This is a genomic window from Porphyromonadaceae bacterium W3.11, assembly GCA_030434245.1.
Taxonomy (GTDB): Bacteria; Bacteroidota; Bacteroidia; order Bacteroidales; family Porphyromonadaceae; genus Porphyromonas_A.
In genome coordinates this window covers 57,672-115,342 of record JAUISX010000002.1, presented here as the reverse complement: position 1 = coordinate 115,342, position 57,671 = coordinate 57,672, and the positions used below count along the sequence as shown (strand labels likewise).

General features: G+C 42.7%; 47 protein-coding genes and 1 tRNA gene (2 of these 48 cut by a window edge). 32 read left to right on the top strand and 16 right to left on the bottom strand.

The window, feature by feature from the left end; genetic code table 11:
- The 6 genes in view from QYZ87_03090 to QYZ87_03065 are tightly spaced (at most 17 nt apart) and all read right to left on the bottom strand, a layout consistent with a single transcriptional unit that may run on beyond the window.
- A protein-coding gene (locus tag QYZ87_03090) for a GNAT family N-acetyltransferase (protein MDN4753515.1) crosses the window boundary here: on the bottom strand, positions 1 to 717 show its 5' portion. The gene continues 327 nt to the left of window position 1, outside the view; only the first 717 of its 1,044 coding nucleotides appear in the window; it begins with the start codon at positions 715 to 717; its stop codon lies beyond the left edge, outside the window.
- Between the two features lie 17 nt (positions 718 to 734).
- Complete coding sequence (locus QYZ87_03085; protein MDN4753514.1) at positions 735 to 1,565, bottom strand: 1-acyl-sn-glycerol-3-phosphate acyltransferase; 831 nt, start codon at positions 1,563 to 1,565, stop codon at positions 735 to 737.
- 10 nt (positions 1,566 to 1,575) lie between these two features.
- Positions 1,576 to 2,559 carry a riboflavin biosynthesis protein RibF gene (ribF, locus tag QYZ87_03080; GenBank protein ID MDN4753513.1) on the bottom strand — a complete coding sequence of 328 codons (984 nt, stop codon included), beginning with the start codon at positions 2,557 to 2,559 and terminating at the stop codon, positions 1,576 to 1,578.
- A gap of 6 nt (positions 2,560 to 2,565) precedes the next feature.
- Entirely contained in the window at positions 2,566 to 3,834 is a 1,269-nt protein-coding gene (locus tag QYZ87_03075; protein ID MDN4753512.1) for a peptidoglycan DD-metalloendopeptidase family protein, read from the bottom strand.
- Positions 3,831 to 4,700: a DUF4292 domain-containing protein gene (locus tag QYZ87_03070; GenBank protein ID MDN4753511.1), complete on the bottom strand. Its 870-nt coding sequence runs from the start codon at positions 4,698 to 4,700 to the stop codon at positions 3,831 to 3,833. The genes QYZ87_03075 and QYZ87_03070 overlap by 4 nt, the downstream gene beginning before the upstream one ends.
- Positions 4,700 to 6,427 (bottom strand): tetratricopeptide repeat protein, encoded by a 1,728-nt coding sequence (locus tag QYZ87_03065; protein ID MDN4753510.1) that lies wholly within the window; start codon positions 6,425 to 6,427, stop codon positions 4,700 to 4,702. The genes QYZ87_03070 and QYZ87_03065 overlap by 1 nt, the downstream gene beginning before the upstream one ends.
- A gap of 329 nt (positions 6,428 to 6,756) precedes the next feature.
- Between QYZ87_03065 and QYZ87_03060 the strand changes: the two genes are divergently transcribed.
- The 9 genes from QYZ87_03060 (at position 6,757) to mutL (ending at position 17,449) form a co-directional block, all read left to right on the top strand.
- Positions 6,757 to 7,452, top strand: a complete 696-nt coding sequence (locus QYZ87_03060; protein ID MDN4753509.1) for a tetratricopeptide repeat protein — start codon at positions 6,757 to 6,759, stop codon at positions 7,450 to 7,452.
- 138 nt (positions 7,453 to 7,590) lie between these two features.
- Complete coding sequence (gene queC, locus QYZ87_03055) at positions 7,591 to 8,247, top strand: 7-cyano-7-deazaguanine synthase QueC (protein MDN4753508.1); 657 nt, start codon at positions 7,591 to 7,593, stop codon at positions 8,245 to 8,247.
- Between the two features lie 482 nt (positions 8,248 to 8,729).
- A complete protein-coding gene (locus tag QYZ87_03050; GenBank protein ID MDN4753507.1) occupies positions 8,730 to 9,473 on the top strand; it encodes an ABC transporter permease in 744 nt (247 codons plus the stop codon).
- 6 nt (positions 9,474 to 9,479) lie between these two features.
- Entirely contained in the window at positions 9,480 to 10,208 is a 729-nt protein-coding gene (locus tag QYZ87_03045) for an ATP-binding cassette domain-containing protein (GenBank protein MDN4753506.1), read from the top strand.
- 50 nt (positions 10,209 to 10,258) lie between these two features.
- Positions 10,259 to 11,956 carry a glutamine--tRNA ligase/YqeY domain fusion protein gene (locus QYZ87_03040; GenBank protein ID MDN4753505.1) on the top strand — a complete coding sequence of 566 codons (1,698 nt, stop codon included), beginning with the start codon at positions 10,259 to 10,261 and terminating at the stop codon, positions 11,954 to 11,956.
- A gap of 10 nt (positions 11,957 to 11,966) precedes the next feature.
- Positions 11,967 to 13,346 carry a peptidylprolyl isomerase gene (locus tag QYZ87_03035; protein MDN4753504.1) on the top strand — a complete coding sequence of 460 codons (1,380 nt, stop codon included), beginning with the start codon at positions 11,967 to 11,969 and terminating at the stop codon, positions 13,344 to 13,346.
- 14 nt (positions 13,347 to 13,360) lie between these two features.
- Positions 13,361 to 15,205, top strand: a complete 1,845-nt coding sequence (locus tag QYZ87_03030) for an OstA-like protein (GenBank protein ID MDN4753503.1) — start codon at positions 13,361 to 13,363, stop codon at positions 15,203 to 15,205.
- 1 nt (position 15,206) lies between these two features.
- Complete coding sequence (locus QYZ87_03025) at positions 15,207 to 15,557, top strand: hypothetical protein (GenBank protein MDN4753502.1); 351 nt, start codon at positions 15,207 to 15,209, stop codon at positions 15,555 to 15,557.
- Between the two features lie 11 nt (positions 15,558 to 15,568).
- The gene (mutL, locus tag QYZ87_03020; GenBank protein MDN4753501.1) at positions 15,569 to 17,449 is read left to right on the top strand and encodes a DNA mismatch repair endonuclease MutL; all 1,881 of its coding nucleotides are present in this window, start codon (positions 15,569 to 15,571) and stop codon (positions 17,447 to 17,449) included.
- 106 nt (positions 17,450 to 17,555) lie between these two features.
- Here mutL and QYZ87_03015 read toward each other — a convergent pair.
- A tRNA-Arg gene (locus tag QYZ87_03015) sits at positions 17,556 to 17,627 on the bottom strand.
- Positions 17,628 to 17,669: 42 nt separating this feature from the next.
- On the opposite strand from QYZ87_03015, the gene QYZ87_03010 reads away from it, so the two are divergent.
- Positions 17,670 to 18,419 (top strand): glycosyltransferase family 2 protein, encoded by a 750-nt coding sequence (locus tag QYZ87_03010; GenBank protein MDN4753500.1) that lies wholly within the window; start codon positions 17,670 to 17,672, stop codon positions 18,417 to 18,419.
- A gap of 13 nt (positions 18,420 to 18,432) precedes the next feature.
- Here QYZ87_03010 and QYZ87_03005 read toward each other — a convergent pair whose 3' ends face one another.
- The 5 genes from QYZ87_03005 to QYZ87_02985 form a co-directional block, all read right to left on the bottom strand.
- On the bottom strand, positions 18,433 to 21,072 hold the full coding sequence (locus QYZ87_03005) for a DUF5686 family protein (protein MDN4753499.1): 2,640 nt from the start codon (positions 21,070 to 21,072) through the stop codon (positions 18,433 to 18,435).
- Between the two features lie 41 nt (positions 21,073 to 21,113).
- Positions 21,114 to 21,935, bottom strand: coding sequence for a diadenylate cyclase CdaA (gene cdaA, locus QYZ87_03000; GenBank protein MDN4753498.1), 822 nt, complete (start codon positions 21,933 to 21,935; stop codon positions 21,114 to 21,116).
- 26 nt (positions 21,936 to 21,961) lie between these two features.
- Entirely contained in the window at positions 21,962 to 22,849 is an 888-nt protein-coding gene (gene folP, locus QYZ87_02995) for a dihydropteroate synthase (GenBank protein ID MDN4753497.1), read from the bottom strand.
- Between the two features lie 454 nt (positions 22,850 to 23,303).
- The gene (locus QYZ87_02990) at positions 23,304 to 23,891 is read right to left on the bottom strand and encodes a PepSY-associated TM helix domain-containing protein (GenBank protein ID MDN4753496.1); all 588 of its coding nucleotides are present in this window, start codon (positions 23,889 to 23,891) and stop codon (positions 23,304 to 23,306) included.
- Between the two features lie 25 nt (positions 23,892 to 23,916).
- Positions 23,917 to 24,510, bottom strand: a complete 594-nt coding sequence (locus QYZ87_02985; protein ID MDN4753495.1) for a hypothetical protein — start codon at positions 24,508 to 24,510, stop codon at positions 23,917 to 23,919.
- Positions 24,511 to 25,269: 759 nt separating this feature from the next.
- On the opposite strand from QYZ87_02985, the gene QYZ87_02980 reads away from it, so the two are divergent.
- From QYZ87_02980 to QYZ87_02970, 3 genes are all read left to right on the top strand, one after another.
- Positions 25,270 to 25,530: a DUF4834 family protein gene (locus QYZ87_02980; protein MDN4753494.1), complete on the top strand. Its 261-nt coding sequence runs from the start codon at positions 25,270 to 25,272 to the stop codon at positions 25,528 to 25,530.
- A gap of 55 nt (positions 25,531 to 25,585) precedes the next feature.
- Positions 25,586 to 25,801 (top strand): heavy metal-associated domain-containing protein, encoded by a 216-nt coding sequence (locus QYZ87_02975; GenBank protein ID MDN4753493.1) that lies wholly within the window; start codon positions 25,586 to 25,588, stop codon positions 25,799 to 25,801.
- A gap of 66 nt (positions 25,802 to 25,867) precedes the next feature.
- Entirely contained in the window at positions 25,868 to 28,042 is a 2,175-nt protein-coding gene (locus QYZ87_02970; protein MDN4753492.1) for a heavy metal translocating P-type ATPase, read from the top strand.
- A gap of 24 nt (positions 28,043 to 28,066) precedes the next feature.
- Here QYZ87_02970 and lpxB read toward each other — a convergent pair whose 3' ends face one another.
- The 4 genes from lpxB to QYZ87_02950 are packed head-to-tail and all read right to left on the bottom strand — an operon-like array spanning position 28,067 to position 32,068.
- Positions 28,067 to 29,200, bottom strand: coding sequence for a lipid-A-disaccharide synthase (gene lpxB / locus QYZ87_02965; GenBank protein MDN4753491.1), 1,134 nt, complete (start codon positions 29,198 to 29,200; stop codon positions 28,067 to 28,069).
- A 12-nt stretch (positions 29,201 to 29,212) separates the two neighbouring features.
- On the bottom strand, positions 29,213 to 29,992 hold the full coding sequence (gene surE, locus QYZ87_02960) for a 5'/3'-nucleotidase SurE (GenBank protein MDN4753490.1): 780 nt from the start codon (positions 29,990 to 29,992) through the stop codon (positions 29,213 to 29,215).
- Positions 29,989 to 30,516, bottom strand: coding sequence for an FKBP-type peptidyl-prolyl cis-trans isomerase (locus QYZ87_02955; protein MDN4753489.1), 528 nt, complete (start codon positions 30,514 to 30,516; stop codon positions 29,989 to 29,991). The genes surE and QYZ87_02955 overlap by 4 nt, the downstream gene beginning before the upstream one ends.
- Before the next feature lies 1 nt (position 30,517).
- Complete coding sequence (locus QYZ87_02950) at positions 30,518 to 32,068, bottom strand: glycine--tRNA ligase (GenBank protein MDN4753488.1); 1,551 nt, start codon at positions 32,066 to 32,068, stop codon at positions 30,518 to 30,520.
- A 314-nt stretch (positions 32,069 to 32,382) separates the two neighbouring features.
- Here QYZ87_02950 and QYZ87_02945 point away from each other — a divergent pair, with 314 nt between their 5' ends.
- The 19 genes from QYZ87_02945 to QYZ87_02855 form a co-directional block, all read left to right on the top strand.
- The gene (locus tag QYZ87_02945; protein ID MDN4753487.1) at positions 32,383 to 33,468 is read left to right on the top strand and encodes a DUF2027 domain-containing protein; all 1,086 of its coding nucleotides are present in this window, start codon (positions 32,383 to 32,385) and stop codon (positions 33,466 to 33,468) included.
- 22 nt (positions 33,469 to 33,490) lie between these two features.
- On the top strand, positions 33,491 to 33,982 hold the full coding sequence (locus tag QYZ87_02940) for a CYTH domain-containing protein (protein ID MDN4753486.1): 492 nt from the start codon (positions 33,491 to 33,493) through the stop codon (positions 33,980 to 33,982).
- A 43-nt stretch (positions 33,983 to 34,025) separates the two neighbouring features.
- Positions 34,026 to 36,152 carry a S46 family peptidase gene (locus QYZ87_02935; protein ID MDN4753485.1) on the top strand — a complete coding sequence of 709 codons (2,127 nt, stop codon included), beginning with the start codon at positions 34,026 to 34,028 and terminating at the stop codon, positions 36,150 to 36,152.
- A gap of 18 nt (positions 36,153 to 36,170) precedes the next feature.
- The gene (locus QYZ87_02930; protein ID MDN4753484.1) at positions 36,171 to 37,910 is read left to right on the top strand and encodes a bifunctional UDP-sugar hydrolase/5'-nucleotidase; all 1,740 of its coding nucleotides are present in this window, start codon (positions 36,171 to 36,173) and stop codon (positions 37,908 to 37,910) included.
- Between the two features lie 272 nt (positions 37,911 to 38,182).
- A complete protein-coding gene (locus tag QYZ87_02925) occupies positions 38,183 to 39,094 on the top strand; it encodes a hypothetical protein (GenBank protein ID MDN4753483.1) in 912 nt (303 codons plus the stop codon).
- Between the two features lie 858 nt (positions 39,095 to 39,952).
- Positions 39,953 to 41,470, top strand: a complete 1,518-nt coding sequence (locus QYZ87_02920) for a potassium/proton antiporter (GenBank protein ID MDN4753482.1) — start codon at positions 39,953 to 39,955, stop codon at positions 41,468 to 41,470.
- Positions 41,467 to 42,333, top strand: a complete 867-nt coding sequence (gene dapF / locus QYZ87_02915; protein ID MDN4753481.1) for a diaminopimelate epimerase — start codon at positions 41,467 to 41,469, stop codon at positions 42,331 to 42,333. The genes QYZ87_02920 and dapF overlap by 4 nt, the downstream gene beginning before the upstream one ends.
- Positions 42,334 to 42,350: 17 nt before the next feature.
- Complete coding sequence (locus tag QYZ87_02910; GenBank protein MDN4753480.1) at positions 42,351 to 43,556, top strand: LL-diaminopimelate aminotransferase; 1,206 nt, start codon at positions 42,351 to 42,353, stop codon at positions 43,554 to 43,556.
- A gap of 425 nt (positions 43,557 to 43,981) precedes the next feature.
- The gene (locus tag QYZ87_02905) at positions 43,982 to 44,902 is read left to right on the top strand and encodes an AraC family transcriptional regulator (GenBank protein ID MDN4753479.1); all 921 of its coding nucleotides are present in this window, start codon (positions 43,982 to 43,984) and stop codon (positions 44,900 to 44,902) included.
- Positions 44,903 to 44,905: 3 nt separating this feature from the next.
- On the top strand, positions 44,906 to 45,286 hold the full coding sequence (locus tag QYZ87_02900) for a hypothetical protein (GenBank protein ID MDN4753478.1): 381 nt from the start codon (positions 44,906 to 44,908) through the stop codon (positions 45,284 to 45,286).
- A gap of 14 nt (positions 45,287 to 45,300) precedes the next feature.
- Entirely contained in the window at positions 45,301 to 46,113 is an 813-nt protein-coding gene (locus QYZ87_02895; GenBank protein MDN4753477.1) for a metal ABC transporter permease, read from the top strand.
- 67 nt (positions 46,114 to 46,180) lie between these two features.
- Positions 46,181 to 47,254 (top strand): hypothetical protein, encoded by a 1,074-nt coding sequence (locus QYZ87_02890; protein MDN4753476.1) that lies wholly within the window; start codon positions 46,181 to 46,183, stop codon positions 47,252 to 47,254.
- Positions 47,255 to 48,243: 989 nt separating this feature from the next.
- Entirely contained in the window at positions 48,244 to 48,831 is a 588-nt protein-coding gene (locus QYZ87_02885) for a DUF3575 domain-containing protein (protein MDN4753475.1), read from the top strand.
- A 23-nt stretch (positions 48,832 to 48,854) separates the two neighbouring features.
- The gene (locus tag QYZ87_02880; GenBank protein ID MDN4753474.1) at positions 48,855 to 50,318 is read left to right on the top strand and encodes a DUF3868 domain-containing protein; all 1,464 of its coding nucleotides are present in this window, start codon (positions 48,855 to 48,857) and stop codon (positions 50,316 to 50,318) included.
- Between the two features lie 174 nt (positions 50,319 to 50,492).
- Positions 50,493 to 52,106: an Mfa1 family fimbria major subunit gene (locus QYZ87_02875; protein MDN4753473.1), complete on the top strand. Its 1,614-nt coding sequence runs from the start codon at positions 50,493 to 50,495 to the stop codon at positions 52,104 to 52,106.
- Between the two features lie 125 nt (positions 52,107 to 52,231).
- On the top strand, positions 52,232 to 53,221 hold the full coding sequence (locus QYZ87_02870; GenBank protein MDN4753472.1) for a FimB/Mfa2 family fimbrial subunit: 990 nt from the start codon (positions 52,232 to 52,234) through the stop codon (positions 53,219 to 53,221).
- Positions 53,222 to 53,245: 24 nt separating this feature from the next.
- On the top strand, positions 53,246 to 54,889 hold the full coding sequence (locus tag QYZ87_02865) for a FimB/Mfa2 family fimbrial subunit (GenBank protein ID MDN4753471.1): 1,644 nt from the start codon (positions 53,246 to 53,248) through the stop codon (positions 54,887 to 54,889).
- Positions 54,890 to 54,898: 9 nt separating this feature from the next.
- On the top strand, positions 54,899 to 57,628 hold the full coding sequence (locus QYZ87_02860; protein MDN4753470.1) for a hypothetical protein: 2,730 nt from the start codon (positions 54,899 to 54,901) through the stop codon (positions 57,626 to 57,628).
- Between the two features lie 13 nt (positions 57,629 to 57,641).
- Positions 57,642 to 57,671: the 5' portion of a hypothetical protein gene (locus QYZ87_02855; protein ID MDN4753469.1), read on the top strand. It continues 2,580 nt past the right edge of the window; the window shows 30 of its 2,610 coding nt (coding positions 1-30); it begins with the start codon at positions 57,642 to 57,644; its stop codon lies off the right edge, out of view.

Below are 57,671 nucleotides of genomic sequence, written 5' to 3'. Positions count from 1 at the left end.
CACCTTCGGGTTATCACCTTTGATCACAGCTTTAAGTTCCGAAATAGGGACCTCTATAGAAATGGGATACTTAGGGTGCATCAGTTCTTGGTCGCCTTGGAAGTAAGTCTGAAAGTAATAGGCGATAAGATCTTTAGCCTTTTTATTGTAATCTTGATACATCGTCACTTTGCCAAAGAAGTACTGATACTCTTCGTGGATTAGGATAAGTCCACCTAACCCATCCCACAGGTTGTCTAGTGCAAAGATAGAAGCCGGAAGCAGCTTGCCATCTCTCTCCTCCATTCTTACGAAGCTTCTGCCTAGCTCAATAGTCTTAGGGATATATTCCTCAATAAAGGTTTTACTGAAATGAAAAATCTCATTGCTAGAGAGTGTGGTTTGGTCACCATCGAGAGCGACATTACCTCCAAGGATGTACCGATACCCACCAATGAGTTGCTTCTTTTGGGGGTCCCAAACTACTAGTTGTCTATATCCGTTGGGGTCTATATCATGACTATCAATATCAGCAGGAAGTCCAGTGCCACCGCCACTACTCCTGAACGCTATTTCTCTCAGTCTCCCAACCTCTATCATTGTGTTGGGTGCATCATTGGCGTGGAAGATATAGATCTCATTACCAGCTCGATTGGTCTTACGCAAAAGCAACTGTTCGCTAAGTTCTGCCTGAATGATATTCGGGTCTCTTGCAGGTATGATATCTTCCTTAATCATATTGTTTTTACTATAGACTACAAACTGCCATTTGTTCCATACATTTTGGGAAAGTGATACAGAGACGTTCTTAAATCATTAGCCTTCTTATGTATCTCTCGACCTGTAGGGAGTTGTTGAATCGGTATCGGTTCGCCAACAAATATACGAAAATGTTTGCCTTTAGCACGGAAAACCTCATCAGGGAGAAGCACCAATTCGTAGTTAAACTTGATCCCAAGTTTCTTTCGGAGTCGTGCCCATTTATGGAAGTGATTGGAGTTATCGCCTTCGAAGAAAAGTGGTACGATGGTTCGTCCACTTTTTTTAGCCATCCTGATGAAGGAAGGATTCCACTTTAAGTCCCTGATTTCTCCATCATCCCCTTTCCTACTACATAGACCAGCTGGAAAGCTGATGATCTGTTTGTCGCTCTCCAACGCATCGTTGATCTGGTGAGCTAGATCACGAGCTTGACTACCATATTTATTGACTGGGATGAATACATCTCCAAATTGATAGACACTCATGAGCAGATCATTTACTAGGACTTTGATATTGCCATGATAGTGCTGCCCTAATATATAAGTGAGGATAATGCCATCCGCTCCGCCTAGAGGGTGGTTACTCACGAAGAAAGAGGGCTGATCAGGTAAGGGGAGGCGTTCTGCTCCTATGATTTCTGTCGTGATGTGTAGGTGCTCAAGGATTTTTTCTGCAAATTCGACACCGCCAACGTGGTCTTGCAGCTTCATGATTTCATTTAATTCATCTTGGTGCACCAGCTTCTCCATCCATTTCAGAACAAATTCTGGTATATATCCTTTGTATTTTGAGCGAACCGATGCTCTAACATCAATCTTCTTCACGTTGCTAAGCTTAAATCTTTAATAGGATGGGGTGGTTTACAAAAAACTCTCGAGATACCTTTTCGTCTGCTTCGAGCTGTTTTTGCAACTCTTCCAAGCTAGCAAACTTTTCATCTGGTCTGATGAATTTTCTGAATGAAATGGTTAATTCTTTGTCGTAAAGATACCCTTCGAAGTCAAAGACGAACACCTCTATCCGATGCTGAATAATACCACCATTTGAGACCGTTGGCGTTGAGCCATAATAGGACATCCCAGTGTAAATCTTATTGTCAATAATGACCTCTGATATATAGACGCCCACTTCAGGTAAAATTACATTCGGGTCCTCCGGCACTATGTTGGCTGTAGGGTAGTTAATCGTCCGTCCTATCTGCCGACCGCCTGTAACCCTGCCGCTTAGGCTGTATGGGCGACCCAGGAGCTGTTCAATCTGTGTGAAATTCTTTTGGGCGAGACAGTATCTGATACGAGATGAGCTGACAGGAATGCCACCATCCTCATAGGTCGATACCCTGCGAATGGTCAGCCCTATAGATTCTAGATCATGATCAAAGGACTCTACAGTCTCACCCAACATCTTTTTCCCAAATCGATTGTCATAGCCAAGCATCATACCAATCATACCTGCATCCAGGATGGGTGCAATAAATTTTGTTGGTGGCTGCTTTGATAAGTCTTTCGTGAAAGGAAGGACGAGGATATGATCAGCTCCAGTATTGGATAGAAGTCGAAGCCTTTCTCTTAATGAAGAAATTTTGAGTGGGGGTTGATCATTCGGGGAAAGGACAGTGGTAGGGTGTCTGTCCAGTGTTATGATTAGGGATTCGGCACCTAAGTCCTTCGCCATCATCTGCATCGCATTGATGAGATGTTGGTGTCCCAAGTGAACGCCGTCAAATAATCCTAGAGTCGCCACTAAAGGCTTCTGATTGTCTCTACTTTGTAATTCTTCTACAGAATGGTAAATCTTAGCTTTTCCTATCTTATTCATTACATATTATCTTCTAATCCAGAGCTCGGGATTGAGCTTAGTTCGCTCCTTCCACACTTGGAAGTGTAGTTGAGTAGCACCGCCTAAGTCGGGATCTGAATATATTTTACCTAAGGACTGACCTGTTTTGACTTTACTACCTTTAGTCACATACACGTCAGTAATATTGCTATAAACAGTCAGGTAGTTACCATGGCGGACGATGATACTATTATTGAAGCCCTCCATCAAAAAGATTGTGGTCACCACCCCATCAAAGACGGCTCTAGCTTCGGCACCCGAACTACCCTGAATGTCTATCCCACTATTATCCACTCGTACGTGTCTTAGTGCTGTGTGGTTTTGTACTCCGAAGTGTCCAACTATATTATATCGTCCTGTGATTGGAGCCGGTAGCTTACCCATGTTCTGAGCAAAATTACCAGATAGCTTTAGTTCAGCCTCCGTCATAGCGTAGCCACCTTTCGTTTCGGCCTTACGCTTGTCCTGAGTGTTATTGGCGGCCTCTGCCCTTCGGCGAGCCTCCTCAGCCTCACGAATCTCCTTAGCTATTTGGTCTTCGATTTGCTTATTTAGTCTTGCTGCCTGCCTTTGTTGCTTAGCTAATTCTTTCTTAAGTTCACCTTGTTTGTTTTTAAGCTTTTGAACTTCCTGAGCAACCTTGTTTCTATCCTCTTGTAGTTTTTTCTGCTCTTCTTCTCGAGCACTAAGTAGCTTCGCTTTTTCTGCTCGCTGAGCCTGGAGTTGAGCTTTTTGCTTATCCAGTTCGAGTCTCAATTCCTTAAGTTTTTCGCCCTCTTTTTTCTGCCAAGTGGCATATTCACTGAGATATCTCGCTCTTCTAAGTCCTTGAGCAAAGTCACTCGCAGAGAGGATAAATAGTAATTGGTCCTGAACCTGATGACCTCTTTGTAGTGCTCTGATGGACTTCACGTAGCTTTGTTGTCTCTTCTCGAATTGCTTCTGAAGGACCTCAATCTCATCACGAAGCTTTACGAGTTGCTTGTCGGTTGCTTTGATCTCTTCACCTAAAGTGACGATGACCTTTTGTCTATCTTTTACTTGCCCCTCTAGTAGTTGTAGTTGGTTCAAGCTCTGCTTGGCAGATGTCGCGGTCTGCTTTAGTAGAAGGTCCACCTGCTTCATCGCCTCTTGAATGGCTTTCCTTTGGTTTTCGAGCCGTTGTACCTCAGCCGACTTCTTTTGTGCAAAAGCTGTCGGGCTGAAACACACTAACGTTAGTGAAAGCAGAAGTATCTGAAAGTATTTTCTCATAACGATGATATTAGTTCGATCAGTTCCATTAGAGTAACCCTGTGATAGCCACGTGGGATATCCGTCTCTATCTTTTGTGAGAAGGTTTGCTTCATGTGATCTAGATTCATTTGTACGTGATAATTATCGCTAGGCTTTCCGAATATCTCTACGTCAATGCGTATCACGCTAGGGACTGGACGGAGCCTCTGTTCGGTGTCCATTTGGATAAAGTCCCAATAGCTGATTTTTACCTCTGCTTTATTAACGATTGAGACGTGGCTTTCGACCAAGTTTAGAGCGGCATCAAAAGTATGTGTGATCTTGTGTCCTCCAGGTCCTAGCGACTCCGTTAGTGTATAGTACTGAGCATCCTTTGAGAAGTGCATTCTTTGGAGAGCTTCATTTCCCATACTGATGAGTCCAAAAGGCTGGTTTTGTACCATCGCTTTGAATATGTTGGTGTCAATACCGACTATATTTTTCAGGAACATTGAGGAGTTATCCAAGCGTTCTTCCAAGAAAGCATGTTTGCCCATCCGATCCAGTACCAGTAAGCTACCATTAGCGATGGTTATTTTACCAACCTCAATGATGGACATCGGACGTAATGATAAGACGAATGCTTTATCACGCTCCAGGCTCCAGCGGAACCCGATATTACCCATACTTATGTCCTTCTTTCCATCAGTTACAATCGTCAGCTTACCACTCGCATCCACAATGGGATAGTCCTTTATCACAGAGTAAGCAGAGAGAAACTGGCGCTTATTAAGTGTTGCTTTGCCTACGGGTACCACTATCTGCTTGCTGGTCCCACAGCTATTAAGGAGTATGAGGGGTATGATCCATACGAGGACCCTCCACGATGGGTAGTATCTTTTCATTATTCTTTACTTTCTTCTTGTATCAGAGTGGTAATCTCCTTTATTTTTCTCTCTGCCTTTTCTAAATCCCCCTCCAGTTCTATGACCTTGCTCCACGCCTTCAGGGCTCCGGGATAGTCCTTCATCGCCTCTAGGATTTCGGCAAGGTGCTCATAATAAACTACCTCTGGCTCCTTCATTGCTGCAAGAGCCTTTTCCATATACAGCTTAGCCATAGAGTACGACCCTCTTTTATAAAGGATCCAAGCATATGTGTCTAGGTGCGAGGGTTCGTTATTACTATTTTGGACGGCAAGTCGAGCCATCTCTTCAGCCCTCTTCAGGTCCTCTTCGGTTCCGTAATTTGACAAGGCATAAGCATAGTTATTGAGGGCAAAGGTACTCGGATTCATTGAGATAGACTCCTCGTAATACTGCTTGGCGGTATCCCAGTGTCCCAATTCTTGCTCTCTCTCGGCTTTGAAAAGTGCTATTTGGCTGTAGTAACGGTCGCTCTTAGGCACTAGCTCGATAGCCTTATCAACAATCTTAGAAAAGCCAATTGTGTCACCGCCTTGGATGGCTAGTATTGCCGAGTAGAGCTGAGTGAGTCCATCCTTGGGGATTCTCTTTATTCCAACATTGACCAGTTTTCTAATCGCCACCGTGTCCTCCGCCATAGCGTGCTTCTCAAAGAAGTAGTGGTACGGTGTTGTTTCGGTAGTGCCCTTTTCAATCATCTTTGTCATGATCTCTTCGGCAGCCAATGTGTCCTTGAGGATAAGGTGTGCTGAGGCTTGCTTGTATGCCAATTCATCCACATTGGGATACCTTTTGTACAGCTCTTCTTGTATGGGCAGTAACGCCATGATGAGTCCAGCAGGATCTTTGCTCTCCTCCTGTGCTATGTTCATCATCTCTACTAGGATTGCGGGCTCTGTCCCCTTCCTATTAGCCTCTGCCTTGATGGAACGGGCAACCTCATCATTCATTCCAGACATTGAATAAAATGCGATTGAAAACCTTCGGACGTAGGGGTCATCAGGGTGTGATGCTTGTAGTGAGGATACCAATTGCTTTGCCTCCTCTTTCCTGCCTTGATTTCCATAGAGTGAAACGAGCATAAAGGTACTGGTCGGTTCATTGGGGTGCTCTTCCAGCTGGGACAATAGTAGCTGCTCAGCCTCGTCTGTCCTTTCTAGCTCAGTTAGAAGTTGGGACTCCTTGAATATCACTGCTGTAGTGCGGGCAGAGCCTTTTAGCTTCCGAAGGGTTGCTAGAGCCTCTTCTGTCTTGCCCGACTTCTCGTAAATGTTAATGAGCATCCCAATCTGTGCCGCATCATCTGGCCGCTCTTCTAGGAGTCGGGTAGAGACCTTTTCGGCAATATCCCACTCCCCATACATCGCAGCCATCTGCATCAATGCGTTCCCGATATGTCTGTCGTAATTAGAGTTTTTGTACGCTAGCTTAAGGTCGTCGATCGTGGCATCGCTATTTCCGAGATATGCTTGATAGTATGCCCTGTCCCATAATAGTACTGGCTGTTGGTCATCTATCAGTGCAGCCATCCAGAGGTGATGTAATACTTCAGAGCTTCCCTGCTTTCCATCATCTAGGCGTATAGCTCTTCCATATATTTCATTAAAAAGAGCCTCTTTCTCTTTTAGGTGTGCATCCTGAGCCTTAATCAAGGAGGTGCTTGTCAGTGCCAAGAGCAGCATTAAAATGAGGGGGTACCTCTTCATATTCATAATCTTTCTTAGTCAAATGTTCATTATAGGCATGTCAATAGGACTGCCTAACTTAACTTCATAATGTAAAGATAACCATTTTCTACAAAGCGACACTTTATTTGTCATATAACTGTGTATTATTTTGGAACATATAACGAATAGAAGTGTATCTTTTCTATTTCTTTAACCCCTCATGATGATTTTTTAGTGCAACCGTCAGAAATAACCAAGAAGGAAGAAAAAGAGATGAATATGTGGAGATTGCATACTTTTTTGTAAGTTTGCAACATTAATTATGAAGTTCCTCCAGAGAGGGGATTGTTTTTTTGCAGTTAAATACAATGAGCAATAAGAATGAAAAACTGACCAAGACCGATATGGTCCAGGCCGAGACCGTAGAGGCCATCAATAAGTCAGAGGAATACCTTAAGAGAAATCGGACAGCAATTATCATACTAGTAGTTGCCCTAATCGCTGTCATCGGTGGTATTTTGGCCTACAATAATCTTTACAAGGCTCCTAGGCAAGAGAATGCTTATGAAGCATTGTATAAGGCAGAGCAACACTTTGGAATGAGTGAATACGAGGTTGCTTTGAACGGTAATGGTGCTGATGTAGTGGGATTCCTTCAGGTCATTAATGATTACAAGGGTACAGATGCTGCTAATCTGGCACATGCTTACGCTGGTATCTGCTACGCACGATTGGGACAGCCTGATGCTGCGATAGATTATCTCAAGAAGTTTAAGGCAAAGGATATGATGGTATCCCCTACTATTCATGGTGCGATCGGAGACTGCTATGTGGATATGGGTAAGCCAGAAGAGGGAGTTTCTTATTTTGAAGAGGCTGCTAAGATGGCTGATAATGACCTCCTTTCTCCTATCTATTTGAAGAAAGCTGGGATCGTTTATGAATCCATGGGAAAAGATGATAAGGCACTTCAGTGCTATCAGCAGATTATTGATAAGTATTATAGCTCTGCAGAATATCCCGAAGCTCAGAAGATGATCGAGTCCATTAAACTCAAAAAGTAAATATATCATACTGAATTATAGAAAGAGGGTATTCCTAGTTAGGGGTACCCTCTTCCATTATCATGTATTCTAATGGTGGTGGAGTGAGGTTTTTAGAGGTATTAGCGACCCTATTAATTATTAACTATTATTGTTTTGATGAAGAAGAATTCAATTATTGTCGTTTCAGGGGGAATGGATTCTATCACTCTGTTGCACGACAGAAAGGATGAGATAGCACTCGCGGTTACTTTTGACTATGGAAGTAACCATAATACAAGAGAGATAGCATGTGCCAAGTATCAATGTGAGTTATTAGGAATCAAGCATATTGTGATACCACTCACGTTCATCTCGAAGTATTTTCACTCATCGCTATTGTCAGGAGCTGAGGATATACCAGAGGGAAGTTATGGTGAGGATAATATGAAATCCACTGTGGTGCCATTTCGGAATGGCATAATGCTTGCCATTGCTTGTGGGCTAGCTGAAGATAGCGGACTTGAGCAGGTGTTCATCGCAAATCACTATGGTGATCACGCCATTTACCCAGACTGTACAGAAGGGTTTATTCAGAGTATGGGACAAGCCATGCAGCATGGGACCTACAATAATGTTAGGATAGTCGCACCTTATACGAATATATCAAAAAGTGAAATTGCTGCCATTGGTAAGAGAGAGGGTATTGACTATTCTCATACCTATTCCTGTTACAAGGGTGGTGAGAATCATTGTGGAAAGTGTGCTACCTGTATTGAGCGTCGAGAGGCATTGGCGGACGCTGATGTAGTAGATACTACGATCTATGAAGGCTAATGGAGGTGTCAAGTTATTAGGTCTTTTTACCTCTATAATATATTGATATAGAATAGAGAGGTGTATGAGATCTTTTGATGTAGCTGATATTTTAGTTATATGACGGAGAAATGCTTCCTATAGGAAAAATATTTTTTCGATATAGGAAGAAGATGTGTTTCTCATGAGAGAATTGTTCGCTGTTCGCCACAAGGTTTTTTAGAAGGAGTAACTTCCAACTCTTTGCTATTAATACTTTTGATAAAAGTAGTATAAAGCATCGCCCCTTCCTCTCTGCTAAAAAGGAGAGTTGTATGAAAGGGTCCCAAGAAAAGTATCCCGAAATGAATACTGTTATTAACGACCCTTTGCAATCCGAATAATGCACAGCAAGAGTAGTAAGATTTTCTGATGTGATATCCCCACTTCACAGGGTGTGAGGAAGTGCAGATATTTTTATATCTTTGTTTGTTATTGTATTGTGGTAACAATGAGTCAATTTGATGAAGTCCGTATTTGAAGCAATAGGTAAATACATGCAGTTGCTAGGCGTTGTTTTTCAGCGGCCTCAGCGATTTCGCATGTTTTTGAGAGAGTTGATAAGGGAGATATATACCCAAGGAGTAGGTTCTATGTGGATCGTTGCCCTTGTGTCTTTCTTTATCGGGGCGGTAGTCTCGATGCAGTTGGGTATCAATATGAGTTCGCCTCTGATACCTAAGTTTACTATTGGCTATACTGCTAGGGAGATTATCCTATTGGAGTTTTCGAGCACTATCATGTGTATGATCTTAGCTGGAAAGTGTGGGAGTAGTATCGCTAGTGAGATCGGGACGATGCGCATTACAGAGCAGCTTGATGCTATGGATATTATGGGCGTGAACTCTGCGAATTATGTCATCCTGCCAAAGATATTAGGGCTGATGATGTATGTGCCTGTCCTGGTGTTATTTAGTATGTTTGTTGGGATAGGTGGAGGATATGTGGCCACCCTGATGATTCCAGATGTCCCAATCTCAGAATTTGAGATGGGGCTTCAGCTCTACTTCAAGCCGTTTAATATATTCTACTCGATTGTTAAGAGTGTGGTATATGTATTCTTTATTGCTAGCTTGGCTAGCTACTATGGCTATAATGTGAAGGGTGGAGCATTAGAGGTAGGTAAGTCTAGTACTCAGGCCGTAGTTGCTAGTAACGTAGCCATCCTTCTTAGTGACTTGGTGCTGACTCAACTTTTGCTGACTTAATGAGAAATGATAGAGATAAAAGACATAAAGAAAAGCTATGGTAAGAAGAATGTCCTGATGGGCGTTAATACCGAGTTTAAGTCAGGCGAGTGTTCGCTGATTATTGGTAAGAGTGGTGTTGGGAAGACAGTCTTGATGAAGTGTATCGTAGGGCTAGAGATTCCCGATGAGGGAGAGGTCCTCTATGACGGACGTAGCTTGCATGAGATGGATAAGGATGATACCCAGCTTTTGAGACGTGAGGTAGGGATGCTTTTCCAAAACTCAGCTCTCTTTGATAGTATGTCAGTCTTTGAGAATGTGCTATTTCCCTTGCAGATGTTCTCAAAAGAGAAGGCCGCCAATAGAAGAAAGCGTGCTAGAGACTGCTTGCGGAAAGTGAATCTCTACGATGCACGATATAAGTATCCAGGTGAGATTAGTGGGGGGATGAAAAAGCGTGTAGCTATTGCTAGAGCGATAGCCCTTAACCCTCGTTATCTATTTTGTGATGAGCCTTCTAGTGGTCTTGACCCAGAGACTTCTAAGATGATTGACGCACTGCTAAGAGAGATCACAAAGGAAAATGATATCACTACCATCATTAATACACATGACATGAACTCAGTCTCTAATATTGGTGATCATGTCTTATTCATTAATGCAGGTAATATTTGGTGGGAAGGTAAGGGCAGTGAGATTGAAAATAGTGATGATGAGATATTGAAGAACTTCGTATTCATCAGTAAGCTATAGATGGACGGAAGGGCGTAATTGAATAAAAAAAGATTAATATAGAGACTATAATGAGTAAGGAGATAGATCAGAAAGATTTAAGTGGTGGACGCTCACTAAACTTTATTGAGCAGGTGGTAGAGGATGATCTTAAGAAGGGATTGAATGATGGACGGATCCAGACGCGTTTCCCACCAGAGCCTAACGGCTATCTTCACATTGGGCATGCTAAGGCTGTCTGTATAGACTTTGGAATTGCAGAGAAGTACAATGGTATCTGCAATCTTCGCTTTGATGATACCAATCCTGTCAAAGAGGATGTGGAGTATGTCGATGCTATTAAGGAGGATATCAAGTGGTTGGGCTTCCATTGGGAGAATATTTACTACGCGAGTGATTATTTCCAACAATTGTATGACTTTGCTGTTGATTTAATCAAAAGAGGCTTGGCCTATGTTGATGAGCAAAAGTCTGAAGTGATCGCAGCACAGAAAGGTACACCTACCGAACCAGGTATCAATAGCCCCTATAGAGACCGCCCTGTAGAGGAGAGTCTTGATCTTTTTGAGAGGATGAAGAATGGAGAGTTTGCAGAGGGGCAGATGACCTTAAGGGCTAAGATCGATATGGCTAGCCCTAATATGCACATGCGTGACCCTATCATCTATCGTATTCTCCATCATCCACACCATCGTACTGGTACTGAGTGGAAGGTCTATCCGATGTATGACTTTGCTCATGGGCAAAGTGATTACTTTGAGGGCGTGACTCACTCGATCTGTACTCTTGAGTTCGTCGTACACCGACCTCTTTATGATTATCTGGTAGAGAAATTGAGGAGCGATGATTATAGGCCTCATCAGTATGAATTTAATCGTCTCAATCTCACCTATACCATGATGAGCAAACGTCGTTTGCTTGAGCTGGTTCAGAGGAAGCTAGTCCATGGCTGGGATGACCCTCGTATGCCTACTCTCGTGGGACTTCGTCGTAGGGGATATACTCCAGCGAGTATTCGTAACTTCATTGATATGATTGGTTACACCAAGGTTGAGGGTATGGTGGATACTGGTAAATTGGAGTTTGCTGTTAGAGAGGACTTGAATAAGCACGCTGATCGTGTGGCTGTTGTTCTAGACCCTATTAAACTAGTCATAACCAACTATCCAGATGGACAGGTAGAGATGATGGATGTGACTACTAATCCAGAGGAGCCAGAGAAGGGAACCCACAAGATTGCTTTCTCAAAAAATCTTTATATCGAACGGGAGGACTTTATGGAGGATGCTCCTAAGAAGTATTTCCGCCTGAGTCCAGGAAGAGAGGTCCGACTTCGTGCGGGCTACATCATAGAGTGTACTGGGTGCAAGAAAGATGAAGAGGGTAATGTCGTAGAGGTTTATGCTGAATATGATCCTCTCTCTAAGACTGGTATGGAGAATGCAAAGAAAAAGGTCAAGGGTACTATCCATTGGGTAAGTACAGAGCATGCTCTTCCTGTGGAGGTACGTCTTTATGATCGACTCTTTAACGTTGAAGACCCAGCAGGCACTAAGTATGATGATATTAGTGAATTGATGAATCCTGATAGTGAGGTGATCGTTCCTAATGCTTATGCGGAAGAATGGTTGGCGGATGCAGAGGTAGGCCATCATTATCAATTCGTACGTAATGGATACTTTACAGTAGATAGAGATAGTACTGATGAGAAGAAGGTGTTCAATAGGACCGTCACGCTACGTGATACATGGGCTAAAAAGAATAAATAATTAGAGTGGTATGAAGAACCTAAAGAAAGTATTACTAATAGCGGCATTATTAGCCCTATTCCCACAGCTGGTATTAGCTCAGTCTAAGAATAATGTCATAGATGAAATTGCGTGGGTCATCGGTGATGAGTATATTTTACTCTCTGATATCGAACGCCAACGTCTTTATTACGAATCCATGGGAGAGCGTATGTCTGGGAATGCAAGATGTGTTATCCCTGAGCAGATGGCGGTGCAGAAGCTTTTCCTTAATCAAGCTGATATAGATAGTATCTTCGTGAACCCAGGTATGGTAAATCAGTCTGTATCTCAGTGGATAGAGGCGGTCACTAACGAGTTAGGTAGTCGGGACAAGGTGGAAGAGTACCTAGGTAGGAATATGTCTCAGATCAGAGAGGAGCGTACTAAGGTTGTCACTGATGAGTATCGTGTGATGCAGATGCAGCAGAAGCTTATAGGTGACGTAAAGGTCTCCCCTTCAGAGGTTAATCGATATTATGATGTGGTGAATAAGGATAGTTTGCCATTCATGCCACAGACGGTCGAGGTGCAGATTATTACCTTAGAGCCTAAGATTCCTTTTAGTGAAGTGGATAGGATTAAGGAGCGGTTAATAGGATTTACTAATGATATTAACTCTGGAAAGTCTGATTTCGAAACCTTGGCACGAATCTATTCTAACGACAATGCTACCGCACTAAAGGGTGGAGAGATAGGCATGGTAGGACGTGCCGAGTTAGAGCCTGAGTTTGCGAACGTAGCTTTTGGTCTGAACGATACCAAAAAAGTCTCTAGAATCGTTAAGACAGCTCGAGGATATCATATCATGCAGTTGATTGATAAGCAGGATGATAAGATTAATGTCCGACACATTATGCTTCGTCCAGAAGTAGGTGTAGAGGAGCTATCTAAGACCACTGCCTTGATGGACTCCATCGTGGGTCAGATTAAGGCCGATAGTTTAGACTTTGGTGTAGCAGCTCGATTATTTTCGTCTGACGAGAATACCCGCTTGGGTAATGGACAGATGGTAAATGATAAGCAAAAGAGTAACCACTTCGGGACCTCTCGATTTGCTATGGAGGATCTACCTCAAGAGATGTCTCCTGTGGTGGCTAATCTAAAAGAAGGGGATATCTCTAAACCCTTTACCATGACGAATAAGGATAGTAATACTGTCGTTGCCGTAGTCTTATTGAAGAAGCGAATCGCAGGACATCGTGCGAATGTGGTAGATGACTATCAAGTCATTAAACAAATCGTGCTAAATAAGAAGCAAGACGAGGTACTAGAGGAGTGGATTAAAAAGAAACAAAAGAGTACCTATACTAGGATTAGCCCTCGATATCAGCACTGTGACTTTAAGTACCCAGGGTGGGGTAGTAAGTAATAACGGTCTTGGGTATGAAAACAGCAAGGGTAAGGAGGCAAATCATCACGACGGTAGCATTATTGATGTTACTGTTGCTCGCTTCTCAGGCCAGTAATACTGGCTTGGGTAGGAGCTTTTTGCCTGGTGGCTTTGCTGATACAGTACCCCCATTGAAGCGTAATACTGCTATTGATTCGGTAAAACTCTCTAATGCAGCTAATAGTGGTGGTAAAGAGAGAATCTTCATAGAGCATGTAGATGTTTGGCGTTTTGATAAAGAGATCAATCCTGATGCTCAGATCTTAGTAGGTAATGTCCAGTTTAGGCATAAAGATGCTCTAATGTTCTGTGACAGTGCTCTTATGTATGAAGCGGACAATAGATTTGAAGCTTATGGCAACGTCCGTATAGAGCAGGGAGACTCTCTCTTCATATACTGTAATTATCTGGATTATGATGGGCAAATAATGCTCGCTCGGCTGAGGGAGCTGGTGCGGATGGAGCATGGTGATAATACACTCTATACCGACAGCCTAGACTATGATAGGGAGGCTGGTGTAGGATATTACTTCGATTATGGATCCATTGTTGATACCCTTAATATTCTATCCTCGGTTTATGGGGAGTACTCGACGGCTACAAAGTGTGCTATCTTTAATGACAGTGTTGTGTTGGAGAACCCCAACTTTATTTTACGCTCAGACACACTAAATTATGATACCGAGACTAAGATTGCTACCATATTAGGGCCTACTGAGATTGTGGGCGATAGTGGAGTGATACATGCCACAAGAGGGCTCTATGACACTGATAGGGATAGAGCTTATCTAATGGATAAGCCCGTGATAGAGTCCGGCACTAGATGGATGACAGGAGATTCAATCTTCTATGACAGGGTAGGGCAGCTGGTGGAGATGTTCAAGAACGTAGAGCTAAAAGATACGGTAGAGCATGCCTCTTTGCGTGGCGATTATGCAGAGTATCATGAGGATACAGGACATGGCCTAGCTCGTGAGCGGGCGTATATTTCAGATTATTCCTCTGAGGATACGCTGTATGTCCATGCACATCTACTTGAGATGCGTAAGGTGGACTCTGTGGCTTCTCTGTACAAGGGCCTGGGTAACGTTAGATTGTATAGAAAGGATATACAAGCGGTTTCAGACTCGATTATTTACAATACTGCGGACTCCCTAATGAACTGTCTCGGACACCCATTTATGTGGTCAGGAAAATCTCAAGTGACAGGAGACTCTATCACCATCTACCTAAAAGGCGAGGGGCTAGAGCGTGTACATATTCGAGAGAATGCCTTTGCTAGTAATCAGTTGGATGAAAAGTATTTTGACCAGATGAGGGGTCGTGAAATGATGGCTTACTTTTCGGATAATAAGATGGACTCCCTCTGGACGGATGGGAACTCGGAGGCCATATACATCAGTCTTTCGCCTGACAGCGTTCCTCAGGAACTAACACGCACCCAGAGTAGTAAGATCTTCATGCTCTTTGAGAATGAGGAGATTGTAAAAATAAAAATGACTCCAAAGACGGCTGCAAGAATGACACCGGTTTTCTTACTAGAGTCAGATCAATTAACCTTTCCTGACTTTGTCTGGTTTCCAGAAGGCCGACCTACGGGTTTTCAAGATATATTTAGAATAACCCCAAAGGTAGGAGGGGGTACGGATAAAGATGAGGCTGAGGACTCCATGGAGAAGCCTTTGTTAGAAAGCGATGATGCATTAGAGCAAGGGCAGAAGGTTATCGAGGAGCTGAAAGAAAGCGATGATAAAGTCATTGAAAACGCCAAGGAAATGATCCCGGAGCAGACCCCAAGAGACATTAGTACGACAAATACAAAAAAGGAAAAACAGTAAGATGGGAATAGGAAGTTTTTATAAACAGAGAAAGCCCTCTAAGTTTAGATATGTTTATCGATACTATGATCCAAAAAAGGAGGAGTTAGATAAGAAAATTAGGCGAGCTAAACATAAGCTTGAGTCTAATGGGGAGATAGATCCGGAGGAGGTGAAGGAGAATATTCGCAGATCTGCAAGACGTCAGTCGGAGGTATTGGCTAAGTTTGGTGATGATGAGTCTGTGAGAGAGACTGTAAGTGAGAAGAACCGTAAGCTAATTCTTTTCTTAACTCTTGCGATTGTTTTCCTCGTATGGTTATTCAATCACCTCGGTCTGGGTTTCTTTAAGTATATGTTTTCATGGCTCTGATGTGAAATTCTATGGACAGTTTGATTAAACTTTTACCTGATAATATTGCCAATCAAATAGCTGCAGGTGAGGTTATCCAGAGACCATCTTCTGTCGTAAAAGAGTTAGTCGAAAATGCGGTAGATGCTGGTGCAACTGAGATATTTATTGATATAAAAGACGCGGGAAAGACCCTCATTCAAGTCATTGATAATGGTAAAGGGATGGCTCCAATGGATGCCCGTATGGCTTTCGAGAGGCATGCCACTTCGAAGATTTCATCTGCCGATGATCTCTTTGCTCTGACCACCATGGGGTTTCGTGGCGAGGCGTTGCCGAGCATCGCTGCTGTTTCACATATTACGTTGCAGACACGTGCAGAGGATTGTGAGCAAGGTATTCGTCTGGATTTAGAAGCTTCAAAGGTTGTGGATAGTCAGCCTGCTATTTGTGCCCAAGGGGCTAACTTCTCTGTCAAACATCTCTTTTTTAATGTTCCAGCTCGCCGAAAGTTTTTGAAGCGAGATGAGACAGAGTATAGACACATTGTCAGTGAAGTTGAGAATGTAGCAGCTGTGCGTCCGCAGGTTGCCTTTACGCTGAGGCATAATGAGGTAACGACATTTGAGCTCAAGCCCTCTAGTGTCAAGCAGCGTTTGATTAATCTATTTGGTAAGCGATTTGAGAGTAGTCTCTTACCTGTAGATATAGATACCCCTTTGGTTCATATTACGGGCTTTGTGACTAAGGTCTCTGCTACCAGAAAGCGTGGGATGCAGCAGTACTTCTTTGTGAACGAACGTTACATGAAGCATAGCCTCTTTCATCGTATGATACTTAATGCCTATGGCAGTATGATACCATCTGGAGAGTATCCTGAGTATTTTTTATTTTTTACTGTTGATCCCAGCAGTATCGACGTTAATATCTCGCCAACAAAGACGGAGATTAAGTTCGCTGCAGAGCAAGAGATTTCAACCATTCTGTATTCTGCTGTCCGAGAAGTATTGATGGCTGGTGCAGCTGTTCCGAACTTGGACTTTGATAGGGATGAGTCTATCCCTGTTGCTCATACTATGCCATCTGAAGCCCTTGTGGAGCCTCCTATCACATCCGATGTCTTGATCCTAGAGAGTAAGATGAATAAGAGTAAGGAAGAGCCACCCGTCGATCTGGACATACTCCTCAGAGGAAATGATTTTCAGATGCCGGATCTTTCTGATTGGGATAAGTTCTATGATAATTTTGAAGGTAAGCGTTCGGCACGTAAGGCAACGCAGTCCTCACTGATAGACCATTTAGATCAGAAGGCGCCTATAGAGGAGGTTCATTATGATCGACAGGATGATGTCATCCCGACACCTACTCTATATGATCATTATGCCGTCTATCCCTCAGCAAAAGGCTTGGTCGTCGCAGATATAGATAGAGTGAGATACAAGGTGCTTTATGAACGTATGAAACGTGGTCTGATGAAGGGCGTTGCGGTATCACATAGTTTGCTTTTCCCCTCATTGATTGAGCTTAGTGCTAAGGATGCCGAGTTGCTTAACCGTCACTTAGCTACACTAAATACACTTGGCTTTGACCTCTCACACATGGGAGATAACTCTTTTGCCATTAATGCTGTCCCCGAGGGGATCTCTGCTGGTGCAGAGGAGGAGTTATTGCAGCAAATTTTAAGTGAGTGTCAAGGTACATTAAAATCTAGCGAAGATGTGTTGACTGATATGCTGGTTCGTAAACTCATTAATTTTAAGGTCAAGCAGACTGTACGTTCTAAGCTTTCACCTGTACAAGCACAAGAGTTATTGCAGGAATTATATACCCTTCCTGAGTATTTAATGACACCTGATGGTCAGAATACGATCACGATTATTACTCCTATAGAATTAGAGAGGCGTTTTCATTAAGATTAGGTAGTAGGCATGATCTGTAGGGGGGCTTGGAGTGCGTAAGACAAAAAATGAAACCGCTTCGTATTGGCATCAACCAATAATAGAAGCGGTCTCATAAAAGTAGCCCCGACGGGAATCGAACCCATATCTAAAGTTTAGGAAACTTTTGTTCTATCCGTTGAACTACAGGGCCAAGGTTATATTTGAATGCAAAAATACGATTTTTCTGAGTGATATGCAAGGAGCTAAGTTAGAAAGAGTTTTACTATCCATCATTACGGTCTGTTATAATGCGGATCAAGCTCTGGTTCGGACTATGGATTCTGTAGCCGAGCAGACCTTTCGCAACTTTGAATATATCATCATTGATGGGGCTTCTGAGGATGGAACCTTGCAAATTATTCATGAGAGAAGGGCTGAGGTGGACCAGTGGATCAGCGAGCCTGATACTGGGATATATAATGCTATGAATAAGGGTATAAAGATGGCAAAAGGCGAGTATCTCTGCTTTATGAATGCAGGGGATTGCTTCCACGCTCCCAGTACATTATCGGATTTGTTTGCTTCTATAGGTTCACAAAGGCCCGACGTCCTTTATGGGCAAACCAATTTGGTGGATAATGTTGGGAACTACCTAAGACCTCGACGATTATCTGCTCCTAAGAAATTGACGAAAAGAAGTTTTTTGAGGGGAATGTTGGTTTGTCATCAATCATTTTATCCCAAGCGTGACTTGGCTCCAATGTATGATGAGAGCTATCGGTATTCAAGTGATTATGATTGGTGCTTGAACATCCTAGGTCGATCCCGAAGTAATTATTATAGTGGTTTGGTTCTCACAGATTATTTATCCGAAGGGATGACGACTCAGCATCGTAGAGCCTCCTTGGTAGAGCGGTTTAAGATTATGCGAAAGCACTTTGGCATTATGCCTACCCTATTCGCCCACTTTTATATCACCTTCCGTCTTATCTTTCATCGGTGATTCCTCCAACCCTTTAGAAGTTAAGGTTGAGCCCCATTTTGACATTCCACGGGCCAGTTGAGTGAGGTCCCATAGGGGTTAGTCTTCGATACACATCAATTCGGACAACCTTTAGAATATTCTCCAGACCAAATCCCATTTCCATATACGGGTGCTTGTAGCTCATTTCGGTCGATATGTTTGGTAATACGAATAGCTCTTTCCCAGAGTCCTGTGAATTTTTATTTGTCGTATTTCCCCATAAGAGGTTAACCGTAAGGACTCCTCTTAGATTGAGTTTCTTAACGAGCGGCAGCCTATTTGCTATTACGCCTCGCATGTGGTATTCGCAAAAAGCAGAGATCCATTCATCTGCTACATATTCTCTTCTTCTTAATCCCTTAAAGCTAAATCTCCTGACGAAGAAATTCCTATTAAGCGGTGGATCATAAAGGAATGGGAATGGTACTGAACTCCATATCTTACCTCCATTGATATTGTAATCTAATCGTCCAAAGGCACCTAGCCATAGTTTTTGCTCAACGGATATCTCTGAACGTATCCGCTTATATTGACCTCCTAGATTAGGCGATGCGTATTCGAGTTTGAAAGTGAATATGGGATGTGTCTGTCTTAGTCTTTTATACCAGTTTTCCCTCTGCATCGATCCCGGAAATATGTCCTCTTCTGGAGACCAGCGTATTTCTGTACCGATCATCGCATCCCTTAGATACTCATACCTTATAATGCTATTATCAGGAAGTACCCGTACGTATTCGAGTTCACCTACAGGATAATCAGTCGCATGATTATAATACAATTGAATAGTCCACGCCGAATCGATATCATAGTGGTACCGAGCCTCTAGGAGCTTTCTGTACGAAAAGTAAGTCAGGTGTGGTACTCCCACATTGAAGATAATATTATTCCCATCATTATTCAAAATTCTGTTGCCTGGGGAGTATAGCTCATAGCCGTAAGCCAGTGAAATATCGTGCCGAGGGAATTCCTCAGCATAGTACCGCTTGGGTCTAAAGCTGTGCATCCCTTTCGTTCGGAAGGTGATTTTATCAGAGCCCGTGGCGTAAGCTATGTAGCCACTTAGGAAATTGCGTTTGTTAAGTAGTGCCGTTGTCCGTCCTCCCAGTTGTACCCTAGCACCATTGAACCAGTCATATCCCACCAGTTTATTAAGAGGGCCTATTTCCACCAGGCTACCCCCATATATCAGATTACTATTCCAGCGAGTTCGGATATAATTAACAGATAGAGCGTCCGCTACTTCCATAATGAATTTATGAGTGGGATGTTCTCTTAACCTCACCATGAATTGCTTTAATCCGTGATCAGAGACGAGGAGATCCTTGCCCGTACTCTGATCTTTGTATGCCTTTAAGTCTTTCTCAGATGAACTATCACGTAGCCTTATTTTAGAGTAGATCAGTCCACTGTCAGGAGAAGTGTAGTTATATTCATCGTAGCTTCTGGTATGATCGATGTTAGCGGAGAGCACTTTGTGATACAGCCGCACATTAGCGAGTAATTCTTCATTCTTTAGGTTAGATCTCTCTGATATAGAAGCGTCAAAATTCTGTATCAATCTCATCTTTTCAATGAAGTTGATGTTGGAGAAGTGCGGGAATGTGAGCTCGCACCTCAGCAATCTTGGGATACTATCCATCGTGACAATAAACTGTCCACGAAAGCTTGGTTCATTAGGGTAATGAGGTACGACTTCTAGGACCTGTGCTACCTTTCTTTGGTGAATAATAGTATCTGTAAGATAATATTTATAGTGAAAACGGCCCAAGTCAGATAAAGGAGATGGGATATCTGTATCCAGCATGTGGACGTGCCTCTTGAATAGATCTATCGGAGGAAAGAGTTCGTAGAGAGCCATTGATAATGTCCCATCATCGATGTTCTGGTCTAAGCCTATAGTTTTCTTGAATTGGATATCTTGGTTGAATACCTTTTTCTTAGCATTGTATCCAACCCTTCTAACGGTCTCCCGATGTGACAAAGGCAAGATCATCTCATCTTCAATCTTTGAAGGTATTAAATATGAAGGGTAAAAGGGTATTACATATTCAAGGAAATTTTGCACAGCATCTATATTAGCTGCAGAGAGCGTGATGTTATCAATTTGCCTAAAAGAATAGTTCCTAGTCGACTTTTGTCTTCTTTCTTTCTCATCTCTCGCAATCCGCATCGCCAGTTCATAAGCGGGATTGTCAACGCTACTATACTTCGTTTTATGCCCGACGACGGTTACTTGTGGTATTAAATAAGGGTTGGGCTGTATGTATAGCTTAAGCGTGTCCCCTCCTAGCTTGTAAGGCTGAAAGTTATATGAACTTGTGATAAATCCAGGCTTACTTAGGATAACGATTTCAAAGCTTTCTCTCTTTTTGACGTGAATATTAAGTACCGACGTGCCATCCTTATAGCTTGTAGTGATCGGATGGCTATAACTCAGACTGTCACGCACTAATGAGAGCTGGACATCACGCTCAGGCTCTTTCGAGAGTGCGTTAATCACCTGAATCGTACAATATGCCTCGAGAGGAAGGACCTTCTCAATGGTCTTACGATCCTGCCCATAGGATATATTGCTCAAGTTTATTAGGAGCAGAATGAGGATTAAGTTGGCTATGATTTTAGGACGCTCCATTCTTTATACTTATGCGAAAAACTATTTCTCTCGCAGAGAAGTTACACTTTCGTTTTGGCATCAGCTACCGCTCCCAATTCAGAGAGTTGATTGAAACTACTTGATAAAAATCGTTGCAATTGATTTATGTCAATATTTATGAGTAGTTCTCCTCTATGAGCTAGAGATATCTTACCCCGTTCCTCGCTGATGATGATGACCTTAGCATCACATTGCTGAGACATCCCCAGCCCTGATCGGTGTCTTAGGCCCATCTCCTTAGGTAGGTCGTTCCCTTGGGCTACTGGTAAGATACATCCAGCAGCTACTATCGAATAATCCCTAATGATCATAGCCCCATCATGAAGCGGAGAGTTCTTGAAGAAAATATTCTCTATGAGTCGAGAGTTCACGTCAGCGTTAAGAATCTCCCCAGTATGTGCATAGGCCTCAAGGCTGATCTCTTGCTCTATCACAATCAGAGCCCCCGTCTTTTTTCTAGCCATGTTGGAGCAGGCAAATGAGAGCATCGCCACAAAGGAGGACTCTTTCTCTTCCTTTTCCTTCCGATTTTGCTTGAATAGTCGCCTCAAGAAACGCCACCTTCCTGTAGAGCCCAGCATGTTGAGGAAGCGCCGAATCTCCTCTTGGAATAATATTACGACAATAACGACTACCCCTCCCATCACGGCATCAAGGATACCCCCCAATACTTTCATCTTGAAGAGTTGGGTGGTAAGTATCCAGATGATAATGAGTGAGATCACGCCTATGAAGAGGTTCCCACTCCCGCTCTTACGAAGCATATCGTACGTATAGTAGAGCATAAGCCCTACCAGTATGATATCTAGAAAATCAATAAAGGAAAAAGGTAACCACTCCATAATTTATAATAATTTTTTTTGAGGACTTACTTAGCTACAAAAGGTTGAGCATTTTGGTGTCTTAATCGTCTAAGCTCACTCGTGATCTTAACCGCCTCCACAGCTTCACGTACATCGTGTACCCTGATGATATGTGTGCCCTTCATCAATGATATAGTATTCAGGATAGACGTCCCATTCAGAGCCTCCTGTGGCGTTGTTCCGAATAAACGATAGATCATACTCTTACGGCTGATGCCTACCAATAGAGGGAAGTCGAGAGCAATAAACTTATCCAGATCAGCCATGAGTTCATAATTTTGCTCAGTAGTTTTACTGAAGCCAAAGCCTGGGTCTAAGATGATATTTTCCCTCTTCAGTCCTAATTCTTCTAACTTCTGGATTGTTACCAGTAATTCATTGATTACACCATCTGCGACACGCCCCTCATAGCCACATAACTTCTGCATCGTCTTCGGTGTACCACGCATATGCATCAGAATGTAAGGAACCTGTAGCTGAGCTATCGTGGAAAGCATCTCAGGATCAATGATCCCGCCACTGACATCATTGATGATGTCAGCATCACCCTCTTCGATTGATCGTCTGGCAACTTCGGCACGGAATGTATCCACGCTGACAGGAACATCTGGGTAGCTTTGCCTAATGATTGATAGGACCTGCTTAACCCTCTTCCATTCCTCCTCAGGTGATACATCCGAGGCATCAGGTCGTGAGCTATAGCCACCGACGTCAATAATTGAGGCTCCTTCGCTTAGGATCTGTTCAATACGATCGTGGATCATCTTCTCTCCATCTACCCGACTCTGAGAGTAAAAGGAGTCCGGTGTATGGTTTAGGATCCCCATCACTAGAGGCTCCTCTGTCATATTATAAGGCTTCCCACGGAAGTTCATTACCACGTCTGGTTTCATACGATACATATTAAAAATTGAATTCTGATGAAGGGAACAATGCTACATTCCTATCTCCACAAAATTACTCTTAATTCCGTAATCTAGCAAAGCTTATTAGTGATGGGGGATTAGAACCTTTAGAAATAGGTTATTACTCATATCTCGAGCTGTATGTTATTTCGAGGGTACCTATATAGAATCTTTTGAAAGTACCGGTAGAATGATTCGAAAGTGGCGGTAGAATGTTTTGAGACCTATGCTTTGCATCAAGAATACCTTATTATACTCACGAGAAGGTGAGGTATAATAAGGTATATATTGATGTTAGGCTTCTACAGCCGTAGACTCTTTAAGAGTTTTCGAAATTCTATCGCTCTAATTCTCTCTGTATAGTAGCGATCTACATTGAGAGGGCTACTATTTCCTAAGACAAGAACTGATTTACTCCTTTCAAGGGTGGGACTATATCCGTTTAGAGGAGTAAGAAAGCAATGGGAATAGCGATACCTATAAGAAAGAGAATTCCTCCACGACCCTTCAGCCCTCGCTTTCCTTTGACCAAGAATAGCCCTGTCAATGTAATGATAATCAAACTGAGAGCAAATAGATCTGAGAAGTAGGTCCACCAATGGCCAGGATTGTAATGGAGACGTACGAATTGACTCAGGAGTGGTCGCTTCCTAAGTCTATCATACACAGCATTACCCGAGGAGAGATCTACTTCAATGGTCGAGCCACCTTTTAGGAAGATCTTCATCGATGTCTCTGATGGGAAAAAGTGCTTTGTGTAATTATTCTTTTCTCCAAGTTTTTCTAACTCCTTAAGAATATCATCCTTTTGGACCCCGTTTTTTGAGATGGGTGCTTTTTCAAAGAATTGAACCTCCTGTCTGGTGACACTGTAGTGTGGGTTAATGGTGGATCTGTGATTCATCATAATGCCTGATAGAGCATATATAATGATCACACCAGCGAAGAAAAATGATAAGTCTCGATGGATAAGCCTTAGCCATCGGTTTATTTTCGCTGAACCCTTTTTTGTAGGAGAAGATTGTTTCATAAGATTTGAGTTGGATCTCGTTTACTCACTCCTCGTTATCTAGAATCTTGTATGAGGTGGCTTCCAGATAATAAAGGCTAATGTATGCTTTGCCCTCTTTTTCAGCTCGTTCTGCTATGCGAGTTCTAAAGTTAGCGATACGTTCGGAGACGCTATCAGATGGATCTTCGGCGTTTGCTTTCTTATCAGCACTACATCCGCTCTCACCTTCCTCTCCATGTTTTTCAGCCATTTCAGCCGCAATCTGTGCTTCCCATTGAGCAAGATATTCTTCGTCGATGCGATTCTCCTTGAGTATCCCTTCTACCCGAACCATGCTGCCTACCGTTTCTTGCGAAAAACTACCAATCGCCTCGCCAGCTTCTGCACGTAGAGAGATAGATTCATCACTGCCCATTAGGAATATCTTACCACCACCGTGTGCACATATATGTGTGCAAAGTCCTTCTACGGTGACTACGGAGTCCACCAAATTATCTGCTTGATTGACTAGGTCGTCAACATCAAGTATCACCATGTCATCCTGATGATTATTCTCTTTTTTGCCATCGTCCTTACAACTAACAAATAATAGAGGTAGTGTGAGGGTTAAGATTAGTAAAGTAGTTATTTTATTCATGTTTGATTAATAAGAGGGTTTATATTCTGTTCAAATAACGATATGCAAAGGTCTATATAATTCTCTATAATTGACATCCCCTCTTTTATGTATATTATCTATCAGAAATAGCCACATTTAGGTACGACCTAGACCTTTGTAGTCTTGAATGTCTTTGCTCTTTGGGGTGACACGAAATACACGTGGAGATGATATTTATGATTGAAATAGAGGAGAATACATCAAAAGATAATGACAACTTTATCAGAGTTGTGCTATCTCATGCGACAGTGTATGATAAAACGTAACTATGTCTGACTTTTTAGGAAGATAAAAACCAGAAAAGGTTTAGTTATATAATGGAGTTACGCTTCCTATAGGAACGATAATTTTTTCCTATGAGAAGAAGATGCGTTTCCTATAGGAAGAATTTTCGCCCCTTTTAAGCCCCTTCTCACAACAGCCACCTTTCATTTTGTTACTATTATCCGACCACGAATGAAGGCTTATAAATGTATGCGATACTCTGATGGATTAAGTAGGACCTGATAGAGCATTAACTGGGGCTTCTTTTATTAATCATTTCCATAGGGGGTAACCATAGCAACTTAGTTACGTCTAAATTCAAGGAGATATAATGAGGTGGCTATTCACGCAGAGAGAGACTGCCAAAAAGATGTATTTGGCATAAGAATTGCACTTAACTATTTTGAAAACAATGAAAAAGCTTATATTTGCTTTATAATGAATGTATATATATAATATTAGATATAACTAGGGATGTATTTTTTTTTACTGATTATCTTACTGCCAATAATACTAGTCGCCTATCTATTGATAAAAAACTGGAGATTAGTCCGTGCTGCATATAAAATCAACCAAACTCAGAAAGCTCAGAAAAAACAGTATCAAGAAGAACAGGAGCGATCTGAGCGTGTACGGAAGCGAACCCGACCAGAGCAGAGCAGCGTAGAGCTCATTAATGACGCTCACTTAGATCTGGAGGGCGGGGAGTATGTGGACTACGAGGAGGTTAAGTAAAGCATTTTGCCCTTGTTATCCCACTGAATTATTTCACTTAAAAATCATCAAAACTATGACAGAGAAAAAATTTACCGTAAATGGAATGAAGTGTGCTGGCTGTGTGTCAGCTGTAGAGATGGGACTCAAGAATATGAAAGGGGTACAGAGTGTATCCGCAGATCTTGCTGGTAAGAACGCTACTATTAAGTATAATGAAGAGGAGGTTACTCCTGAAGCATTACGTGACGAAGTCAAGGAACTTGGCTTCGAGTTGCTCATCAACGAATAAAATAAAGATCAAAGAAAAATCCTAAAAAAACATTAGCGATACCCGCTATACACAAATACTATTCTCATGACAGAAAAGAGCTTTACCGTAACAGGAATGAGCTGCGCAGGCTGCGTGGCCGCCGTTGAGAACCGCCTCAAGAAAGCAAAAGGGGTGGAGGATGCCTCTGTCCAACTCCTCGAGGGACGTACCACCGTACGTTATAATGAGAAAGAAACTTCTCCTGAAGCCTTACGTGATGATGTAAGAAGCATCGGATACGATATGCTTATCGAGGAGCAGGCAAAGTCGAGAGATATCAAACGTATAGCGAGTGAAAGCAAAGAACTGAAGAAGGTGCTTAGTAAACTCATCATCACAGCTATCATCGCTATAATGATGATGGCCGTGGAGATGTTTGGAGAGGAATGGGGGATTGCAGATGTTTTCTCTCCGTGGTTCTTACCTTTAGGAGCTACGTTCATAATGTTTTACTCCGCTATTGACTACCATAAGAGAGCACTGAAGCAATTACGCCATCTCACTTTTACGATGGATACACTCATCAGTATGAGTGTGAGTGTCGCTTATTTCTTCAGCGTCGTACGTTACCTAATCCTAGACCGTCCAGAGATGGGAGGCCTATTTGGGAATAGTTACTTCGATGTAGTGGGGATGATTATGAGTTTCGTCCTTCTAGGGAAGTATATTGAAGAGCGGGCTAAACACAAAACTAATGATGCCCTTCGCTCCCTCATGGCTCTTACCCCCGAAACAGCATTAGTCAAGAAAGGGGATGACTTTGTAGAGATCCCTGTAGAGGAGATAGCCATTGGTGATCATATCCGCCTTAGAAACGGCGATCGTGTCCCCGTGGATGGATTTCTTCAGGAGCCTGGAGCTTTCGACGAAAGCACTATAACAGGAGAGCCTATCCCTGCAAGCAAGATGAGAGGAGAGGAGGTCTTCTCTGGTACCATTTCTGTCGGAACTGTTACGACTATCGAAGCAACTAAGGTCGGGGATGAGACTTTATTAGGACGCATTATTGCCTCTGTCCGACAAGCTCAAGCCACAAAGGCTCCTATCCAGAGAATAGCAGATAAGGTCTCAAGTGTCTTTGTCCCGGTCATCTTAGGCATCGCACTCGCCACATTTCTCATCTGGGGAATGGGTGGAATAGAGGAGTCTTGGCTACATGGGATATATTTTGCTATCAGTGTGCTCTGTATTGCCTGTCCTTGTGCTCTAGGGCTAGCTACTCCTACGGCGATAACCGTTGCCATGGGGAAGGCTTCCAAGGAGGGCCTACTCATAAAGGATGCTGTGGCTCTTGAGCAGTTAGCGAAGGTAACTGATGTCATTTATGACAAAACTGGAACGCTAACCGAAGGTGAGCCGAAGGTGGTCACTTACTCTGGCACCATGAGTGCTACAGAAGAGGCGTTGCTGGTACGTGCTGAGCAGCAATCTAGTCACCCTCTAGGGAGTGCCATAATAGCCCACTTTAGTATGATGGATAGCGATGCTATGCCTGAAAATATTCGTGAGGTAGCTGGAGAAGGTTTGCAATTCAGCTACCAAGGAGAGGACTACTTCATCGGAAACAAGAAGCCAAATACCAGTAAGGAGGTAGAAGACCTGGAAACAAAGTACCCTCTCGCTACACCTGTTTACTATAGCAAAGGGAATCAGCTAATCTCTCTACTCATCATTGAGGATACGCTACGACCTGATGCACGTGAGGCATTACAGGATCTTCAAAAAGACACAGGGGTTAGGATTCATTTACTATCAGGGGACCGCACTGAGCGTGCAGAAGCTCTAGCAAAGGAAGTTGGGATATATTCTGTGCAGGGTGGTCTATCCCCTCTTGACAAAAAGGACTTTATCTCAGGCTTACAGGCCAAAGGACACATCGTAGCCATGGTAGGGGATGGGATCAATGACTCTCCTGCCTTAGCAACAGCTGACCTCAGCATCGCCATGAGTAGTGGTAGCAATATCGCTACGGATGTTGCTCAAGTAACGGCCATTGGTGGATCACCTTATGCCTTAGAGAAGGCCATTAAGTTATCGAAGAAAACGGTTAGGATTATCCACCAAAACTTCTTCTGGGCCTTTATATACAACTTTCTAGCGGTGCCTATTGCTGCCGGGCTCTTTTACCCCTCTCTATTTGTCACACCAATGATTGCTGCTGCCGCGATGGCGTTCAGCTCTATCTGTGTGGTTCTGAATTCGCTTCGTCTGATGCGTTAAAAAGAGCATCAATATGATGCTGAATTAGAGGAGAGATCTAGCCACTTCTGTAGCTGTTGGGATATCTGTTCTCAAGCGGCTAGAGACCACTTTGTACCCCTCCAACATTCTCTGTCGCTCTGGGCTATCATAGAGCAAAGGTGCTAGAGTGTTCCAGATCTTCTCTTCTTCGAATAGTCCACCATACATTTCGTGTACTACCTCGTACCCTGCTATGAGATTAACCAAAGAGATATATGGAATAGTAAAGAACTTATTAAAGACTATATTAGCTAAGCCTCCGCCCTTCACGGCATAACAAACCACTTGTGGGCAGCCCATCAGAGCGGTTTCAAGCGTAGCCGTGCCACTTGTGACTAAAGCGGCATTCGCCTGACGTGCCACACCAAGCGTATCACCGCTAATGAGGTGTATCCGCTCATCTATATCACGGGCATATCCCTGTCCCAGTATTATTTGCTCATATAGCTTACGGTGCACACTAGGAGCCATGGCTATCAGAACATCATGATCAGGAAAGCTATTAGCCACTCTCAACATGGTCGGGAGATTTTCCTCAATCTCGGAACGACGGCTACCACAGAGGACGGCGATATATTTACTAGGATATAGGGGATTCAATCTCGGATGGTCAGTGAGGTATCGCTGAACAGCTTCTGCCGTAGGATTTCCTACATACTTTGCCTGAGGTAGGTTGTGCTCCTCAAAATATGGGACCTCGAAAGGAAAGATAGTAAGGACCTGATCGGTATGACTCCGAAGAGTCTTGATACGCCCTTTTTTCCAAGCCCACACTTTTGGTGGTATATAGTATGTTATACTAGTGTTGGGAAGATTCGTACGAACGAATGGAAGAACGTATCTAAAGCAGAAACTACCATAATCCACACAGATGACCCGATCCGGCTGTACCTCTAGGAGCTTCTGCTGTACCAGATCAGCTCCTCTCTGGATCGTCTTAAGGTTCTTCACCACATCCACAATGCCCATAAACGCAAGATCCTCAGATGGCAAGATACAATCTCCTCCCTCGGCTCTCATCATAGGGCCTCCCATATAAACAAAAGAGGCTTCTGGATCCAGTACCTTTAGCTCCCGCATTACTGTTGCAGCATGTACGTCTCCGCTAGCCTCTCCTACGACAAAGAAGTATTTCATTATTTATTCTTACTATTGTGATAATGTCTCGTCCCAGTGCTTTATCTCTTGAATAAATTCGTAATCAGTTACATCTATATTGCAGGGTACAAGGGTCGCATAGCCCTTATATAGCAGAGCTACATCCCAATTCTGATTAATCGGCTTTGCTAGCTCAATCTCCCCAGATAGCCAATAGACATCTCTACCATCTGGTGTCTGTTGCTGTACATACTCACCTACGTATCTGCCATCTGCTTGACTACAAACCCTTAGACCTCGTACGATAGGCTCATTAGGCACGTTAATATTGAGATACACTCCCTGTGGTAGTCCTTCTTTTAGGACACGGCGTGCTATACTGCGTGCAAAACGACAGCTATCGAGGTAGTCACTGTCTTGCTTTCCATGAAGCAAGGAAATAGCGAAACTTGGGATCTTAAAGATCGTTCCCTCTATCGCAGCTCCAAGAGTCCCTGAGTAATTAACGGCGATGCCTTGATTACCTCCGTGATTGATCCCTGCTACAACCATATCTGGCAATACCGTTACGATCTCATTGAGGGCCAACTTGACACAATCGGCAGGGGTGCCACTACAGCTATATACGGTCAGCCCAGGCTCTGAATGCACTAAGTTAAAATGAATTGGCACTGTGCTGGTAATGGCACTCGAGGTCCCACTCCTAGGGCCATCTGGTGCCACCACCACAATATCACCTAGATCTCGGAGAGCTGTATATAGCTCTATCAGACCTTTAGCAAAGACACCGTCATCATTACTGACTAGTATGAGAGGACGCTTATTGGTCATAACTTCTTTATCTTCATGAGTTCAACTTCGAATATCAGAGTAGAGTATGGTGTTATCCTACCTTGTCCGCCACTTCCATAACCGAGATTGTAGGGGATGATTACCTCCCACTTATCCCCTGAAGTCATCCTCTGTAATGCATACTGTAGCCCCTTAATGATCCCGACAGGTTGCCCTTCAGAATTGATGTCGAAGATGGTGACATCCATTGTTTCTTTTTGCTGGATGACTTCACCAGATATCAATTTCCCACTGAGTTCAATCCTTACCTCGCTATTTTGATAGGGCTTCTGTCCATCGGGATTTGGGCTCGACTTAATCACCTTGTAATAGACATTTGTCTTATCCTTATGGTTGAGGAACTTCAGCTCTGTGTAATCAGGATTTTTAGCTATATCCTCAATGTATGATTCATTTTTTATCTGATACTCAGACTTTTCATCTGGAGTTGAGGAAAGACTGTTGCAACTTGTAGCTAGTAGCACAATGCCCAGCATCAGTATTCCCAATATATTCTTTTTCATATTATTCCTGAATTTTCTTTAACAAGTTCTTCATACTGACTTCCTTCTCTATGAGCTTGTTGAGGTCCGTAATCGCAACTCTTTTTTGCTCCATAGTATCACGATATCGAATGGTCACACAATGATCTTCTAGCGAGTCGTGATCCACGGTCACACAGAATGGAGTACCGAGAGCATCCTGTCGTCTATAACGCTTGCCGATAGAGTCCTTCTCGTCGTAATCGCAAGGGAAGTCAAACTTCAGATCATCAACAATCTTCTTTGCTAGCTCAGGCAAACCATCCTTCTTCACAAGAGGGAAGACGGCCACCTTCTTAGGTGCAATAGCAGGTGGAAGGTGTAGTACCACTCTTGTCTCCCCACCTTCTAGTTGCTCCTCTTCATAGCTACCACTTAAGATGCTTAGGAAGAGCCTGTCCACTCCTATAGAGGTCTCGACGACATACGGAACATAGCTCTCACCTCGCTCAGGATCAAAGTAGCGTAACTTTTTACCCGAGAACTTCTCATGGCTACTTAGATCAAAATCTGTACGGGAGTGTATACCCTCTACTTCCTTGAAGCCAAATGGCATCTCGAACTCTATATCAGTCGCGGCATTTGCATAGTGGGCCAACTTCTCGTGGTCATGCCAACGGTATTTATCATCACCGAGTCCAAGAGCTTGGTGCCACTTAAGTCTAAAGGCCTTCCAACGCTCGAACCACTCTAGCTCTGTACCAGGGGCTACGAAAAACTGCATCTCCATCTGTTCGAACTCCCGCATGCGGAAGATGAACTGGCGAGCCACGATCTCATTTCTAAAAGCTTTACCAATCTGAGCGATACCAAATGGAATCTTCATTCGACCACTCTTCTGAACATTAAGATAATTCACGAAGATGCCCTGTGCAGTTTCTGGTCGGAGATAAATCTTCATCGCATTATCAGAAGTGGAGCCCATCTCAGTAGAGAACATCAGGTTGAACTGCCTTACGTCAGTCCACTCACGAGAACCGCTCACAGGGTCCACTATCTCACAATCCAAAATCAATTGTCTGAGAGCCTCAAGGTCATTATCATTCAAGGCGTCACTAAAACGTTTGTGGATAGTATCATATTCCTCTTGATACTTCAATACACGCGGATTAGTAGCACGGAACTGAGCCTCGTCAAAGGCTTCGCCAAAGCGTTTAGCAGCTTTATTGACCTCCTTTAGTATCTTATCATTAATCTTCTCCAGATGCTCTTCCATCAAGACATCAGCACGATACCTTTTCTTTGAGACCTTATTATCAATCAATGGGTCGTTAAAGGCATCTACGTGTCCGCTAGCCTTCCAAATGGTAGGGTGCATAAAGATAGCGGAATCAATACCCACCACATTGTCATGCAGGAGGGTCATACTATCCCACCAATATTTTTTGATGTTATTTTTTAGTTCCACTCCATTCTGTCCATAATCATAGACAGCACCTAGGCCGTCATAGATTTCTGAACTTGGAAAAACAAAGCCGTACTCCTTACAGTGAGCTACAATCTTCTTAAATAGATTGTCCGATGGTTGTGCCATAGCCTCAATATCTTACTTACAAGTTATTTATTCAAAACCTTAATGCACAAAGATAATCATTTTACATCACAATCACTTAGCCCCACAATTTAAGAAACACTATATTTTAACCCTTACTAAGTATGTTGCTAGCATTTTTTTGGTCCAAAATGTCTTTTGAAGGAACGTAGTCCTCTCTGATGTTTTGCGAATCTTATAGGACTTCTGGTTTGTTTTGGCTGATCTGGGACTTATATAATATTTCAAAAGTGCTATCTACTATATTAAAATTCGTTATCTTTGAGGTATAATATAATAAGTATAGGAGGAACCGTATGGCAAAAGTAAAGATAGGCGACAGAGTTCGCTTTCTTAATGATGTGGGAGAGGGCGTCGTACGCAACGTACTAAGAAGTGGCGTCGCGTATGTCGAAGATGAATCCGGATTCGAGATACCAATCATGGAGAATGAATTGGTAGTGGTCACTGAAGGGGCTACTATAGTCCCTAAGCCACAATCTAATAAGAGCATAAAAGAGACTTTAGGCAAGGCCAATCCAGCTCCAAAAGCAGCTCCTGTCCCTCAGCAGATGAGAGTACGGAGCAGTGATAGTCTTGGTGAAAAACTTAATATCCATCTCTGCTATCTGGTAGAGGAAGATGGTACGATGGGGCGAGACGATTTCGAGGTCTATCTCGTAAATGAATCCAACTATGATCTGATGGTACTTTACACATCAGGACGAGACTCAATGCAAGAGGTTCGATTTTCGGGGGTTATTCCATTTGACTCCTCTGAAATGCTAGAGCACTTCTCGCCAAAGGAATTAGCAGAGCGAGAGAAGAGCTCCATCCAGCTAATCGCCTTCAAGGACAAAGGGGATGTTTTTCGCCCTAAAGAGGCTATGACCATCAATTTCAAGGTAGATGGAGCTAGGTTCTTCAAGCAAAATGCGTTCGTGGAGAATCCCTTCTTCGAAGATCCTGCTCTTATCATTGAATTGGTAAAGGACGATCACCCTCTGCATCAAAAGAAAATAGACCCTGATAAGATCAAAGAAAAGATGTTGACCCAAAAGATCAAAGGGGATATGAAGAGAAAAGAGACCAAGCAACATCAAAAAGAGCATAAAGGGCCTTTAGTGATAGACCTTCATATCCACGAATTGGTGGATACCACCGTAGGTCTCGAGCCTAAGCATATGCTGGAGATTCAGCTCGATAAGGTGAAAGAGGTCATGGAGCAACACCAACACCCCAAACACAAGGGTGACGAAATAGTATTCATCCATGGGAAGGGTGAAGGAGTCTTACGCAAAGCTGTGATAGACCTAATCAGACATCAATTTCCGAAGAGTGACATTCAAGATGCTTCCTTCCAAGAATTTGGATTTGGAGCAACAAGGGTAACGATAAAATAATTCAGAAAGGAGTAACGATAATATGGCTTTAGAGGTAGAAAGAAAATTCAAAATCAAACCTGGGGTACCGATTCCTGAAAGTGATTCGGTAGAGAGTATCCGACAGGGATACCTAATGAGTGATGGTCCCACAAGCATTCGGATACGAATCATCAATGAGGAAGAGGCCTTCATCACAATCAAAAAGGCATCTGACATGAGGCTTTCCGTTCGCCATGAATATGAATACCCTCTACCCCTCGAAGATGCCAATGAGATGATGCAGATATGTCAATACACCCCTGTGGTAAAGCAGCGTTACGTCGTTATGGAAGGGGACCTCAAATGGGAAGTGGATATCTTCCAGGAAGAAAATGAAGGACTCATCATCGCAGAGGTAGAGATCCCAAGTATTTATGAGGATATTGAGTTACCCGACTGGGTTGGCGAAGAGGTAACCGAGGATCACCGATACCTTAATAGCTATCTCGCCATCCATCCCTACAGGACTTGGGAAAAGGATGATGAGGCATAATTAGATAGATGATACACACCACAAGGATAAAATACTAAGAACGATGAAAAAATTATTAGCACTTTTGGTCGCTTTTACTATCGCGACACCTCAACTATTCGCAGATGAAGGAATGTGGATGCTCCCATTCCTCAAACAGCAAAACCTAGCTAAGATGCAGAAAATGGGCCTAAAACTTTCTGCAGAAGATATATATGCACCAGGAAATGGCTCTATCGTAGATGCTGTAGTTCAGTTTGGTGGCGGATGTACTGGAGAGATAGTATCCGCTAACGGTCTCGTATTCACTAATCATCACTGTGGGTTTGGCCAAATTCAGAACCATAGCTCTGTGGATCACAACTACATTAGAGACGGGTTCTATGCACCCACCCTTGCTGATGAATTACCAAATCCAGGATTAACCGTGACTCAGATTACAGAAATTTCTGATGTGACTGACTACGTACAAGCCTACCTGAAGGAAAAGGGGATGAACGACCCTCTCGTGTACCTTCGTCGCAGCTATCTCCAAGATATCGCCGTTGCATGGTATAAAGAGACACACGGAGAGATGAAAAATGGCACAGAGCTAGATCTAGCTCCATTCTACGAAGGAAATAAGTTTTATATCTTCGTTCAGAAGGTCTATTCAGATATTCGCTTAGTGGCAGCACCTCCTAAATGCGTTGGTAGCTATGGTGCAGATACAGATAACTGGACATGGCCACGTCACTCTGGAGACTTCTCGGTATTCCGTATCTATACAGCTCCTAACGGTGAGCCAGCTAAGTATAGCGAAGAGAACATTCCATTTCGTCCAAAACATCACCTCAAAATTAATGTCAGTGGAGTTAAAGAGGATGACTTCGTGATGATTATGGGATTCCCTGGTACTACCAACCACTTCTATACTCCTGACGAGGTAGCTGAGAGACGCGATGTGGATAACCAAATCCAAATAGACCTTAGAAATGTACGTCAGACTACGATGATGAAGGAAATGCTTGCTGATGAAGCCGTAAACATTCAGTATGCTAGCAAGTACCAAGGCTCTACAAACAAGTATAAAAATTCGATTGGCACCAACTGGGCTATCAATAAGATGAAGTTCGAAGAGCAGAAGCAAGCTGAGGTTGACAAGCTCGTCGCTTACGCTAAAGCAAACAACAAACCCGAATACATCGAAGCTGTTCAGCAAATCAGTAATATCATCTCAGAGCGAGCTCCACTTAGACGCTTGCAGAAGGTCCTTGACGAGGGTATTTGGAGAGCGATGGAGATCGTCAAAGCACCACTTCTCACCTCAGGAGAGTATGATAAGCTTAAGAACAATCCTGATGAATTAGACAAATGGCTGACAGAGAAGTACGAAGGGTATTTTGATAAGGACTACAATGAGATGGTGGACCGCAAGGTAACCAAAGCAATGCTGCAGGCAGTCTTAGACTCTGGTGTACAGACTGAGCTTTTCGCAGGGGTGAGTGATGCAGACACTTACGTGGACAATCTCTTTGACTCAACCATCTATAAAGACAAAGCGACCCTCAAAGCTTTCATCCAGAACAATTCTTTCATGAACTATCTACAGGATCCTCTTGTATCAGTTGCATCTGCCATTCGTGAAGAGATTAAGCAGACTAAGGAGAAGGTGGCTAGCTATGACAGAGACTTCCAGATAGCCCGTCAAACTTATGTCAAAGGGATCATGGAGATGGAAGGCGAAATGAATCTTTGGCCTGACGCTAACCTCACATTACGCTATAGCTTCGGGAAAGTCAAAGGGTACACCCCTAGAGATAACGTTTACTACGGACATCAAACTACTATGGAAGGGGTGATGGAGAAGCACGACCCAACGAACCCTGAGTACCAGCTTCAGCCAAGAATAATAGAGATATATCAGAATAAAGAATTTGGAGACTATGCTTTGCCTAATGGTCAGATGCCTATCGATATGTGTGCTACCACACATACTACTGGCGGAAACTCCGGTAGCCCAGTCATCAATGCCAATGGAGAGCTTGTAGGGCTCAACTTTGACCGTAACTGGGAAGGTGTTGGTGGCGATATCATCTACCTCCCAGATTACCAACGAAGCATCATAGCTGATACCCGCTATGTCCTACTGATTCTTGACAAATATCTCGGAGCTGATAGGATCATCAAGGAGCTAAGCATTACACACTAAATAAAAATTGATTAGGTAATGAAGTACCTATTACCTTTAATATTCAGTATCCTCCTTCTCTGCTTTGGTTGTACAAAGGAGAGAAGTGAGGATTTTACGTTGCACATCATTCACACAACTGATGTGCATGGCAATCTTTTCCCCTACGATTTTATCAATAACAGAGAGGGAAGTGGTAGCTATGCTAGAGTCGCTTACTACGTAGAGCAGCTACGAAAGAATGGCGAAGAACTCTTATTGCTGGACGCTGGGGATATCCTCCAAGGACAGCCCACAGCCTACTACTACAACTTCATTGATACCAATGCTTTCCATCTGGTCGCTGCAGCACTTAACCACATGGAATACGATGCTGTCGTGGTGGGCAATCATGACATCGAGACAGGGCATAAGGTGTATGATAAGTGGATGACGGAGCTCAATATGCCACTAATGGCAGCTAATGTTATTCGCACCAGTAATAATACGGAGGAGGAGCATCCTTACTTCCAGCCATACGTGATTTTCCAAAAAGGAGGTAAGCGTATAGCCCTGCTAGGGCTTACCTCTCCAGCACTCACCCATCAATTACCAGAGGTTCTATGGAGTGGAATGCGCTTTGAAGATCAGATAGAGACGGCTCAGAAGTATATGCCAGAGATTCTAGCGACAGAGCCCGATCTCATCATCGCTATGATCCATAGTGGAATTGGCGAGGATCGTAAGGAACCTGAATATATGGGTGAGCAGGTGGGACTAGATCTAGCGAAAGCTGTTCCAGAGCTAGATATAATCCTCATGGGGCATGACCATAAGGAGACCATGGAGAGTTATCAGCAGCCCAATGGCAAAGTCACCTGGCTCATTAATCCTGCCAATGATGCTAATAAACTCAGCCACACCACAGTAACGTTTCATAAGGATGGTACTAAAAGTATAGAGCCGTCTTTGGTATCTATAAAAAGAACGGAGCCTAGTCTCCTGTATCTTAAGGCTTTTTCTAGTCAGAAGGAAGTAGTGAAGGAGTTTGTCAACCAGCCTGTGGGGCACATAACCGAGGATATGGATGCACGAAGCAGCCTCTTCAGACCCTGCACCTTTATTGACCTAATCCACCAGCTCCAATTTTCTATCTTTCCTGAGGCAGAGATCTCTATTACCGCACCACTGGCTGATAATGTGGTGTTAAAAGCTGGAGAACTCTATATGCGTGATCTCTTTAATCTATATAGCTACGAAAATATGCTCTACCTAATGGAGCTTACAGGTGAAGAGCTCAAAGGATTGCTAGAGGAAAGTTATGACCGTTGGATACAGACGATGGCCTCACCTACAGACCCTATGTTGCAGATCAATATGGATAAGCTGGATGGACAGTATCTACCCACTAGACACCCAACCTTCAACTTTGATAGTGCAGCAGGGATGACTTACACGATAGATGTACGTATGCCTAGGGGTGAAAGGATTGAAATTACTAAGGTGGGAAAAGCTGATTTTTCCGCTGATAGGAAGTATAAGGTTGCTCTCAATTCCTATCGAGGGAATGGAGGCGGGGGGCTCCTTACCGAAGGAGCTGGGCTTTCTACGTCCGAACTCAAAAAACGCATCATTAATGCTACGGACATGGACCTTCGTTATTTCTTAATTAGGTTTCTAAAAAAGCACGACCCTTACCAACCTCACGTCATAGCAGATTGGCAATTTATTCCCAAGGAATGGTCGGATATAGCTATCCCACGAGACAGTTCAATTCTCTACCAGAATCGATCCCTGTAAATAGTTCTGCTCTATAAACACAGAGTAAGAGTTTAGATAGATAAGAGAGAGTTTGTTCTTTAATAAGACAGACTCTCTCTTCGTATTCTATAGATCCTACAACTGACAAAATAGATTTATAGAGCTATTACATTAGTAGTATTCCACACGGATTATTAGTATTTTTGTAAAGGCAAATAAAAAGTTATCAATACAGACCTCTTATTCATCTAATTGATTCCTAGGCTTTTACTTTGCCTAACCGATTATTTTTTTATCTAAACCTATTGCATATGAGCGCAAAAAAGCATTTTATTTACATGGTGCTTCTCCTTTTGATTGGAGTAAGCACAACCTCGTGTGATTCGAATACTCTAAAAATAGAAAAGTACTTCAAGGACTACACCTACGATACTAGTCTTTCTGAACTAAAAGCTAAGACTAAGCGTTTCGAGCCTATTTCTGAAGGGTACAAGGTGATGGGAAAAGTTAAATATTTAGGCTTTCCATCTGAGAATGTGACCGTCTTAGCCAATCCAGAGTCCGGAGACTTCAAAGGGCTTAAACTAAAAACGGTCCCCAATGTACCTCTAGAGAAACTCATCAAAAGTATGAAAAAAGAGTACGGCTCTGAGATCTGGTATCGTAATGAACTGATGATCTGGAATAAAGGAGACCACTACATCCTATTAGATACCACCGAAAGTGGTAACGGTTATAACATATCCATCATCCACCACAAATCAGCTTTCGAGCCGTTTCAGGATCTTGAATGGCAGACCGAACGCAGTGTGATCGAGCAGCGTATCGGGAAACCTAATCGTGCTAAGGGAGAGGACGCAGATACTAAATACATCGTGCAAGGGGAGTATGATGGGCATGAGGCTATCATTGCATACCTCTTTGAGAATAACAGATTAGTAGCAGTAGACTGCAACCTGATCGGACAGGTGGAGAATGACCTCATTGGGACCGATAATTCGATAGCTCCTCAAGTACTAAGAGAGGTGTATGAAGATTTGGTAGAGAAATATGGTGAAGAAGACATCAAGAGGTACCACCGAGGCGGTCAATTTACAGGATGGGACTTCGGAACATCTATCATCATGTACCAGAGGTTCAAAGGGGCATATCTGGATAGCAATAGCCTATCCGTTCATTTTGAACAAATATCTACCGCACAAAATCCTGAGGGTGGGGAGTAAGCAATTACCCCCTCAAGCCTCAAAAGAGTTTGATTACTCTTTTTAAATTCTCAAGTAAGACATCGATAGGACGGCTGTTAAGTAACATAGCCGTCCTATTTTATTGCTTAAGGAGCTACGTTTTTATACGACATCCATCAAGTTAACTATAGATAACGGAATGAAAGGCACTTCTTGGGGGAAGGGCTTTAAAAGGGGCGAAAATTCTTCCTATAGGAAACGCATCTTCTTCTCATATGAAAAATTTATCGTTCCTATAGGAAGCGTAACTTTTTCATATAACTAAAATCTCCTCCAGTTTTACCCTCTAAAAGAGTCTCATCGGTTGCGATTTGACACTTTTTTACTAGTCGTTTTGTATCAGGTAGTTGTACCTATTTTTCTTCTGATAGTCATGGGGTTTTGAGTTAATTATTTGTAATCCCTTTCGGATGGTAAGGACAAGGGCTATTTCGCTTCTACTTTATGTCCTATGTTTGGATTCTTTATTTTTTACTTTTTGAACGCTTCTCATCATAGCGACTCTGAGCATCAAAGACGCTTTTAGGTGTGAATGATTGACCCCTAAATGCTCTCTTGTTTAGAATCGAGTCCTAGTATCGTGATCCTTGTAATACTAGTATTATGGTTGTTAGAGAGCCTCTAATGCTCGCCATTTTGCACAAAAAGTTATAGCTTTCGGTGCTGTATTGTTCCTCCAAACGTTATGATTTGTGAATTATTTAGATTGTGCTGATTCGGGTGCTATCAATGGATGTCTTTGTATCTGGTTTTTATTATATTTGTATGTACGAGTCTTTTGGTGACAGCAAAGGGTGCGTCACGACTTTGGTAATCGAATATATAGGAAGGTGATACATGCTATTAGTTGTCCTAACTACTGAACAAATACTCCTTTACGGATCTATGTTGGCTATTATCGGGCTCTTTTTGAGTAAAAAAGGGTTCGAGTATGGCTTGCCAACGTTGCTCCTCTTTTTGGGGGTAGGTGTATTGGCTAGTACCACTAACCTGATTCAGTTTAATAACCCTATAGTAGCACAGGCGATAGGTGTGATCGCTCTGACGGTCATCCTTTTCTCGGGTGGAATGGGGACATCCTACAAGGAGGTGAAGCCAGTCATGTTACCGGGAGCTCTCCTGGCTACCGTAGGAGTCCTGCTGACTTCTCTTCTTACGGGTACATTTATTTACTATCTCTTTCAATGGTTTGATGGTCCAGTACACCTTACTTACTTGGAGTCTTTGCTCTTTGCGTCAGTGATGTCCTCGACCGACTCTGCGTCTGTCTTCTCCATCCTTCGGAGCAATAAGACCTATTTGAAGCATAACCTCAAGCCTCTCTTGGAGTTCGAAAGCGGTAGTAATGACCCTATGGCATATATGCTGACAATTATTTTGGTGCAGATGATTCAGTCAGATGGAGCTGCTTCGATCTGGGATGCTATCTGGATGTTTGTGGTACAATTTTCTCTTGGGGTTATTTTCGGTCTTGCACTTGGTTGGCTGGCTGTGAAGATGGTGAATAAGTTTCACTTACAAGCGACAGCCCTCTATCCGATTTTGATGTTGTCCATAGCCTTCTTTATTTACACCGTTACTTATGAGGCTGGAGGCAATGGCTATCTTGCTGTGTATTTAGCTGGTATGATGGTGGGGAATATGAAGATGGTTTACTACAAGACTATCCTGAGGTTCTTTGATGGTATTCAGTCTCTATGCCAGTTAATTATGTTCCTATCACTTGGATTGATGGTGGACTTCTTTAGACTTTCGCAGGTTGCGATCCCAGCGATATTAATCTCTCTGTTCCTCATCCTTTTAGGCAGACCTGTAGCGGTGTTCCTTACAATGCTACCCTTCTGGAAAAAGTTTAAGGCTAGGGCACAGCTGTATGTTGGCTGGGTTGGGTTGCGTGGGGCGGTACCTATAATATTTGCGACTGTTCCTTGGGTTGCGGGTATAGAGAGTGCTGAGCTTATCTTTACGGTAGTGTTCTTTATCACAATGCTCTCGCTTATTATTCAAGGGACTACAGTGCAGTATATGGCAAAGAAGCTTAATCTCATTGATCACTCAGTGCGGGATCATGTCTTTCATGAGATGAATTTGCCAGAGCAAATTAAGAGTACACTTTCAGAAATGATCGTGAGTAAGCGGATGATAGGTGTAAGTAATAAGTTGAAGGATATAGACATGCCTAACCACACTCTGGCCATATTGGTACAGAGGGATGGGGATTTTTTTATTCCGAATGGAGAGACGGAGTTGAGGGTTAATGATCATATCCTATTTATATCCGATGATGATGAGGCGTTGGTGAGAGTGTATGAAGAGTTGGGGATTGTGGAATATAAAATGGTAAGAAACGTATGATGAAAAAAGAAATAATCTTTCATAAGATGCATGGGCTGGGGAATGACTATATTTACATTAATCTGGATCAGTACCCTATAGATGATCTGGAAAAATTTGCTCGTGTGTATAGCGATAGACGTTTTGGTGTAGGTGGGGATGGGGTCATCACTTATCAAAAAGATAATTCGGCTGACTACCTCATGAGGGTTTTTAATCTGGACGGTTCAGAGGCTTTAATGTGCGGTAATGCGATTCGATGTGTGGCAAAGCTCCTTTATGAGAGTGGGTTGTGCAAAAAGAATACGATTAGGATAAATACATTGTCAGGTATTAAGGAGCTGAGCCTAACGGTTGATGGCGTGACGGTAACAGATGTGAGGGTGGATATGAATCCACCTCATGTTACGAATAATTATAAGATCATTTATCTAGATGACATGTCTGTCGTCGGGGTCCAAGTAGATGTGGGTAATCCACACTTTATAAACTTCATTGATGATGACCCGGATGATTATCCTCTCTCAGAAATAGGGCCAAAGGTGGAGAACCATAAGGACTTCGCTGATGGTGTTAATTACGAAGTGGTACAAGTATTTAACCCACATCATGTTAAGATGAGGGTTTGGGAACGTGGGTCAGGCTTGACTTTTGCTTGCGGTACAGGTGCTACAGCTATTGCTGTAGCTGGGATTGCTACGAAGAGACTGGAGAGCCCCGTGAAGGTATCGATGCCAGGGGGAGACTTGACCATTGAGTGGGACGGGCGAGAGTCATCACCAGCCTACATGATTGGGGGAGCTACTTTGGTCTATGAGGGTCGGATCAATGATGACGCAGGACTCTGGGTTACTTCAGAGTGGAAGGAAAATTTTGTTTCTTGATATAAGGTACGATAGATATGAGTAAGATAAATGATAATTTTTTGAAACTACCCAAGAGCTACCTCTTCGCAGAGATCAATAAGAGAGTAGCGGGATTTCAGGCAGAGCATCCTGATGCGAAGGTGATTCGGATGGGGATAGGAGATGTGACTTTAGGCTTGCCAAGTGCTGTCATTCAGGCCATGCATGATGCTGTAGATGAGTTATCTAAGGGGGCTACGTTGAAGGGGTATGGTCCCGAGCAGGGCTATGCTTTTCTTAGAGAGTCCATCGTGAATCATGATTATGCTCCATTGGGTGTGATGCTGGAGCCGGATGAGGTCTTTGTCAGTGATGGAGCAAAGAGTGATACCGCAAATATAACAGACCTCTTTGGCAATGATGTGAAGATCGCCATCACGGATCCTGTGTATCCTGTTTATGTGGACTCTAATGTGTTAGCTGGGAGAGGTGGCCTCCTAAAGGATAATGGTCGGTGGAGTAACTTTATATACCTGCCTTGTAATAGAGAGAATGGATTTGTTCCGCCTCTTCCAGAGGAACATGTGGATCTGATTTATCTCTGCTACCCTAATAATCCTACAGGTACTACTCTGACGCGTGAAGAACTGAAGCAGTTTGTGGATTATGCTCGTAGCCATCAGAGTCTCATCCTTTTCGATGCCGCTTATGAGGCCTTCGTGACTGAGGATGATGTCCCTAGATCCATTTATGAGATAGAGGGAGCCAAAGAGTGTGCGATAGAGTTTAGAAGCTACTCCAAGACCGCTGGTTTCACAAGTGTCAGATGCGGTTATACTGTGGTGCCAAAGGATTTACCCGTCGATTATAACGCGATGTGGAGCAGACGACAGACAACTAAGTTTAATGGTGCGAGTTATATCAGCCAGAGAGGAGCAGCCGCTATATACACAGATCTAGGTCGTCAACAGGTGGTTGAAAATATCCGTTATTACCTTCATAATGCGAGTGTCATACGAGAGGCTCTGTCAAAGGCTGGGGTAGAGTACTATGGAGGGGTGTCATCACCATATATCTGGCTGAAAACTCCTGAGGAGTATCCTGGTTCATGGGATTACTTCAATTACCTCCTAGAGGAGAAGCAGGTAGTGGGGACACCTGGAGTTGGTTTTGGTATTGAGGGAGAGGGCTACTTCCGATTATCTGCATTTAGCACTCATGAGGCTACCTTGGAAGCGATGTCTAGAATCGCTGCCAAGTAATTAGCAGGATGATACCTACATGACTTGTCAATTATGAAGGGCATATTGTAGGGTATAGGGGGAGTAACAAATGATCTTAATAGTATTTGTCTGCATAATACTATTAGGATCATTTGCTATTATTTCAGATTTATAAGATGAGCCTATTACCGAAGTGTCACTCTTTCAGATTTTTAGCCTTTTTTTTAGTCAATATCTCTTTTAAAAGAACTAAAAATAAACTTCCCTCGATTAAATAATGTTTTATTTTATCATCGATTGTAATTATTTGTCAGTTTTGTGGGATTTTTATGTGAAGTCCATTGTTTTTTATGTAAGTTTGTATTCCTTTTGGAGTGGCATAAATGAAACACGAATAAAAAAAGAAACAGATATAGGAGCCACTAAAAACTGTTCTTTATTATTATACTAGAAATACTTGTAGAATGAAACCTGTAAATATAGAAAGGCATTTTGACTGCCCCAATTATGCGGAAAATATGGATGATGGTGGCATGTATCGCTATCTGAAAGTTACTCCTAGAGAGCCGCTTGAAATAACTACAGAGGAGGAAATGGCCTTGGTCTTTGTAAATAGTTATGACACGCTATATACCATTGGTAGTGATGTGAATGAGACACGTAACTCGCCCTTTGGGATTTTCTTGGATGCGGAGAAGACCCTCAAGATGAGTCTTACCGATGGCGGTGTCGTCGCTATCTTTCGCTTCTCTCGACTAGAGGAATTGTGCTGTAACTACTCAATTGCTAATCTCAAGTCCTTTGCTCCTGTCACTATGGTGCACCGTACGCTTGAAATATACGAACCGCTTCGCAATGTGCTGAACTCTATCGAAGGATATTATCACGATGGGTTACTGTGTGCTGAGATGATGGCATGGAAACTTAAGGAGATTTTGTGGGTCATTGGTGCTTATTATAAGCCCGAGATCATTGGTGAAGTTTTTGCTCCACTGCTTAGGAGAGAAGTGGACTTTAAGGAGTTCGTGATGCAGAATTATGCACATGCAAAGTCAGCACAGGAGCTAGCTGATATGAGAGGTGTCTCTATTCGTACTTTTAATAAAATTTTCAAGGAGACCTTTGATCAGCCACCTTATTCGTGGATGTTGGATCAGAAAGCGGTCTTAATAGAAGAGCGCTTGGCAGATCCTACTGTGACATTCCAGGAGATCATGGATGAGTTTAGATTTTCAAGCCCAAGCCACTTCACAGTATTCTGTCGTCGTCAGTTCAATAAAACTCCTACCCAACATCGCCGAGAGTTGGTAAGAAAAGAAGCGGAGGAGAGAGCCGCTGCGAGAAGAGCTCGTATGCAAAATCCATTGCACCACGATAAAGATTAAACCATGAATACTGGATTGATACTTACCCTAGTCATCATCGCTATCATCATAGTGATAGCGATAGTCTTACTTCGTCGGATTCGAAGAAAAGATGAAGCGGTGGTAATGCCTCCAGTAGATGAGTGTAAGCATGCTGCTTCGGGGGGATGCTGTGGCGGAGTGAATTGTGAGAGGGCTAAGAAAATAAAGCCTCTTATCGTCTATTTTGAGGATGAGGAACTTGATGCTTACATTGGCAGGGCAGCAGATAGTTATACTCACGAAGAGGTGGAGGAATTTCGAGAAGTTCTGAATACACTTCAGCCAGAGGAGGTTAATCCGTGGCTAAAGAGCCTGAAGCTTCGCAAGGTCGAATTACCAGTAGAGCTTGCTGAAAAGGTATAGATGAGTAACCTCATATGGTGGATCTCTTTAGTTATAGCTTCTTCGTAAAATCTACTTTAGCCGTATTACTAACTGGCTTAATCACTGGTGTGTTGGGGGGGTATGTTGTGTCCCGACGGATGGTTTTTATTTCAGGGGGAATTACACATAGCTCTTTCGCTGGATTGGGTTTTGGCTTCTTCATGAGCTGGTCTCCTCTGCTTTGTGCGATGGTCTCTGCTATATTAAGTGGGGTAGGTGTGGAATGGCTTAGTCAAAAAGCGAAGGTACGAGAGGATTCTGCTATCGCAGCTGTTTGGTCCTTAGGTATGGCACTAGGTATCCTTTTTACCTTTCTTTCACCTGGTTATACCCCTAGCTTGTCCTCTTTTCTTTTCGGTAATATTTTGCTGGTCACTAATCTTGAGCTATGGTTATTGGCGGGCTATCTTACCCTTACGATCATCGCTTTAGTACTGTGGTATTATCCTCTTCTCTATGTGAGTTTCGACCCAGAGCATGCTCATATTCGAGGGTTGCCGACATCTATAATACAGTACGCCATTATGATTTGGATCTGTATTGGTATTGTTCTCAGCATAAGGGTGATGGGGATAATGATGCTGATGAGTATGCTTACGCTTCCTCAGATGACTATCGGGTTATATACTCATAGGCTTGATCGCCTAATATTGTGGAGTTCGTTATTAAGTGTCGCCGCAGTTTTCGTGGCTTTAATAATCAGCTTTTATTGTAATCTCCCTACTGGAGCACTCTCTGTGCTGATGCTTTCAATCATCTTTATTTTAGTCAAGAGCTTCACTGTCGTCAAGAATAAGTATGTATAAAAAAATAGCTTTACTTCTATGCCTTATATTGCTTTCTTCTTGTTCTTCATTAAGAAAAGCAAAGGAGATGAATAAAGCTTATTTTGTACGACAAGAGTTGGCCAAGGTGGTTGACGATTTAGAGCAAGCGGAGCCTACGGGACTCCCTATGCGTACTTTATATCTTGTTGATTTAGCTGGCCATCATTCTGATATGCTGGATAAGCTCGCGAGGAAAGCAAAGGAGGGTAGTAAGGAAGGGTTGCTTATTGCTCAATTGCAGGGTGATGGGGAATACTTAGTTAAGTGGAGCGACAGTGAGCTGCTTACCGCTCAGGGCTACCTCCTGATGGGTAACTGGGTTGAAGCTAAGCACATGAATCTCCACGATCTAGCTACTGATGTGATGGTACACCTTGCAGAGCTAGACACTCTTAGGGCAATTAAGGTGTTAGAGCATCTAATCGTTAAGCAAGACATCGATCGTATGATTCGTCTTAATGGAGCTAGATTATTATGCGACCTAGTTCCTGATTCTTCTCTTGGACTTAAGCAAGTGATGATGCTGACTGCTAACTCTTGGGAGCAGTTCGTAGCCAATACGTTACTGGATTATCACGCGGGAAGGCAGATGCGATATGATCCGAGGAACAGTAGAGAGGAGATATTTGTGAAGATGCTTGAGGCTCGACGAAGCGGTGATCCCAGTGCTCTAAAAGAAGTAAGCCATGAGATTAAACGTAGTAATGAGTCTCCTCTACAGGATGAAAGGATAGTGCGTCAGCTTCGAGAGGAGCTACTGAATCATGAGCTATATCCAGAAGCATTGACGATGCATCACTTATTATCAGAGAGTGCTAAGCGAGAGTATCCGTATTCTCTGCTGGATGAATATGCTGAGGAGATCGCATTGATCCAGCGTTATGAAGCTCCTGCAGATGAAAGCCGCATTCTCCCTATACATTCTGAAAATAATATTTCCATAAACGGTAGCTCCTTTCGAGCACGTTGGGGCGATGTACGCAATGTCGATAATTGGGTTATGGAGTACTCTACCGTGCTACAAGAATCATCAGATAAATCACTTGAAAAGCCCACTCCCGAGCAGTATCAGCGTATCCGCAATCATCTAAGGAAACAGATCCCAGTTCCTTCAAATTAGTCTCAGTGACTGAGTTCGTGTACTGTAAATACTTTGCTGTCTTTGTTTGTAATTGGCGAGTAAAGTAGATTCTAACTCATTCTCTCTTTTTGGTTCTCATTTCCTATTTTTTGTCTTATTTTTGCACCGAGAATAGATTTTCTACACGTATGTGCACTTCAATGTTACGTCTTGATATATAACGTTATAGGGTACATGATATTCTATTCTGTTTTTGCATTTATGTGCAAGAACTGTGTTCTCGCTTTTAGAATGTATAAGTGAATTTTTAGACGATGAGGTGTGTTGAGGGTATTTCAATGGGCGTTTTATCCCTAAACTCGAATTCCTATTTTGTTCCATTTTTAAGTAATAAATCTATGACTTAGGTTTAGAATGAAATAATGTTTTGATGAAGAAAAAATCAAGTTTCTGTGAATTTTAACTCATAGTCGTTTAAAAAAATAGTTAAATTTCATATGATATTGCTATTCTCCCTCGATATGACAACTAGAAGTGTCATTTTTATGACTATTAATTTGAGTCTAGCCCATTTTTAATGCGTGTTATAGGAGTTGCTTAATCTTGAAGAAAATCGAAATAAAAAGCCCAAAAATGGGGACCGGATTGTGATAAAACACGATCTTTTTTTTAAGAAAATGCTCTTTTTCGAGAGAAACAATTTTTTTACATGATTTTTTTTTTTTACCTTTGTTGCGTTGTAAATTTAAAAAGATTGGCAAGCTAGGCTAGTATGCTATGTTCGTGATCATGGAGTTTGCTTATCTCTAAGTCTTATATTTGCTTCTTTTTGGAATTGTTTTTTGAGTAAAGCTTTTATACTTTATTTTGTAGGTTAATGTTTTGTGTGGTATAAAGGCAAAAACATAGTTTAATCGTTTGAAATTGTACCATATTATTGTGGTAATAATAAATATGAAGTCTCTAAATATTTGTGCTTTTAAATTATTTTGAAGTGCATATTTTTTTTGAATAAAATTTGATCTGTTATGAATGTAAGAAGATCCCTTACTAATCTTTTGATGATTTCCATAGTGAGTATGATGCTCTCTGTAGGATGTGCGTATGCACAGAAGGTGGCACTCAAGACCAATCTCCTATATGGTGCAACGACATCTCCTAATCTAGCTCTAGAGATGAGGTTAAATGACAAGATGACCTTAGAGCTTGGAGGGGGTGCTAGCTTTTGGGAGTTCAAGACTAACTCTAGATTTAAGCACTGGATGGCACAGCCTGAACTTCGTTGGTGGACCTGTGATGTCTTTAATGGACATTTCTTTGGATTGCACCTTCATGGAGGGCAGTATAACGTGGGAGGGATAAATATTCCTGTAGGGAGGTTGAGTAATCTTAAGGACCATCGTTTTCAGGGTTATTTCTATGGAGCAGGTCTTAGTTACGGTTACCAATGGGTGCTTAGTCGTCACTGGAATATAGAGGGGTCTTTAGGAGCGGGGTATGCTCGCTTTTTCTATGAAAAGTTTCCATGTACCAATTGTGGTACCAAAATGGATGAAGGGCACTACAATTATTGGGGCGTCACACGTGCTACCCTATCCTTAGTGTATGTATTCTAAATTGATAATGACTCAGATATAATATGATGAAAAAGTTTTTAAGATCAATAACACTCCTACTGCTCCTTTTGCCACAACTCGCCAATGGACAAGAGCGGTATATCAATGAAATTCAAGTTAAGGATGTGGAGGTGTCTCAGAAGAGTGGTTCTGTGACAGTACTGATGAATATCATTTTGGATGACCTAAAGATCCGCTCAAATGATGTGATCTATCTTTCTCCTGCTCTTCGTAAGAGTGGAAGTGATGAGATCCTTAAGGTACTCCCTCCAGTGCAGGTGGCTGGTCGTAAACGTGCCATCGTCCTCGATCGTATGAAGTCAACGGGGCTGGCTGCAGGTCAGAATTTGAGTCCGCTAACTGAGTTGACTCATAGGAATGGTAAAGGAGAGTCTATTCCATATAGTTACACGATGCCTAGAGAGTCATGGATGGAGCATGCAGATCTTATTTTTGTAGAGACAGTGCACGGATGTGCCGATTGTTTTGTTCGTGATGATATTAAGGTGCTGCTTACACCATTTATTTCTGAGCCCTATAAGCCTAAATATTTGCTGACATATATCACTCCCGAAGTAGAGCCAGTTAAGGCAAGAGCTGATAAGCACAGTGCTTCATTTAACTTCGTGGTTGATCGCCATGAGTTACGCCGTGACTATAAGAATAACGCTAATGAATTAGCTCGTGTTGATAAGGTCATGAAGGAGGTGCTCTCTAATAAAGATATTAAGGTTACAGAGTTTGCTATCATCGGTTATGCTTCTCCTGAAGGATCCTTTGAGTATAACCGTCAGCTAGCAGAGCGTCGTGCATATGCTTTTGCTGAGTACCTAGCCTCTGAACATGGAGTGAAGAAGAATCAAGTCAAAGTCACAGGCCATGGTGAGGATTGGGAGGGATTAACTAAAGCATTGGAGTCATCAACCTTACCGAAGAAGGCTCAACTATTGGAGATTATTAAAAAAACAGGTAATCCTGATGCTCGTGATAGTAAGATAAAATCGCTAGATAATGGTGACACTTATAGCACCTTAATAAAAAATTATTACCCTGCACTACGTCGTACAGACTATCTTATCGCATATCATGTTAGGGCTTTTAATGTCGAAGAGGCGAAAGAGATCATCAAGACAAATCCAAAGCTATTGAGCCTGAACGAAATGTATCTGGTAGCAAAGACATACGACTCTCTAAGCAAGGAGTTCAAGGAGGTCTTTGACATTGCTACTCGACTATATCCAGATGAGCCAGTAGCCATCATCAATGCCAGTGCCGTGGATATCGAGGGTGGCAACTATCAAGCAGCTATCGACCGTCTAAGCAAGATCAGCAATAATGCTGAGGCAGTGAATAATATAGGTGTGGCGTATGCCCGCATGGGTAATATGGAGCAAGCTAAGGCGAGCTTCCAAAGGGCTGCAGGTATGGGTAGCGACAATGCCAAGCACAACCTCGAGGAGCTGACTAAGCAACAAGAGAGCCTATAACGAGATCTATCGGGGCTATTGGGGCTATCGGTGCTATCGGACACCTCGGACTCCTCAGAGCCGTCAGAATCGTCAGAGCCGTCCGACCCAGCGAGAAAGCCGTCCGACCAAGTAAGAAATAATAATATAGTAATAAGAAAGAATAAACAAGTATTTTATCAATTAACAAAGAAAATGAAACTAAACAAACTATTTTTAATCGGAGCTTTAGCTCTAGGTATAGGATTAGCTTCTTGTGACAACAAGGGGCAGGCTCCTTCTGAGCCTAGTAAAGGACAGTCTGTAGGAGATACCTACATAGGTCTAAGCCTACGCTTCCCTACAGATGCGTCAACACGTGCTGGTAGTGATGACTATAATAAAATACCCGGACAGTGGACTGGTCGTGATGCTATTGAGAGTATTACCGTATATCTAGTTACTGAAGGTGTAGGTGTATCGTCTGAGCACTTTGAAAAAGGTGACTTTAATGGCATTGACCAAAATGGCTACCTGACTCCAAAGCTAGCTGTAGAAGCTAAGAGTGGTGAAAAGGTTAAGGCATATGTTGTTATCAACGATGTTAAGGGTAAGGTGTCAGGTGCCTTGAATATAGCTGGGTGGCCGATAGGTCAAAAAGTTGAAGAAACTACTAAGTCTACTTCAGGTTTTGAATCTGCGTTTAGCACTGCTATCGAGATTACTGATGTTGCTGATGTTGCTGTTTATGATCTTGACAAATCTAAGGATAAGATTCTTATGACCAATAAAGAGCTTCCAACTGCTGGTAACAAAGGTCAGATCGAGGTCAAGCCAAACGTTTCACAGGAGCAAGCTAAGCAAGGCTTGAACAATAGGATCGAGATCGAAGTGACTCGTGTAGCTTCACGTGCTATCGTTACTATCGCAAAGGATGCCACTAAGGAGATTAAAGTTCAACGAAAAAATTTAACTGACGGTGCCATTGAAGAAACCGCTACTGTTACTATTACCGAGGTGAAATATGCCGCTACTGGTGGTGCACTTTGGTTTAACCCAATCGAAAAAGCACAAACACCGGATAAGGTTTATAATTTCATTCCAAAGGGTGATACATGGAATGCTGTTAAACAGCTTTCTAATGGAATCTTTGAATATAAGGATGGTTATCAGAATCTTCAGGTAATAGATGGTGCCGTAAATGAAACAAATCTTGCTGCTGCTCTTGGGGCTGAGAAATTCTCAAAATTTCTTTTGCCTGTTAACCACGAAGAGAATAATTACAAGAAGGGTAATACCCCATTCTTCACTATTCAAGCAACATTTACCGTTAAGAATAATCTTGAGAAGTACCCCAATGCAGATAAACTAGAAGATCTCAAAGATGGTACCGTATACTTTGGTAAGGTTGATGGTCTATTTTATTCTACGAAGGCAAAAGCTCAGTTAAAGGATGCAACATCAGATAAAAAAACTGTAGAAGATGCAGATGTCCTTCAGGATGTTGTAGAGTATAAGAGTGGTAAGATGTACTACAATATCTGGATTAACCCTGATGTCCCTTACACCGATTCTGGTAAGATTAAAAAGTCTCCTGTTTACAGAAATCAAGTGTATAACGCACACATCACAGGCTTTAAAGAGATTGGACTAAGCTGGACCCCTAATAATGACCCAGACGACCCTGATGATAACGAAGATCCCGAAGATCCAAATCCATTTGATCCAGACGATGATCTTGAGACAGATAAGACGTATCTCTCAGTTCAGTTGAAGGTTCTTCCTTATACACTTCATAGCTATACTGTAAATTTAGGTAACCGCTACTAATTTGATAAAGGCGACTTAGATTGCTAAGATGATAATTTATTCAGGGGTATTTGTAGTGGTGCAAATACTGTGGTGTTGCGAATACCCCTGATTTCACTTTTTCTATTAAGATTTCAATAGGCTTTATGAAAAGAATTTCCCCCATCATACTAACTCTTACTTTATCTCTTCTTACGCTTTTCACCTCGTGTGATAAGATGATTTATGAGGATTTAGAAGAGTGTCCACAGGGTGTATATATAAGTTTTTATCACCGTACCCCATGTATGGAAGAAGCTCAGCCAGTTGGCGAGGTCGATGGACTACATGTATTTGCATTTGACCTTAATGACGTGTTGGTCAAGATGGAGCATGTCGATGGCTTGGTGGATTTAGTTGAAGCCTATAAGGTTGAGCTACCTCCTGTAGAGAAGGGTCAGTACTCTTTCATCGCATGGGCAGGAGCTACCAAAAAATATTTTGACCTCGGCGACTTTGTTGAGGGCAAGACAACCAAGACGGACGTTATGATGTCACTTCGTGAGCAGGACAGTAATGCCGTATCGCTGCAAGACCATTCTGTATGGCAAGGGGAGAGTAAGGTGGTTTCGCTACCCGATCGTAAGACACACGGTTCGGTATTTGACGAAATCTCAATAAATATGCTCGAGGTAACGAACCGAATCAATCTCACCCTAAAGCTCCATGAGAGCGTATGTGAGAAATTGGATATCGATGACTTCGAGATAATGATATCATCCGCTAATGGCACCACCCTCATCAATAAGAGGATGCCACTTAATGCGGCAAAATTGAATTATCCTGGTACAAAAGTATCAAAGGATGAAACTTCAATAAAATTGGTCTATACTCTGATGGAGCTTAAGAGCGGTTACAATAATGTGCTCAAAGTTTACAATAAGAAGGAGGATAAGACCTACTTCCTTGAAGATTTACTCGGGAAGGTGCTACTAGAAAATCCAAATGTCAATCTTGAGTGTGAACACGACTTTGATATTGTGATGGAAATTGAGGATAAGTGCAAGGATTGTCCCGATAATAACCTCGTGGTGAGCATTTTGATTAATAACTATCAGATCCACTCTTTTTCTGTAGACCTTTCAAATAGATACTAACTCTTATAAGTTAGTCGATTTATTATGCTTCGAAATAAACTAAATATATTTGCTGTTGTACTCAGCCTTGTGGCTACACTCTTCACCGGGTGTAAGAAGCAAGGAGAGGATGAGCTGTCGACTAACAACCCGAAAAAAACTTACCTCCAATTCTCGATGGCGGGGATTCAGATGCCAAATGCCTCTACTCGAGCACAGGGCAATGTCCCCTCTATTAATACTGATGCTAAGGAGTTTGAGGACTATGTAGGTGAATTGGCTGTATTGGTTTATGAAGCAACAACTGAAGGTAAGTTGGTCAAGAGCCACTTCACTACCTACAAGTCTTTCACCATGGAGATGGAGCCGGTGGATGGCACCAATTACCACTTCTGCTTTGTGGCAAACTATCCCCAGAGCTGGAAGAAAACACTACAGGGAATTCAATTCTACAAGGATGTGGCACCGACATTAAGGGAGTTGCAAACTTTTAAAAGTAGAGACACTGGAGTAGAATTGTACAATGGGGCTTCCGCCGATGCTTACTTCCCGATGGCTCGTATCTATGAGAGTCAGACAGTCACTAAGGGTGGTACATTTGCCAATCCTATCCCATTCACTCCAGTCACCACTGATACAGGATTGTTGGGTCCTGTGAGTACGTGGCCAGAGAGCACTGAGACCGCTGGGACACAGCAGACGGTCAACCTAGTGCGCTCGTCAGCCAAGATTGGATTGACCCTGACTGGCGAAGGCCTTAAGGATGTGACCAAGGTAGAGCTGGTCAATGTCCCCACTCAGCACAGTTTTATGGAGCTGGCTGCTAATACCTTGCCCGAGACATTGGAGAAGACGAAGACTTTCCAAGGCACGATTCCTACGACGGAATCCTCTTTCTACACCCAGATGTACATACCTGAGCGCCTCTTGGGCGTGAAGGCTAAGACTGAGATGGGTTGGGATGCCTCGACAAGCCAAATGAAAGGTAATCCTACTTACATCAAGATTGCGATGAAAAGTGGTCGTATCTATACGATCCCAGTCATTACCAATAAGGAGAGTGATTGGAAAGACAAGGTCTCTACTGCGGACTATTTAGATATGGCGATGAACAACGTCGCAGGCGTAAATGCCAACTACAGCATCGTTCGCAACAATAACTACCAGTTTAATGTCAATATTCCTGAGGATGATAAGGAGTTGGTAGTTAATTTCCAGGTGATGCCATGGACATTGGTGGAGAGCGAGATGTCGTATGCAAGACCAGCGTATGACTTTACCCTTAAGGTGGTTAAGGAAATTGGTGGTGTTGTAATCGAAGAAAAGGTATATTCCGAGTTGGGAGAGGTGATTGTACCGCCAGACTGCTATGTGGATATTTCTTTCAAGATTACTGAGCCACGTGGTAACATGTGGGTGGCATCTATCACCAATGGATTGGACTTTGAGCTGAGAGGTGACTTTAAGGATTTAGTGGCGCCAGCCGAAATCGTGGGTTCTAATCCTGACAAGGTGTACAATATGCAGATATGGCCAAGGGCAGAGTATTATAAAGAAGCTAAGTATACCCAGTTCTTTATTACAGTAGAGGGTCGAGAGCTTGATCTAAGTGTCAAGCCAGGAAATCTGGGAAAGTACTTGGGTGAGGGCTCTACCAAGAGATGGAATATTAAGCAGGTAATGCAATAAGATTAAGTAATGAAGATTTGTAATTTTATCAATATGAAGACTAAGCAGATGGTATTACTCAGCTTGGGACTTATTCTTGCGCTGTTAGCATCGTCTTGCAAGAGTGATATGAGGAACGAGCAAGAGTTCATTACTGAGCTTAGTGGCGATTATGTCACTTTGGAGGTCCCAATAAGTATCGTAAATCACGATGCTCCCAGTCCATCATTGGCATCGCTTCGTGGAGTGACCGAGGAAGATGGCGACTTTGATCAAGGTAGCTATTATGGTTTGGATCCCCTCAATGAGAATAAGATAGATAAGATAGATTTATTCCTTATAGAGAGTGGTAGCCTCAAGGGGCACTACTCCAGTGCCGGTAAAAGCTTGGAGTTGGATACAGCAAAAAAGTCTGTAAAAGCTAAGGTGGCAAAGTCCCTTGCAGACCAGTTGGAGGGTAAGTCGGTGGAGATATTCATGATTGCCAATGCTACCCAAAGCGACTTCTCTACTGTTGCCTCTTATGACCAGCTCAAGGCATTAGTGCAGGATGATAAGGGCAAACTCTCGCCTGATCCTCAAGCTGATGGTAAAGTGGAACTTCAGGATAAATTCTTGATGGATGGCACTATTACCTCTACACTTACTTGGGGGGCTAATACTACCACTCAGGCTGGTACTGTAAAGCTCCGTAGAGCAGCGTCTAAGATCCGTGTAAGGGTCAATAAGAGCATTGATGTGGTAGATCTACAGAATGGTGTAGAGACGAAGTATGTAATGGTTGACGAGCCGGCTATAAAGCTGGTACACTACACTGAGAAGGGTACGCTTATCAAGAGTGATGCTCCATATCAGGTGAAAGCCACTGAGTGGAAAGATGAATCTGCCTATCGTACGATGCCCCTTAGGACTTTCTCAGGGAAGGATGCTACTAAGTATCCAAAGTACAATGGAGATTTTTATGCTGCAATTCCTTTCTATACCTATGAGAATGACTGGAGCTCTGTAGGTAATCAGTCGCACGAAACATATGTGATAGTCAGGGTAAAACTGAGACCAGTGGACAAAGATAGTAAACCATACTATGTAGATGCTCAGGGGAAGGTGGTGCCAGAGGGTACCCCTGGAAGTGTTATCGATGAAGGTCGTTACTACTTCTATCGCTTGCCTATCAACTTCCGTAAGGAAATGGATGGAGTGCCCACAGAGAAGCTCAATAAACTGGAGCGTAATCACCTCTACGATATCTACACCACTATCGGTGTCTTGGGTAGTATAGATGAGGGCAAGCCTGTAGATGTAAACTCCAATGTGGCTGTACAGGAGTGGAATAGGGCGGATGAGATTGATGGCACGATAGAGCAGGCACACTTCTTAGTCATCAAGGAGCATAAGCCACTGATGCCTAATACAGACATCCGTGAGGTAGGGTACATCTCCAGTACACCGGTGACGACTACGATTACCAAAGCATATTACCAGTACTACGACCTTAGAGGAATTTACTATAGGGTGGAGTATGATGACAAGGGTTACAAGAGGGTATATGATAAGAATGGAGCGCTAGTGGGTGCTGCTACCTATACAGATGTGCCTTGGGACGGGGCTGCCGTTTCTGCTGGCCCGGAGTACTTGGAGAATGGGGTGCTCACCATTGAGCACGCTGTCCCTAATAACTATGTACCTTTCTATATTGAGTTTACCGTAAAGCAAGATAGTCCTGGTACCCTCGAAGACAAAGTAGTAGTGACCCAGTACCCCCCTCGATTTGTTACTGGTAACGAGTCGCCAGGGCTTTGGAATGGCTCTGAAAAATCTGAGGGGCAGTCTGTATACGCCGACTTTAGGCATCAAACTCCACTTGGTACATTAGCGCCTTTCTCTGCAATTGGTAGTACGAAACTAGAAGCTCAAGGAAATGAGATTTTTTCCCGCGTTTCGACAGTCGTTCCTCAGAGTGGTGAGATTATTGGTGTTGCAGTTGATGCTAGTGGGAAGACTAAGTCGGACGAACAATCAAATAAGATGATTTCGCCAGAGTTTATTATTTCTTCACAGTATGGTATGTCTCAAGGTACTGAGCAGAGGACCAATAATGCTAGAATTCCTGCTGACGGTTTCAGTTTATGGCAGTCTTTTGCGCAAGGGTATGGTCCTCATTCTGGGAGATCGAAATTTGAGAGGAAAACTCCTTATCAAAATAATTATACTCGTAGCGGCTATTCTGGTAATTGGTTTAAACTTTATGCTGGTCTCTATTATTATAACCGTCCCACCTATTATGAATACCAAGTCAATATTTTTTATGATCCCTACCAAGATGGTAACAATCAGCAGTTATTATGGAGGACTTATACTTCTGCTGAGGATCGCTGTTACAAATATTTCGAAGGAGAATATGGGGCAGATGGTGATTATGTGGAAAATTATATTGATGATTATGGTTTTTGGAAAAGAAGAACCATCCATAAGACCTTTAAGTATAAGGGGCACTGGAGAATCCCTACACTTGCGGAGGTGGATATGATTAATAGGTTGCAGCAGGATCCCAACTCTACTGTTAAGGGCTTGATGTTTGGTTCATATTATTGGACTGCCGAGGAAGATAAAGCTTATGAATTCAAAAATAATCGTTGGGTTTATTCATCTTACGCTGGTACAGCTTCTTGGGGTGGCTATAATCTGCCCAAAATTTTTGTTCGCTGTGTCTTTGATACCTTTGGGTTGGATGACAAGGGTGCTAACGAAGTAAGGAAATAATATTTTTTCGAGTATGAAAAGGATATATAAGCATGTAGGATAT

Excerpts from the sequence above, each read along its gene's own strand:
- ribF (MDN4753513.1), bottom strand. The coding sequence starts at position 2,559 with ATGAATAAGATAGGAAAAGCTAAGATTTACCATTCTGTAGAAGAATTA.
- QYZ87_03075 (MDN4753512.1), bottom strand. The coding sequence starts at position 3,834 with ATGAGAAAATACTTTCAGATACTTCTGCTTTCACTAACGTTAGTGTGT.
- QYZ87_03070 (MDN4753511.1), bottom strand. The coding sequence starts at position 4,700 with ATGAAAAGATACTACCCATCGTGGAGGGTCCTCGTATGGATCATACCC.
- QYZ87_03065 (MDN4753510.1), bottom strand. The coding sequence starts at position 6,427 with ATGAAGAGGTACCCCCTCATTTTAATGCTGCTCTTGGCACTGACAAGC.
- QYZ87_03060 (MDN4753509.1), top strand. The coding sequence starts at position 6,757 with ATGAGCAATAAGAATGAAAAACTGACCAAGACCGATATGGTCCAGGCC.
- queC (MDN4753508.1), top strand. The coding sequence starts at position 7,591 with ATGAAGAAGAATTCAATTATTGTCGTTTCAGGGGGAATGGATTCTATC.
- QYZ87_03050 (MDN4753507.1), top strand. The coding sequence starts at position 8,730 with ATGAAGTCCGTATTTGAAGCAATAGGTAAATACATGCAGTTGCTAGGC.
- QYZ87_03045 (MDN4753506.1), top strand. The coding sequence starts at position 9,480 with ATGATAGAGATAAAAGACATAAAGAAAAGCTATGGTAAGAAGAATGTC.
- QYZ87_03040 (MDN4753505.1), top strand. The coding sequence starts at position 10,259 with ATGAGTAAGGAGATAGATCAGAAAGATTTAAGTGGTGGACGCTCACTA.
- QYZ87_03035 (MDN4753504.1), top strand. The coding sequence starts at position 11,967 with ATGAAGAACCTAAAGAAAGTATTACTAATAGCGGCATTATTAGCCCTA.
- QYZ87_03030 (MDN4753503.1), top strand. The coding sequence starts at position 13,361 with ATGAAAACAGCAAGGGTAAGGAGGCAAATCATCACGACGGTAGCATTA.
- QYZ87_03025 (MDN4753502.1), top strand. The coding sequence starts at position 15,207 with ATGGGAATAGGAAGTTTTTATAAACAGAGAAAGCCCTCTAAGTTTAGA.
- mutL (MDN4753501.1), top strand. The coding sequence starts at position 15,569 with ATGGACAGTTTGATTAAACTTTTACCTGATAATATTGCCAATCAAATA.
- QYZ87_03010 (MDN4753500.1), top strand. The coding sequence starts at position 17,670 with ATGCAAGGAGCTAAGTTAGAAAGAGTTTTACTATCCATCATTACGGTC.
- QYZ87_03005 (MDN4753499.1), bottom strand. The coding sequence starts at position 21,072 with ATGGAGCGTCCTAAAATCATAGCCAACTTAATCCTCATTCTGCTCCTA.
- cdaA (MDN4753498.1), bottom strand. The coding sequence starts at position 21,935 with ATGGAGTGGTTACCTTTTTCCTTTATTGATTTTCTAGATATCATACTG.
- folP (MDN4753497.1), bottom strand. The coding sequence starts at position 22,849 with ATGAAACCAGACGTGGTAATGAACTTCCGTGGGAAGCCTTATAATATG.
- QYZ87_02990 (MDN4753496.1), bottom strand. The coding sequence starts at position 23,891 with ATGAAACAATCTTCTCCTACAAAAAAGGGTTCAGCGAAAATAAACCGA.
- QYZ87_02985 (MDN4753495.1), bottom strand. The coding sequence starts at position 24,510 with ATGAATAAAATAACTACTTTACTAATCTTAACCCTCACACTACCTCTA.
- QYZ87_02980 (MDN4753494.1), top strand. The coding sequence starts at position 25,270 with ATGTATTTTTTTTTACTGATTATCTTACTGCCAATAATACTAGTCGCC.
- QYZ87_02975 (MDN4753493.1), top strand. The coding sequence starts at position 25,586 with ATGACAGAGAAAAAATTTACCGTAAATGGAATGAAGTGTGCTGGCTGT.
- QYZ87_02970 (MDN4753492.1), top strand. The coding sequence starts at position 25,868 with ATGACAGAAAAGAGCTTTACCGTAACAGGAATGAGCTGCGCAGGCTGC.
- lpxB (MDN4753491.1), bottom strand. The coding sequence starts at position 29,200 with ATGAAATACTTCTTTGTCGTAGGAGAGGCTAGCGGAGACGTACATGCT.
- surE (MDN4753490.1), bottom strand. The coding sequence starts at position 29,992 with ATGACCAATAAGCGTCCTCTCATACTAGTCAGTAATGATGACGGTGTC.
- QYZ87_02955 (MDN4753489.1), bottom strand. The coding sequence starts at position 30,516 with ATGAAAAAGAATATATTGGGAATACTGATGCTGGGCATTGTGCTACTA.
- QYZ87_02950 (MDN4753488.1), bottom strand. The coding sequence starts at position 32,068 with ATGGCACAACCATCGGACAATCTATTTAAGAAGATTGTAGCTCACTGT.
- QYZ87_02945 (MDN4753487.1), top strand. The coding sequence starts at position 32,383 with ATGGCAAAAGTAAAGATAGGCGACAGAGTTCGCTTTCTTAATGATGTG.
- QYZ87_02940 (MDN4753486.1), top strand. The coding sequence starts at position 33,491 with ATGGCTTTAGAGGTAGAAAGAAAATTCAAAATCAAACCTGGGGTACCG.
- QYZ87_02935 (MDN4753485.1), top strand. The coding sequence starts at position 34,026 with ATGAAAAAATTATTAGCACTTTTGGTCGCTTTTACTATCGCGACACCT.
- QYZ87_02930 (MDN4753484.1), top strand. The coding sequence starts at position 36,171 with ATGAAGTACCTATTACCTTTAATATTCAGTATCCTCCTTCTCTGCTTT.
- QYZ87_02925 (MDN4753483.1), top strand. The coding sequence starts at position 38,183 with ATGAGCGCAAAAAAGCATTTTATTTACATGGTGCTTCTCCTTTTGATT.
- QYZ87_02920 (MDN4753482.1), top strand. The coding sequence starts at position 39,953 with ATGCTATTAGTTGTCCTAACTACTGAACAAATACTCCTTTACGGATCT.
- dapF (MDN4753481.1), top strand. The coding sequence starts at position 41,467 with ATGATGAAAAAAGAAATAATCTTTCATAAGATGCATGGGCTGGGGAAT.
- QYZ87_02910 (MDN4753480.1), top strand. The coding sequence starts at position 42,351 with ATGAGTAAGATAAATGATAATTTTTTGAAACTACCCAAGAGCTACCTC.
- QYZ87_02905 (MDN4753479.1), top strand. The coding sequence starts at position 43,982 with ATGAAACCTGTAAATATAGAAAGGCATTTTGACTGCCCCAATTATGCG.
- QYZ87_02900 (MDN4753478.1), top strand. The coding sequence starts at position 44,906 with ATGAATACTGGATTGATACTTACCCTAGTCATCATCGCTATCATCATA.
- QYZ87_02895 (MDN4753477.1), top strand. The coding sequence starts at position 45,301 with ATGGTGGATCTCTTTAGTTATAGCTTCTTCGTAAAATCTACTTTAGCC.
- QYZ87_02890 (MDN4753476.1), top strand. The coding sequence starts at position 46,181 with ATGAATAAAGCTTATTTTGTACGACAAGAGTTGGCCAAGGTGGTTGAC.
- QYZ87_02885 (MDN4753475.1), top strand. The coding sequence starts at position 48,244 with ATGAATGTAAGAAGATCCCTTACTAATCTTTTGATGATTTCCATAGTG.
- QYZ87_02880 (MDN4753474.1), top strand. The coding sequence starts at position 48,855 with ATGATGAAAAAGTTTTTAAGATCAATAACACTCCTACTGCTCCTTTTG.
- QYZ87_02875 (MDN4753473.1), top strand. The coding sequence starts at position 50,493 with ATGAAACTAAACAAACTATTTTTAATCGGAGCTTTAGCTCTAGGTATA.
- QYZ87_02870 (MDN4753472.1), top strand. The coding sequence starts at position 52,232 with ATGAAAAGAATTTCCCCCATCATACTAACTCTTACTTTATCTCTTCTT.
- QYZ87_02865 (MDN4753471.1), top strand. The coding sequence starts at position 53,246 with ATGCTTCGAAATAAACTAAATATATTTGCTGTTGTACTCAGCCTTGTG.
- QYZ87_02860 (MDN4753470.1), top strand. The coding sequence starts at position 54,899 with ATGAAGATTTGTAATTTTATCAATATGAAGACTAAGCAGATGGTATTA.